At 71.7% G+C, this 44525-nt stretch carries 48 protein-coding genes and 1 tRNA gene (1 of these 49 cut by a window edge); 31 read left to right on the forward strand and 18 right to left on the reverse strand.

What is annotated here, in order from left to right; translation table 11 throughout:
• On the reverse strand, positions 1-567 hold the 5' portion of the coding sequence (locus ABZ234_RS18610) for a helix-turn-helix domain-containing protein (protein ID WP_355012914.1). The gene continues 168 nt to the left of window position 1, outside the view; only the first 567 of its 735 coding nucleotides appear in the window; the start codon lies at positions 565-567; its stop codon lies beyond the left edge, outside the window.
• 797 nt (positions 568-1364) lie between these two features.
• Between ABZ234_RS18610 and ABZ234_RS18615 the strand changes: the two genes are divergently transcribed.
• From ABZ234_RS18615 to ABZ234_RS18630, 4 genes are all read left to right on the forward strand, one after another.
• The gene (locus ABZ234_RS18615) at positions 1365-1523 is read left to right on the forward strand and encodes a hypothetical protein (RefSeq protein ID WP_355012915.1); all 159 of its coding nucleotides are present in this window, start codon (positions 1365-1367) and stop codon (positions 1521-1523) included.
• 17 nt (positions 1524-1540) lie between these two features.
• Positions 1541-1738 (forward strand): BldC family transcriptional regulator, encoded by a 198-nt coding sequence (locus ABZ234_RS18620; RefSeq protein ID WP_355012941.1) that lies wholly within the window; start codon positions 1541-1543, stop codon positions 1736-1738.
• 232 nt (positions 1739-1970) lie between these two features.
• Positions 1971-2456, forward strand: coding sequence for a GntR family transcriptional regulator (locus ABZ234_RS18625; protein ID WP_355012916.1), 486 nt, complete (start codon positions 1971-1973; stop codon positions 2454-2456).
• Between the two features lie 49 nt (positions 2457-2505).
• Positions 2506-3018 (forward strand): HD domain-containing protein, encoded by a 513-nt coding sequence (locus ABZ234_RS18630; protein ID WP_355012942.1) that lies wholly within the window; start codon positions 2506-2508, stop codon positions 3016-3018.
• Positions 3019-3022: 4 nt separating this feature from the next.
• Here ABZ234_RS18630 and ABZ234_RS18635 read toward each other — a convergent pair whose 3' ends face one another.
• Together ABZ234_RS18635 and ABZ234_RS18640 are read right to left on the reverse strand one after the other, a co-directional pair.
• Positions 3023-3496: an NUDIX domain-containing protein gene (locus ABZ234_RS18635; protein WP_355012917.1), complete on the reverse strand. Its 474-nt coding sequence runs from the start codon at positions 3494-3496 to the stop codon at positions 3023-3025.
• Between the two features lie 14 nt (positions 3497-3510).
• A complete protein-coding gene (locus ABZ234_RS18640; RefSeq protein WP_355012918.1) occupies positions 3511-4248 on the reverse strand; it encodes a DUF5919 domain-containing protein in 738 nt (245 codons plus the stop codon).
• 285 nt (positions 4249-4533) lie between these two features.
• Here ABZ234_RS18640 and ABZ234_RS18645 point away from each other — a divergent pair, with 285 nt between their 5' ends.
• From ABZ234_RS18645 to ABZ234_RS18655, 3 genes are all read left to right on the forward strand, one after another.
• Complete coding sequence (locus ABZ234_RS18645) at positions 4534-4938, forward strand: plasmid replication, integration and excision activator (RefSeq protein ID WP_355012919.1); 405 nt, start codon at positions 4534-4536, stop codon at positions 4936-4938.
• A 106-nt stretch (positions 4939-5044) separates the two neighbouring features.
• Positions 5045-5296, forward strand: coding sequence for a hypothetical protein (locus ABZ234_RS18650; RefSeq protein ID WP_355012920.1), 252 nt, complete (start codon positions 5045-5047; stop codon positions 5294-5296).
• Entirely contained in the window at positions 5293-6723 is a 1431-nt protein-coding gene (locus ABZ234_RS18655) for a cell division protein FtsK (protein WP_355012921.1), read from the forward strand. Before ABZ234_RS18650 ends, ABZ234_RS18655 begins: the two co-directional genes overlap by 4 nt.
• Here the strand turns inward: ABZ234_RS18655 and ABZ234_RS18660 are convergent.
• Positions 6684-6911 carry a hypothetical protein gene (locus ABZ234_RS18660; protein WP_355012922.1) on the reverse strand — a complete coding sequence of 76 codons (228 nt, stop codon included), beginning with the start codon at positions 6909-6911 and terminating at the stop codon, positions 6684-6686. The genes ABZ234_RS18655 and ABZ234_RS18660 overlap by 40 nt on opposite strands.
• A 37-nt stretch (positions 6912-6948) precedes the next feature.
• On the opposite strand from ABZ234_RS18660, the gene ABZ234_RS18665 reads away from it, so the two are divergent.
• From ABZ234_RS18665 to ABZ234_RS18675, 3 genes are read left to right on the forward strand one after another with little or no spacing between them, the layout of a single operon-like run.
• A complete protein-coding gene (locus tag ABZ234_RS18665; RefSeq protein WP_355012923.1) occupies positions 6949-8640 on the forward strand; it encodes a replication initiator in 1692 nt (563 codons plus the stop codon).
• Positions 8637-8834 carry a helix-turn-helix domain-containing protein gene (locus tag ABZ234_RS18670; RefSeq protein ID WP_355012924.1) on the forward strand — a complete coding sequence of 66 codons (198 nt, stop codon included), beginning with the start codon at positions 8637-8639 and terminating at the stop codon, positions 8832-8834. Before ABZ234_RS18665 ends, ABZ234_RS18670 begins: the two co-directional genes overlap by 4 nt.
• 30 nt (positions 8835-8864) lie before the next feature.
• Complete coding sequence (locus ABZ234_RS18675; protein WP_355012925.1) at positions 8865-10064, forward strand: tyrosine-type recombinase/integrase; 1200 nt, start codon at positions 8865-8867, stop codon at positions 10062-10064.
• Positions 10065-10178: 114 nt separating this feature from the next.
• Here ABZ234_RS18675 and ABZ234_RS18680 read toward each other — a convergent pair.
• Together ABZ234_RS18680 and ABZ234_RS18685 are read right to left on the reverse strand one after the other, a co-directional pair.
• Positions 10179-10252 (reverse strand) — tRNA-Pro (locus ABZ234_RS18680).
• An 82-nt stretch (positions 10253-10334) separates the two neighbouring features.
• Positions 10335-11255, reverse strand: a complete 921-nt coding sequence (locus tag ABZ234_RS18685; RefSeq protein ID WP_267947451.1) for a metallophosphoesterase — start codon at positions 11253-11255, stop codon at positions 10335-10337.
• A 99-nt stretch (positions 11256-11354) separates the two neighbouring features.
• On the opposite strand from ABZ234_RS18685, the gene ABZ234_RS18690 reads away from it, so the two are divergent.
• Positions 11355-11810 carry a GatB/YqeY domain-containing protein gene (locus ABZ234_RS18690; protein WP_355012926.1) on the forward strand — a complete coding sequence of 152 codons (456 nt, stop codon included), beginning with the start codon at positions 11355-11357 and terminating at the stop codon, positions 11808-11810.
• A 127-nt stretch (positions 11811-11937) separates the two neighbouring features.
• Here ABZ234_RS18690 and ABZ234_RS18695 read toward each other — a convergent pair whose 3' ends face one another.
• Positions 11938-14316 (reverse strand): penicillin-binding protein, encoded by a 2379-nt coding sequence (locus ABZ234_RS18695; protein WP_344179098.1) that lies wholly within the window; start codon positions 14314-14316, stop codon positions 11938-11940.
• 452 nt (positions 14317-14768) lie between these two features.
• On the opposite strand from ABZ234_RS18695, the gene ABZ234_RS18700 reads away from it, so the two are divergent.
• Positions 14769-15098, forward strand: a complete 330-nt coding sequence (locus tag ABZ234_RS18700; protein ID WP_267947453.1) for a WhiB family transcriptional regulator — start codon at positions 14769-14771, stop codon at positions 15096-15098.
• A 9-nt stretch (positions 15099-15107) separates the two neighbouring features.
• On the opposite strand, the gene ABZ234_RS18705 is transcribed toward ABZ234_RS18700, so the two are convergent.
• Entirely contained in the window at positions 15108-16292 is a 1185-nt protein-coding gene (locus ABZ234_RS18705; protein WP_355012927.1) for an ArsA family ATPase, read from the reverse strand.
• On the reverse strand, positions 16289-17335 hold the full coding sequence (locus tag ABZ234_RS18710; RefSeq protein ID WP_355012928.1) for an ArsA-related P-loop ATPase: 1047 nt from the start codon (positions 17333-17335) through the stop codon (positions 16289-16291). The genes ABZ234_RS18705 and ABZ234_RS18710 overlap by 4 nt, the downstream gene beginning before the upstream one ends.
• Positions 17336-17482: 147 nt before the next feature.
• Between ABZ234_RS18710 and ABZ234_RS18715 the strand changes: the two genes are divergently transcribed.
• The 4 genes from ABZ234_RS18715 to ABZ234_RS18730 all read left to right on the forward strand — a co-directional run bounded on the left by ABZ234_RS18715 (position 17483) and on the right by ABZ234_RS18730 (position 19955).
• Positions 17483-17656 carry a DUF4177 domain-containing protein gene (locus ABZ234_RS18715; protein ID WP_267947456.1) on the forward strand — a complete coding sequence of 58 codons (174 nt, stop codon included), beginning with the start codon at positions 17483-17485 and terminating at the stop codon, positions 17654-17656.
• Entirely contained in the window at positions 17656-18117 is a 462-nt protein-coding gene (locus tag ABZ234_RS18720) for a RidA family protein (RefSeq protein ID WP_267947457.1), read from the forward strand. Before ABZ234_RS18715 ends, ABZ234_RS18720 begins: the two co-directional genes overlap by 1 nt.
• A 78-nt stretch (positions 18118-18195) precedes the next feature.
• Complete coding sequence (locus ABZ234_RS18725) at positions 18196-19041, forward strand: NUDIX hydrolase (RefSeq protein WP_355012929.1); 846 nt, start codon at positions 18196-18198, stop codon at positions 19039-19041.
• Positions 19042-19148: 107 nt separating this feature from the next.
• Positions 19149-19955, forward strand: coding sequence for an MBL fold metallo-hydrolase (locus tag ABZ234_RS18730; protein ID WP_355012930.1), 807 nt, complete (start codon positions 19149-19151; stop codon positions 19953-19955).
• Between the two features lie 165 nt (positions 19956-20120).
• Here ABZ234_RS18730 and ABZ234_RS18735 read toward each other — a convergent pair whose 3' ends face one another.
• The gene (locus ABZ234_RS18735) at positions 20121-20795 is read right to left on the reverse strand and encodes a Crp/Fnr family transcriptional regulator (protein ID WP_330093553.1); all 675 of its coding nucleotides are present in this window, start codon (positions 20793-20795) and stop codon (positions 20121-20123) included.
• 302 nt (positions 20796-21097) lie between these two features.
• Between ABZ234_RS18735 and nth the strand changes: the two genes are divergently transcribed.
• The 3 genes from nth to ABZ234_RS18750 all read left to right on the forward strand — a co-directional run bounded on the left by nth (position 21098) and on the right by ABZ234_RS18750 (position 24172).
• Positions 21098-21850, forward strand: coding sequence for an endonuclease III (nth, locus tag ABZ234_RS18740; RefSeq protein ID WP_267947461.1), 753 nt, complete (start codon positions 21098-21100; stop codon positions 21848-21850).
• Positions 21851-22318: 468 nt separating this feature from the next.
• A complete protein-coding gene (locus ABZ234_RS18745) occupies positions 22319-22972 on the forward strand; it encodes a CoA pyrophosphatase (protein WP_330157975.1) in 654 nt (217 codons plus the stop codon).
• 21 nt (positions 22973-22993) lie between these two features.
• On the forward strand, positions 22994-24172 hold the full coding sequence (locus tag ABZ234_RS18750; RefSeq protein ID WP_355012943.1) for a MarP family serine protease: 1179 nt from the start codon (positions 22994-22996) through the stop codon (positions 24170-24172).
• 289 nt (positions 24173-24461) lie between these two features.
• Here ABZ234_RS18750 and ABZ234_RS18755 read toward each other — a convergent pair whose 3' ends face one another.
• On the reverse strand, positions 24462-25010 hold the full coding sequence (locus tag ABZ234_RS18755; RefSeq protein ID WP_344179067.1) for an ATP-binding protein: 549 nt from the start codon (positions 25008-25010) through the stop codon (positions 24462-24464).
• 13 nt (positions 25011-25023) lie between these two features.
• On the reverse strand, positions 25024-25371 hold the full coding sequence (locus ABZ234_RS18760; protein ID WP_159944311.1) for an STAS domain-containing protein: 348 nt from the start codon (positions 25369-25371) through the stop codon (positions 25024-25026).
• Between the two features lie 234 nt (positions 25372-25605).
• Here ABZ234_RS18760 and ABZ234_RS18765 point away from each other — a divergent pair, with 234 nt between their 5' ends.
• The 6 genes from ABZ234_RS18765 (at position 25606) to ABZ234_RS18790 (ending at position 30219) form a co-directional block, all read left to right on the forward strand.
• Positions 25606-27918, forward strand: coding sequence for a DEAD/DEAH box helicase (locus ABZ234_RS18765; RefSeq protein ID WP_355012931.1), 2313 nt, complete (start codon positions 25606-25608; stop codon positions 27916-27918).
• Between the two features lie 358 nt (positions 27919-28276).
• Positions 28277-28474: a DUF4244 domain-containing protein gene (locus tag ABZ234_RS18770; protein ID WP_330157978.1), complete on the forward strand. Its 198-nt coding sequence runs from the start codon at positions 28277-28279 to the stop codon at positions 28472-28474.
• Entirely contained in the window at positions 28452-28805 is a 354-nt protein-coding gene (locus tag ABZ234_RS18775) for a TadE family type IV pilus minor pilin (RefSeq protein WP_267947466.1), read from the forward strand. Before ABZ234_RS18770 ends, ABZ234_RS18775 begins: the two co-directional genes overlap by 23 nt.
• Positions 28806-28809: 4 nt before the next feature.
• The gene (locus ABZ234_RS18780; protein ID WP_267947467.1) at positions 28810-29172 is read left to right on the forward strand and encodes an Rv3654c family TadE-like protein; all 363 of its coding nucleotides are present in this window, start codon (positions 28810-28812) and stop codon (positions 29170-29172) included.
• Positions 29169-29621 carry a hypothetical protein gene (locus ABZ234_RS18785; protein WP_267947468.1) on the forward strand — a complete coding sequence of 151 codons (453 nt, stop codon included), beginning with the start codon at positions 29169-29171 and terminating at the stop codon, positions 29619-29621. The genes ABZ234_RS18780 and ABZ234_RS18785 overlap by 4 nt, the downstream gene beginning before the upstream one ends.
• Positions 29622-29781: 160 nt before the next feature.
• Entirely contained in the window at positions 29782-30219 is a 438-nt protein-coding gene (locus tag ABZ234_RS18790; RefSeq protein WP_267947469.1) for a hypothetical protein, read from the forward strand.
• Positions 30220-30391: 172 nt separating this feature from the next.
• Here ABZ234_RS18790 and ABZ234_RS18795 read toward each other — a convergent pair whose 3' ends face one another.
• From ABZ234_RS18795 to ABZ234_RS18815, 5 genes are all read right to left on the reverse strand, one after another.
• Positions 30392-31114 (reverse strand): type II secretion system F family protein, encoded by a 723-nt coding sequence (locus ABZ234_RS18795; protein WP_355012932.1) that lies wholly within the window; start codon positions 31112-31114, stop codon positions 30392-30394.
• A gap of 121 nt (positions 31115-31235) precedes the next feature.
• Entirely contained in the window at positions 31236-31910 is a 675-nt protein-coding gene (locus tag ABZ234_RS18800) for a type II secretion system F family protein (RefSeq protein ID WP_355012933.1), read from the reverse strand.
• Complete coding sequence (locus ABZ234_RS18805; RefSeq protein WP_355012934.1) at positions 31907-33061, reverse strand: TadA family conjugal transfer-associated ATPase; 1155 nt, start codon at positions 33059-33061, stop codon at positions 31907-31909. The genes ABZ234_RS18800 and ABZ234_RS18805 overlap by 4 nt, the downstream gene beginning before the upstream one ends.
• Positions 33058-34185, reverse strand: coding sequence for a septum site-determining protein Ssd (gene ssd / locus ABZ234_RS18810; RefSeq protein WP_355012935.1), 1128 nt, complete (start codon positions 34183-34185; stop codon positions 33058-33060). The genes ABZ234_RS18805 and ssd overlap by 4 nt, the downstream gene beginning before the upstream one ends.
• Positions 34186-35117: 932 nt before the next feature.
• Complete coding sequence (locus ABZ234_RS18815) at positions 35118-35930, reverse strand: oxidoreductase (RefSeq protein ID WP_267947473.1); 813 nt, start codon at positions 35928-35930, stop codon at positions 35118-35120.
• 208 nt (positions 35931-36138) lie between these two features.
• Here ABZ234_RS18815 and acs point away from each other — a divergent pair, with 208 nt between their 5' ends.
• From acs to ABZ234_RS18845, 6 genes are all read left to right on the forward strand, one after another.
• Positions 36139-38109: an acetate--CoA ligase gene (acs, locus tag ABZ234_RS18820; protein ID WP_267947474.1), complete on the forward strand. Its 1971-nt coding sequence runs from the start codon at positions 36139-36141 to the stop codon at positions 38107-38109.
• A gap of 241 nt (positions 38110-38350) precedes the next feature.
• Entirely contained in the window at positions 38351-38848 is a 498-nt protein-coding gene (locus ABZ234_RS18825; protein WP_267947475.1) for a phage holin family protein, read from the forward strand.
• A gap of 9 nt (positions 38849-38857) precedes the next feature.
• Positions 38858-39799 (forward strand): alpha/beta hydrolase, encoded by a 942-nt coding sequence (locus tag ABZ234_RS18830; RefSeq protein ID WP_267947476.1) that lies wholly within the window; start codon positions 38858-38860, stop codon positions 39797-39799.
• A 7-nt stretch (positions 39800-39806) separates the two neighbouring features.
• Positions 39807-40328, forward strand: a complete 522-nt coding sequence (locus tag ABZ234_RS18835) for a DUF309 domain-containing protein (RefSeq protein ID WP_344179090.1) — start codon at positions 39807-39809, stop codon at positions 40326-40328.
• Between the two features lie 544 nt (positions 40329-40872).
• Positions 40873-43332: a sodium-translocating pyrophosphatase gene (locus tag ABZ234_RS18840; protein ID WP_355012936.1), complete on the forward strand. Its 2460-nt coding sequence runs from the start codon at positions 40873-40875 to the stop codon at positions 43330-43332.
• 210 nt (positions 43333-43542) lie between these two features.
• Entirely contained in the window at positions 43543-44025 is a 483-nt protein-coding gene (locus ABZ234_RS18845; protein WP_267947479.1) for a histidine phosphatase family protein, read from the forward strand.
• 223 nt (positions 44026-44248) lie between these two features.
• Here ABZ234_RS18845 and ABZ234_RS18850 read toward each other — a convergent pair.
• Positions 44249-44525: hypothetical protein (locus ABZ234_RS18850; RefSeq protein WP_355012937.1), on the reverse strand; the 277-nt coding region annotated here is incomplete at its 5' end.

The raw sequence follows: 44525 nt of genomic DNA on the forward strand, positions 1-44525 counted from the left end.
GGAGTTGTACAGGACGGTTGAGTGCGTCCGGATCTCGATGCCGTCGGTGTCCAGGAGCGTTCGGAACAGCAGTAGTGCGTTGCTTGCCCTGGCGGACAGTGTGTCGCCTATCTGCTCGTCGTGTCCGCGTTGCTGTACCGGCTGGGACTCTGGGTCTCCGAGGAGGATGCGGGTCTTCACCCCGCCTCGGGCTCGCGCTCCCAGGAGTTCTAGGATGCCCGGGTCATCAGCTAAGAACAGGCCGCTGTAGACCAGGATGCCGATTTCTTGTTCCGCCTTGCCGAACAGGTCGTACCAGACTTCTCGCGGCACCTGCCAGCGGTGCGCGTAAACGCGGTGGGCGTGTTCGGACAGTGGGGCGCTGTCCTCGGTGGCCTGGCCCTGCTCCGGCCAGAGGTTTTCCTCATCGGACCTAAGTAGGTCGGCCAACGCCCAACGGTGCCGGGGGTAGGGACGTTGGCCGGAGAGCCAGCGGCGGACGGTCTTGGGGTCCACGCCGAGGCGTGCGGCCACGTCAGTCTCGGTGAGTTGGGCTGCGGCCAGGGCCTTGCGCAGTGCAGCGTTCACGGGAGTGCCCTCCGGAGTGCGGGGACCCGACGATAACAGAAGACGTCCCTAGACGTCCCTCAAGTTGTCCGATACGTGGTACACATGTCCGCTCACTCAGAGCATCGTTTCCGCATGTATGAGGGCTCCGGAGCATCCCACGATGTTGCCGTGAGCCCCGCCCGATCTAAGCGGGGAGGAACATGCGGAACCTGATCCGACACCTTTGGACACGCGGACCGACAGGACATCGGGGCGTCAGGCTCGTGAAGACGTCCGTGACGAAAGCTGCGGCACCATGAGTGCGAGCTACCTGAACCCCTCGACCTTGCTAGCAGTCCGCTTCCTGGCCACGGAGACGTTGCGCCACCGTCGGCCTCGGCGGGCCTCCAGGGTGCGGGCCTACAGCAACCCGTCCTCACCACTCCCGTCGGTTCCAACCGAAGGTGTGTTGGGCGCGGTCTTGGACGGCCTGCGTGGCGTGGGGGCGGCCTGGTGATGCCGCCCCTGTGTTCAGAGAGCCGCCTGGACGGATCCGGATGTCGCCGCACCTGTGTCCTTGAACGAGGCCACGAAGGTGACCACCAGGACCTCAAGGGTGAGTACTGGGAGCCCCCGGGGCTGACTTTGGCGCGGTTGAGCCAGACCTGGGGGCGCACCCACCAGATCGCGTGGACGGGCTCGTTCTGGGTAGCCACCGCCCACTCGCGCACATCTCCTTGGCGCACCGAGGTCGAACCCACGCCGGCCCAGCTGGAGGAACGGCTACGCACCAGGGGAAAGGTTCAGCCCGCGGTTCCGACTCCTCGGAGGTCGTTGTGATCAGCCCTGATGACGCACCCCTGACCGCTGAGGAAGAGGCGGCTGTGGAGCAGCAAGGCCGCTATCTGACCTGGCAGAACGAACAGGACACACGTCGCACCCGTTCGGCCCAGACCGGATACACCAAGCTACCCAAGGAGGGTGAGAGCACGTGAGCGAACCGCCGCCGCTGATGTCCGTGGCCGAAGAGCTGCTTACTCCAGGAGAAGTTGCCCGGATGTTCCGGGTGGACCCCAAAACGGTCCGCAAATGGGGGCAACTGGGGAGGTTGACCTCGGTACTCACCCCCGGCGGGCACCACCGTTACCGAGAGAACGAGGTCCTTGCCCTTCTCGACCGGGGCAGGACGACCGTCAACACTCCCCACTGATCTCAGCAAGATAAGGCTTCTGCGCGGTCGAAGTTCTCGGGCTTCCACCGTCTCTTCGACCGCGCAGCCGGGGCAGTCGTCCGGAGCTGATTGGTACTGCCCAGATCGACGACTGCGGGAGCAGCTCTTGAGTCGGTCACCTTTCACAGAACCTCAGTAGCCTTGGAGTGCCCTCAACTGCCCTCAACTGCCCTTGCACCTGCTCATGGCGTTAGCTATCGGAGGAATCCGTTTGAGTCCGCGCACCCCGTGGGGGACGTACCACCAGATCGCGGATGCCCTGCGCTCCCGCATCACCAGCAAGGAGCTGGCCCCGGGCGACGCGATCCCCTCCGAAGCCGCTCTGGGTAAGGAGTTCGGCGTCGCTCGCACGACGGTGCGCCGGGCCCTGGCCGAACTGGAGTCGGAGCGGTTGATCAGGGCCGTCCCGGGGACCGGCCGCGTCGTGTGCACCACCGAGGAACGCGAGAGCACCCCTGGTAACGGGCCCACTCCCTCCCAGTACCGGCGCATCGCCGCCGAACTGCGGGAGAGGATCGCCGGCGGTGACCTCGTCCCCGGGGACGCCCTGCCCAGTGAAGCCGCCCTCGTCCGCCAGTACGACGTCTCCCGGGGGACGGCCCGTCAAGCCCTCTCGGAGCTGGAGGGGACCGGGCTTGTCATCGCCGTCCACGGCAAGGGCCGGTTCGTTCAAGGGCCGGAAACGCCCGCAAGCTAGCCTGGTACATGTGGGACATGTTCACTGGGCGCGGGATCTCGCGCGAGAACTGCTCGAAGGACCGCTTCCCCGTCGCTGGGCGCACTCCCAGGGGGTAGCCGAACAGGCGCGCTCCCTGCGTGCGGTGCTCGGTGATGATGCCGACCTGGTCGAAGCCTCCGCCTGGCTGCACGACATCGGGTACTCCCCGGACCTGGCGACGACAGGCTTCCATCCCCTCGACGGGGCCCGGTACCTGCGCCGCGTCCAGGAAGCAGACGAGTCCCTGGTCTCCCTGGTCGCCTATCACTCCTGCGCCGTGGTCGAAGCCGAGGAACGCGGACTGCTGGCTCTCCTCAAGGACGAGTTCGACGCTCCCTCGGATGACCTGTTGGACGCCCTCACCTACTCGGACATGACCACCGGCCCGGACGGCACACACCTGCCTGTAGAGCGTCGGCTGTCGGAGATCCTGGAGCGCTACGCCCCCGAGGACCTGGTCCACCGCTCCATCACCCGCTCCTCACCGCTGTTGACGGCGTCGGTGCGATCCGTGGAACGGCGCCTGGCCGAGGTTCGATGACCGCTCACCCGATGTGGGTCGGGCCTCCGGCAAGGAAGTGCTCCACGCGAAGCCGCATGGACCGGTCCATCCGGTAGTCGGTCAGCTCGTGCTTGGGCACCCAGACGACTTCCTTGGACTCGTCGCTCGGTGTGGGCTCACCGGAGAGCGGACGCGCAGCGAACACCAGGGAGAACTCCTGCCGGGCCTCGCCGTCGCTCGTGTAGTAGATGATGTGCTTCGGGTCGCTGTAGATGCCGATGGTTCCAGTGATCTCGCAGTGGATCCCGGTCTCCTCCAACGTCTCCCGAACCGCAGCCGCGGGAACGGACTCGCCTAGGTCCAACGCGCCCCCGGGCACCGCCCAGTTGTCGTTGTCAGTCCGGCGAATCATCAGCACCTCGTCGCGCTCGTTGACCACGAACACGTTCACGGACGGGACGAGGCTGTTCGCCGCCGGGGCCTCGGGGTCGTCGTAGTAGTCAATCCGCTTGCCCATGCGTTCAGCCTTCCTCAGTCGAGCGGGGTCGCCTGCCCCCACACCTTCTCGTAGCTCTCCAGGTAGGTGCCGAACAGGGTCCCGCCAGGGATTTTGCGCAGGTGGAAGACCGGGGCCTCGGACGCCATGGCGCCGTACACGTGCGTGTTGACGATGAGCTGGTCGTCCGCACGGTAGAGCGAGTTGTACAGGGTCGTCCCGTGCAGGCGGAACTCCGTGCCCTCGACGGCGCGTAGCGACCGGTACAGCAGGATCACGTTCCGGATCTTCGCGGCCAGGAGTTCGTCTATGCCCTCGTCCCGGCCGCGCTGGGCGACCGCTTCGCTCTCGGGGTCCCCCAGCAGGAAGCGCACCCGCACGCCGGCCCTGGCCTTGTCCGCCAGCAGCTTGATCATGCTGGGGTCGTCCGCGAGGAAGAACCCGCTGAAGACCAGGATCGAGATCTCCTGCTGGGCGTTCTCGAAAACGCGCTTCCACAGGTCCTGCGGGACGCTCCACCGGTGCGGGTAGATCTCCACGATCTCGCTCTGTGAAGCGGCCTTGCTCTGGTCCGGGCTGAGCGCCTCCGGCCAGATGTAGGTCTCCTCCACGCCGAGGAAAGCCGCGACCGCGTAGCGGTGACGACGGTAGGGGGTGCGCCCCTGCGTGATCCAGCGCTCCACGCTCTTGGCGTCCACGCCGACCTCGTCGGCCACATGGGCCGGGGTGACCCCCCGCTGGAGCAGCGCGGCTCGCAACCTCTCGTTCGGCATGTACCTCAGGTTCGCAGGATGTCTGGGGACGCGCTCACATTATCGAGACGTCCTGAACACGTCCAGCCATGTAGTGATCTCGTCCCGGCCCTGCGGGCCACAGTGGGACCGTACCGAGAACCCGTCCAGGGGGCGGAGACGACAACAGCAGACCACGGCGTCCGGTGAACTCTGGTCGCCAGATTCGATACATGCTATACATGTATCGATCCTTGGTCGGGGAAGTCGGATCTGACTCCGACCAAAGGCTATGACCTGTGTGAACGATGAGAAAGGACTGGCCAGATGGCTATTCAGGGTGCGATGCCGGTGGCGTTCGGGACGGTGTTCCCGCACGGGGCGTTCGCGTTAGGGGTGGAGGCGATCACCGACTTCGAGACCAAGCGTCCGCAGACGGACAAGGACTCGGGGCTGCCGCTGTGGGCGGTGGACGTGATCGACGCCGATCCCGAAGCGCGGGGCAAGGCCAAGTCGGTGAAGGTCAAGGTCGCCGCCGAGGTGTGCCCCACGCTGCCGGACGAGGTTCCGGGGCTGCCGTTCCGACCGATCGAGTTCGAGTCCATGGCGGTCATGCCCTACGTGGACGACTCCGGTCGCCGCCCCCGGGTGGCGTACTCCCTGCGTGCCCGTGGCGTGAAGGCCCCCGGTGCTGGCGGTCTTCGCGCTCCGGCGGCCAAGGACGCTGCCTGACCCGCCACAAGAGATGAGACGGGGCGGCCTGGTGCGCCAACACCGAGCCGCCCCTGTGAACCCCCACCCGAACCCTGCGAAAGCTTCGTGAAGAGGTGTCTTCAGTATGTCCGATTACCCCACCGACCTGTCCGGCCTGAGCGGCCCGGAACTGGTCCGCCTGCTCCTGGACGCCACCAACCCCCCGCCCACCACCGACGCCGAACGGGCGGAGTTCTTCGACTTCAAGGCACGCGTGTTCGCGACCCTCGCCCACCGGGAGGAGAACCCCACCGCCGAGACGATCGCCGCCCGCGCCCGCTCCGACCGTGACCGGCTCCTGACCCGTATCGAGGACCAGAACCGGGGTGGTCGGTGATGCCTCAGTCCAAGGTGGGCTCCGCCCAGACCTCCCCGACCCTGCCCACCCCCGCCCACGGGGTGCGGTGGACGACCCCGATCGTGGAAACCCCCGGCATCGTGGTGCTGGGCTCATGGATCTGGCGCCTGATCCGGTTCCTGGTCACGCTGCCGTTCCGCTTCCCCGTCATGGTCGCCTGCCTGGCCTCCTCGGCGGGGGCCTGGTGGTGGTTTGCGTGGCCCGGCCTCGCCACCCTGTGGGGCCTGGCCGCTGCGGCCTCCCTGGCGTGGTGGCGCGCCTGGCCCGACACCTACCGCACCTGGGTGACCCTGCGCCTGCTCGCCTGGTGGCGCCACGTGTTCGTCTACCGGCGCCACTGGCAACCGGTCCTGGTCATCTCCGGGCTGGCCAAGTCCTACCAGGAACGCCGCTACCTGCCCCGCATCCGCCGCGTCACCTGCTCCGAATGGGCCGACCGCGTCAGCGTCACCCTGGTCGCTGGCACATCCCCGGTCGACTTCGAAACCCGAGTGGCTGAGCTGGCGCACGGGTTCACCGCCCCCTCCTGCCGGGTGGTCGTGAACGGTCCGAGGGACATCACCTTGGAGTTCCCCCGACGCGACACGTTGGCCGAACCCTTGGACGCCCTGGACGTCCCCGACACGGCGGACTTGACCGCGCTGCCCATCGGCCGCTGCGAGGACGGCTCACCCTGGCTGCTGCGCCTGCACGGAACCCACGTCCTCGCAGCCGGGGTGACCGGCTCGGGAAAGGGATCGGTGATCTGGTCGGCCGTGCGCGCGATGCTCCCCGCGATCGCTGACCGAACCGCGCAGGTGTGGGCGCTGGACCCCAAGCGCATGGAGCTGTCCTACGGAGGGGACCTGTTCGCCCACTACGCCGACGACGGCGAATCCGCGGTGGCGCTCCTCGAACTCGCCGTGGCCGACATGCAGAACCGGGCCCGACGCTACGCGGGCAAACAGCGCTGCCACGTGCCCGGCAGGAAGGACCCCTTCGTCCTGGTGGTGATCGACGAGGTCGCGTTCCTGACCGCTTACCACCCCGACCGTGACGTGCGCCGCCGCGCCGAGAACGCCATCGCCACCCTGACCTCACAGGGCCGCTCGGTCGGCTTCTCGGTCCTGGCCGCACTCCAGGACCCCCGCAAGGAGGTCATGAACCTGCGCAACCTGTTCCCCGACAAGGTCGCCCTGCGCCTGGACGAGGCATCACAGGTCGACATGATCCTCGGAGAAGGGGCCCGGGACCGGGGCGGCAACGCCCACCTGATCGACCCCACGCTGCCCGGGGTGGCTTACGTGCGTATGGAGACTTCTCCGGCCCCGGTACGGGTCCGCGCGGCCTACGTCTCGGACGAGGACATCACCGCTATGGCGAATGCCTACGGGGCGGACTCCTCCTCGGTGGGAGAGGTGGCCTGATGGGAGTTCGGCTTACGGAAGTATCGGACGGCTTCCAAAGCGATCCATATGACCGTGAACGCGGAGAAGATCACCGCGTTGAAGACGCGAAAGAACCCCACCAGGCCTTCGTCTTGGTACGGCATGGTGATCGCCAGCGGTACCCATATGAGTGCCGTCACCAGGTTCGCGATTCCGGCGATCCGCATGGGTGCTCCTTCTCCTCGACACCGTGGGGGTGGGCTGATGCCGACGCCTACCGGTAAGTCCACCCGGGCCGAACGACTCGCGCAACCGCTGGCCCGTGAGGTGGCCGAACAGGTCGCCGCCGACCACGGCGTGTGCATCCGCCCGGTGTCCCTTCGACGCACGAACATCGCCACCGGTGTCACCGAGGTGATCGACGTCCCCTGCGGGTCCACCCTGGAATCGCGCTGCCCTGCCTGCGCCCGTCGTAAGCGGTCGCTGCGGCGCACTCAGTGTGAAGAGGGCTGGCACCTGACCAACGAACCCGTCGTGGAACCCGACCCTCCGACTGAACAGCAACGAGCCTGGGTGGAACAGCGTGCGGAGGTGACCGCTGAACGGGACCGCCTCGCCTCCACGGGGGCGGCTTCGGCCGAGGACCTGGCAGCCCTGGACGCGGCCATTGCCGGGCTGGACGAGGACATCACCGCCTCCGGCTTGCGGGGTTCGATCACCCGCTCCGCCGACTCCCCGGGCTCTTCGGGTCCGCGCCGGGTGCGCTCGACCAAGCGCCGTCAGGACGCCCCGGATCTGCCCAAGCGGCCCATGACGAGAAAGACGGTCGGCCGTGCGTTCACCGATCCCGACTCCGGGAAGGTGTTCCGGCCCTCCCTGTTCATCACGCTCACGCTGGACTCCTACGGTCGGGTGCGCTCGGACGGCACCCCGGTCGACCCGTTCACGTACGACTACCGGCGGGCCGCTCGGGACACGCTGCACTTCTCCAAGTTGGTGGACCGGTTCGTGCAGAACCTGCGCCGGGTCGCCGGGTTCGATGTCCAGTACTTCGCGGCGGTGGAACCCCAACGACGCCTGGCGCCGCATCTGCACATGGCCACGCGCGGCACCCTGCCTCGGGCCGAACTGCGCCAGATCGCCGCCGCGACCTACCACCAGGTGTGGTGGCCGGCCGCCGACACCGTCCACTTCCAGGGCAACCACGTCCCCCTCTGGGACACCGATGCCGGGGTCTACCTCGACCCCACTACCGGGGAAGTCCTGCCCACGTGGGATGAGGCCCTGGACGATATCGACGCCGTTCCTGATCCTGAACCCTTCCACGTGGTCCGCTTCGGAAAGCAGGTGGACGCCAAGGGGGTCGTGGCCGGAACCGAGGACGCCGCCCGGTGCGTGCGCTACCTGGCCAAGTACCTGACCAAGGACATCGCCGACTGCCACGCGGCCGAGACGATCCGGCAGGAACAGCACGTGGACCGGCTCATGGAAACCCTGCGCTTCGAGCCCTGCTCGCCCCGCTGCGCCAACTGGCTGCGCTACGGCATCCAGCCCCAGGACCCCAAAGCCGGTCTGCGGCCCGGGTTCTGCCGCTCCAAGGCCCACCGCCGCGAACACCTGGGCTACGCCGGACGCCGCGTCCTGGTCTCCCGCAAGTGGTCCGGCAAGACCCTGGCCGACCACAAAGCCGACCGACTCACCTGGGTTCTGAACGCCCTGGGAATCGACCCCGTCAACGAGGACCAGGGCGACGAGGACAACCCGACTCCTCCGGCACTGGCCCCGGTTGCCTCCGGCTCCTTCGAGTGGGAGCTGGCCAGACCCACCGACCCCGACGTCGCCCCGCGCGAACGCCGCCTGCTCCGGGCGGTCGGCGAAACCCTCCGACGCCGGGCACAGCTCGATGCCGCACGCCAGAACGCTCATTCGGCAACCGACGAGACGAGGGCCGCATGACCACACCCACCGCCCCCTTCCCCCGTCCCGAACCGGGTCTGTGGTCGGTCACCGAGACCGCCGCCTACCTCCGTATCCCGCCCAAGACGCTCTACGAGTGGCGCTACAAGGGCGACGGACCGCCCTCTCACCGCGTGGGCCGCTACGTGCGCTACGTGCCCGCTGAGGTCCACGCGTGGGTCACCTCCCGCTGACTACTCCACCCGATTGAAAGGACATCTCCGATGGCTCGCGCGTGGGTCTACGACCGCACCAGGGACAAGGCGTATGTGGAAGCGGTGAAGAAGGCCAAGGAAGCCAAGCGCACCCCGCCCGCCCGGTGGATGGTCCGCTACTACGACCCTTCCGGTAGGACCAAGAGCGCCGGCACCTTCAAGAAGAAGCCGGACGCCGAGAAGAAGCAGACCGAGATCGAGAACAGTCTGTACGAAGGCTCCTACCGGGACCCCTCGGCCTCGAAGGTCACCCTCGGGCAGATGGCCGAGAAGTGGCTGAGCACCCGTACCGACATCAAGCGCTCGACGTGGTGGAAGTACCGAGGCCTTCTCGACTCGCACGTTCTGCCGCGGTGGGGTGACCTTCCTCTTTCGGCAGTACACAACGAGGACGTGGCGGTGTGGGTGGCCGAACTTCAGAAGCCCAGGGAAGAGGGCGGGGCGAACCTGGGAGCCTCTCAGACCGGGCACGCGCACGGCGTGCTGTCCATGGTCCTTGAATGGTGTGTGCCGCGTCGGCTCCCGGCCAACCCGGCTCGTGGAGTTCCCCTGCCCAAGCCTTCCGAGGCCGAACACGTCTACCTCGACCACGTCCAAGTCGAAGCGCTCGCCTCTGCTGCGGGAGAGCTGCGGACCTCGTACGGGCAGATCGCCGCTGCTGCTCCCGTGAATCGTGCGCTCATCCTCCTTCTCGCCTACACGGGGCTGAGGTTCAACGAGGCTGTCGCTCTGCGAGTGGGGCGTGTGGATCTCGACCGGCGGCGCATCCGGGTGGTGGTGGCCTTCGCCGAGGTGGAGGGCAAGTTGGTCGAGCAGTCTCCGAAGACCGGGAAGAGCCGTACGGTCCCGGTCCCGCCGTCACTGGTGGAGGAACTGCGGCCGTTGATGCGGGGGCGCTCAGAGTCTGATCTGGTGTTCACCACCAGGCGGGGCGGAGAGGTGCGGCTTCGCAACTGGCGTAACCGGGAGTTCGGAAAGGCAGTGAAGGCTGTCGGGCTCGACGGTCGGGGGCTGACCCCGCACAAGTTGAGGCACACGGCCGCCTCACTGGCGATCGCCTCCGGGGCCGACGTCAAGGTGGTGCAGTCGATGCTCGGGCACGCCACGGCCACGATGACCCTCGACCGGTACGGGCACCTGTTTCCGGACCGCTTGGACGAGGTGGCCGAAGCGATGGACTCTGCTCGGCTGCGGGCGCTGGCTGCCTGAGATTCGGAAGGTGGGTCCGCGTCCATGTGCACTGAATGTGCAACGCGCCTGTGAGGGCTCCGGGATGGGAAAACGAAGAACGGGTGCCCACCTGTGTGGACACCCGTTCCTTTGTCGGGGTGGCGGGATTTGAACCCACGACCTCTTCGTCCCGAACGAAGCGCGCTGCCAAGCTGCGCTACACCCCGAAGCAACGAGCCCAAGTCTAGCGGACGTACGGAGTGCGCGCGAACGGGTTGCGGTCGGGACGGGGGAGGGGCCCGCCGTGGGTCAGGAGGGGGCCACGATGTCCAGCAGGGAGGCCTCCGGGCGGCAGCAGAACCGCACGGGGGCGTACGGGGAGGTGCCCAGGCCGCCGGAAACGTGCAGCCACGCGTCCGCGTACTCGTGGAGGCCCCACGCCCGCCGCCGGTCGATCCCGCAGTTGGTGACGAGCGTCCCGTAGAACGGCAGGCACAGCTGGCCGCCGTGGGTGTGCCCGGCCAGGAGCAGCTGGTAGCCGTCGGCGGCGAACCGGTCGAGGTTGGACGGTTCGGGGGAGTGGAGCACGCCCAGGCGCAGGTGCGCCGTCGGGTCGGCCGCCCCGGCGACCTTCTCGTAGCGGTCGAGCTTGATGTGCGAGTCGTGCACGCCGGCGAGGGCGACGTCGAGTTCGCCCGCCTTCAGCGAGCCCTTGCGGTTGTTCAGGTCCAGCCAGCCGGACGCGGACATGGCCGCGCCGAGCTCGCGCCAGGGCAGGTCCGGCACGCGGCGCTTGTTGTAGTCGGTCTTGCTGGTCCGCCAGAGGTAGCGGGCCGGGTTCTTCAGCTGGGGGGAGAACAGGTCGTTGGACCCGTACACGAACGCCCCGGGCCGGTCCAGCAGCGGCCCCAGGGCGTCGATGAACGGCCCCACCGCGTCCGGGTGGGCCAGCGAGTCGCCCGTGTTGACGACCAGGTCCGGCTCGTAGGCGTCCAGCCCGCGGATCCAGTCGATGAGCATCCTGCGGCCCGGCGTCAGGTGCGCGTCGGACAGGTGCAGGATGCGCAGGCGCGGGCTCCCCGGGGGGAGCAGGGGCAGTTCGTAGCGGCGCAGCCGGAACCAGTTGCGCTCGATCACCGAGGCATAGGTCAAGCCGGCGACCCCCACCGCGCCAGTGATCGCCGCCGCGCGCCCCACGCGGCGCAGGAGTTGTCTGTTGTCGACGCCCATCCGGCCCTCCTTCGTTGTAGGACCGATCGTCGCAGACCCGGGGCACCCCCGCGCGCAAACCGTTGGTGGCGCCGCCGGATACCGCCGTAGGATCGGTGCATGTCCGAACTCAAAGACCGCCTCAAGAACGACCTGACCACCGCCATGAAGGCGCGTGACAAGGTGCGCACCGGCACCCTCCGCATGGTCCTGGCGGCCATCTCGACCGAGGAGGCCGCGGGTTCCTCGCAGCGCTCCCTCGGCGACGACGAGATCATCAAGCTGCTGACCCGCGAGGCGAAGAAGCGCCGGGAGGCGGCCGAGGCGTTCGACACCGGCGGTCGGCCCGACCAGGCCGAGGCCGAGCGAGTCGAGAGCGCGGTCATCTCCGAGTACCTGCCCCGCCAGCTGACGGACGAAGAGCTCGCCGCGCTGGTGGCGGACGCCGTCGCCGAGACCGGCGCGGACAACCCCCGTGCGATGGGCCAGGTGATGAAGGTCCTCAACCCGAGGATCGCCGGCCGGGCCGAGGGCTCCCGCGTGGCGGCCGAGGTCAAGCGCCGGCTCGCCGGCTGACCGGTTCCCCGCCGGGGGTGCGGCCCGCTCGACGCGGGCGGGCCCCCGCGGCCGGGTCCGTCCCGTGGACGCGCGAGGGGGCGGCGGTGTCTCCACCGCCGCCCCCTCGTTCCGTCACAGGCCCGGGTCAGTCCCCGTCCCTGCCGTGGGGCAGGTGCGCGGGCTGCACGGGGAGCCAGTCCTCGTCGGGGCCCGTGCCGCTGGCGGTACCGCCGCCGTTGCTCAGGAACACGTTGACCGTGGCCCCCTCCGGGAGCCGCGTGCCCGGGTCGGGGTTGACCGCGGCCACCGAGCCCTCGGGCTCGCCGGACCGGACCCGGGTCTGGGACACGTTGACCGAGTAGCCCGCGGCCTGGAGGGCGGCCACCGCGTCGTTCTCCGGCTGGCCGACCACGTTGGGCACCCCGCCGTCGTCGCTGGCGGGGCTGGCCTCGTCGTCCGGCTCGGGAGCCCTGGGCCCGGAGGTCGATCCGAACCTGCCGGGAGCCGAGGGCAGCTGTTCCACCTCGACGCCCTCGTGGGCGCCGCGCATGGTCTCCTGCCAGATCGGCCCGGGGATCGTGGCGCCGTACACCACGCCGAAGTGCCGGTCGCCGATGGTGACGTTGCGCAGCGGGTGCTGCTGCGGGCCGCGCGGGTCGCCGACGAAGACGGCGCCGGCCATCTGCGGGGTGAACCCGGCGAACCAGGCCGCCGCCGAACCGTCGGTGGTACCGGTCTTGCCCGCCGTGGGACGGCCGATGCCGAGCGAGCTCGCCGTGCCGCCGTTGAAGGTCTGCGACAGCAGGTAGGCCACGCCGTCGGCGACATCCTCGTCGATCGCCCGCGAGCACTCCGGCTCGATGTCGATCGTGGTGCCCGACTGGCGGTCCTCGATCTGGGAGATGGCCTGCGGCTCGCAGTACATCCCGCCGGAGGCGAAGGTCGCGTAGGCGTTGGACACCCGGAGCGGGGAGACCTCCTCGCTGCCCAGCGTGAAGCTGCTGTTGGCGAGCGAGTTCTCGTTCTCCGTGAACTTGGTGCCGTCGGCGCGCTGGAGTCCGAGCGTCTCGGCCATCTCCATCACGTCGCAGATCCCCACCTGCCTCTGGAGCTGGGCGAAGTAGGTGTTGGACGACGCCTTGGTCCCGGAGACCATGTTGTGCGTGGTGTTGGACCTGGTGTCGCCCGAGTTGCTCGGTGTCCACGTGGCCAGGGTGCCGCCGTTGCAGCTGCGCTGGCCGGAGACGGACACGCTGGTGGGCGAGTTGAACGAGGTGCTGAAGGGGAGCCCCTCGTCCAGTGCCGCGGCGAGGGTGATCGCCTTGAAGGTCGACCCGGCCTGGAAGCCGCTGCTGCCGCCCCGGTCGGCGTCGGTCGCGAAGTTGATGGACGTCTCGCCGAGCTTGCTCTCGTCCGGCCCGTAGTTGCGGCTCTGGACCATGCCGAGGATGTGTCCGGTGCCGGGCTCGATGACCACCTCGGCGGCCACCTTGCGCGACTCGTTCTCGCGGGGGACCCACTTGTCGACGGCGGCCTGCCCGGCCTCCTGGGTCTGCGGGTCCAGGGTGGTGTGGATCTCCAGGCCCGCGGTGCGCAGCCAGCGCGCCCGCTCGGTCTCGTTGGGGCCGAAGCGCTCGTCCTGCTCGATCTCCTGGACGACGTAGTCGCAGAAGAAGGGCTGGTCGCTGGGCACGCACCCGTTGGGCGGGGTGTCCAGGTCCAGGTCCATGCCCTCGGCCTTGGCCTCCTCGGCCTCGGCCTCGGTGACGGCGCCGGTCGCCACCATGCGGTCCAGGACCACGTTGCGGCGCTCGATGGTCTGGTCGGGGAAGAACCGGGGGTTGTACAGGTAGGGGTAGCGGACCAGGCCGGCGATGGTCGCCGCCTGGTGCAGCTCCAGGTCGCTGGCGGGCACCTGGAAGAAGTGCTGGGCGGCGGACTCGACCCCGTACGCGCCGTCGCTGAAGTAGGCGATGTTCAGGTAGCCCTCGAGGATCTCGTCCTTGGACATCCTCTGCTCCAGGGCCACGGCGTAGCGCAGCTCCCGGATCTTGCGGGCGATGGACTCCTCACGCGCGTGGTCGAGCTCCTCCTGGGAGGTGGCCGCCTCGATCTGCACGTTCTTGACGTACTGCTGTGTGATGGAGGACGCGCCCTCGGTGTTGCCGCCCATGGTGCGCACTGCCGCGCGCAGGGTGCCGGACACGTCGAGGCCGCCGTGCTCGTAGAAGCGGGCGTCCTCGATGGCGAGGATGGCGTCGACCATGAGCGGTGAGACGTCGTCGAGTTCGACGAGCTCCCGGTTCTGGTCGAAGATCTCCGCGATGACGCCGCCCTCGCTGTCGTAGATCGTGGACCGCTGAGGGGGCGGCGGAGTCTCGAGGTTGCTGGGCATGTCCAGGAAGCCGCTGGCGACGTTGCGCGCGGTGATGCCCAGACCACCGACGGCAGGAAGGGCGAGCGCGGCGACGAGGAGGCCCGCGATGACGCCTACGACGACCAGTTGGCTGATTCTTTGAAGCAATGTCCCCTGACCCACCCCATCAGACTAAGTGACCACGGACGCGCACAGTGGTGCGATCTGAACCGGTTTGTGCGCGAGCGCGCTGAGATGCCCGCACTGTCGCGCGAGCGGTGCCCCCATGCCATCTTTTCACGGTTATCGCTGACCACTCGTTGCGCGGTTCGACGCAGCAGGGGATGCCGCCCATCCGACGCGGAGCGCTACCGCGTCCTTACGCAATGGCCCGAGCGGGCCATCTTCAGTGGGATGGGAAGTGGGTCGAGTGGGTTCTGTTGGTGCGGCGTCCGGATCCGTAATTTCTAGACGGCAGGGGTGGGCGTGGAACCACCGCACCCCACGCGGCAGCGGGAGCGTACCGTGTTCTTCCCACCCAACCAGAGCACGCGAGTGTCTGGAACCCCGGGAACCCCGCTGACGCACGATTCGGGTGCGCACACAGGGGAGTAGGGCACATGTGGACCAACCAGTGGACGACGATGGCACGTTGCCGAGAGGTCGACCCGGACGCTCTGTTCGTCCAGGGGGCGGCGCAGCACCGGGCCAAGCTCATCTGTCAGGAGTGCCCGGTGCGCACCGAGTGCCTGGCCGACGCCCTCGACAACCGGGTGGAGTTCGGTGTCTGGGGCGGGATGACCGAACGCGAGAGGCGGGCCCTGTTGCGCAAGCACCCCGGCGTCCCCGACTGGGGGCCGCTCCTGGAGGAGGCCCGCCGTGAGGGCGGGGGAGACCTCTCCCACTACGCGGACACCCTCGGCGCGGGCGTCGGCGAGCCCTCCGCCTGAACCCCGGCGCTAGCGTCCTCCTGCCGCGGCGGCGAGGGCGCCGCCGATCCGGCGCAGCCCCTCCAGATCGTGCACGTCCTCCGGCAGGGCGGCCACCTCGGCCACGCGCAGGTCCGGGTGGGAGGACAGCAGGGCGTCGCGCAGCCCGACCTCGCGCCCGCGCACACGGACCCGTTCCGCGTGCAGGCGCAGTGCGGCGGACGCCAGCGGGTGGACGCCCCCCTCCTCCAGCGAGGCGGCTGCGGACTCGGCGTCCGCCGCGCCCAGCGACGAGCCCGCGCCCTCCGGCAGGGGGTGGGTGCGGTTGACGACGACCCCGGCCAGCGGCATGGCGTCGCCGGCCAGCCGGTCCACGAAGTAGGAGGCCTCGCGCATCGCGTCCGTGTCGGGGACGGCGACCACCACGAACGCCGTCCCCGGTGTCCGGAGCAGGCGGTAGGTGCGCTCCGCCCGTTTCTGGAACCCGCCGAACACCGTGTCGAAGGCGGACACGAACGACCGCAGGTCGTCGAGGAACTGCTTCCCCACGATCCTCCCGATCGTCGAGGTCACCAGGTTGAACCCGGCCCCCAGCAGCCGGAAGGCGCCGGTGCTCGCCGGGGCGCTCAGGAACCTGATGAGCCTGCCGTCCAGGAACCGGCCCAGCCGCTCGGGCGCGTCGAGGAAGTCCAGCGCGGACCTGCTGGGCGGGGTGTCCACCACGATCAGGTCCCAGTCCCCCGACTGCCGCAGCTGTCCCAGCTTCTCCATGGCCATGTACTCCTGTGTGCCGGAGAAGCTGGTGGAGAGGGTCTGGTAGAAGGGGTTGGCGAGGATCTGCCGGGCCCGCTCCGGGTCCGCGTGCTCCTCCACGACCTCGTCGAAGGTCCGCTTCATGTCGAGCATCATCGCGTGCATGCTGCCCCGGGCGCCCTCGGGCAGGGGGACGGGGCGCGGGGTGTTGTCCAGCGCCTCCACTCCCATGGACTGGGCCAGGCGCCGCGCCGGGTCCACGGTGATCACGACGGGGTGGCGCCCGCGCTCCGCGGCGCGCAGCCCCAGTGCGGCGGCGGTGGTGGTCTTGCCGACCCCGCCGGCCCCGCAGCACACGATGATCCGCGTCCCCGGGTCGTCCAGGAGCGCGTCGGTGTCGAGTGCCTTCGCACCGGTCCCCCCGCGGTTCGCGCGGCCCTCGTCCTCCGGTCCCGGGTTCACCGGCGCACCCCCTGCTCGGCCAGCCGCCGTGTGAGTTCGTCCAGGGCCGCCCGGTCCACGCCCCCCGCGAGGAGGGGGAGCTCGAGGAGGGGGCGGCCCAGGTCCTCCAGGTCCGACCGCACGCGTCGCTCCAACCGGACCCGCAGGGCGTGCCCGCGCACCTCGCCGGCCAGGGAGGCGGCGAGCTCCCGCGGGTTCTCCACACGTGCCTCCCCGAACCCGGCGGCGAGCGCGTCGAGGTCCGGACCGCCGCTCGCGGCGGCCTCCAGGGACGCGTCGTCGAGGAGCGGGGGGCGTGCCATGTTCACCAGCACCATCCCCGCCGCGAGCCCCAGCTCGGAGATCTCCGCGATCCCGTCCCGGGTCTCCTGGGCGGGCATCTCCTCCAGGAGCGTCACGAAGTGCACCAGGGTCCGGTCGGAGCGGATGACCTCCATGACCTTGTCGGCGTGGTTGCGGATCGGGCCCACCCGGGCCAGCCCCGCCACCTCGGAGTTCACGTTGAGAAACTGGGAGATCCGCCCCGTCGGCGGGGCGTCCATCACCACGGCGTCGTAGTGGAAGGGCGCGGCCGGATCGGCGGCGGAGGGCCTGCGGCGCGCGCCCCGGCGGCGCCGCACCGCCTCGGTCGCCTTGCCGGTGAGCAGGACGTCGCGCAGCCCGGGGGCGATGGTGGTGGCGAAGTCCACGGCCCCGAGCCTGTTCAGCGCCTGCCCGGCCCGGCGCATGCCGTAGAACATCTCCAGGTACTCCAGGAGCGCCGCCTCGGCGTCGGCCGCCAGGACGGACACGCTCCCGCCGCCGGGGACGGAGAGCATCTCGCGCTCCTCGTAGGGGAGCGGCGGGCTGCCGAGGAGGGTCGCGACGCCCTGGCGCCCCTCCACCTCGACCAGGAGCACGCGGCCACCGTCCGCGGCCAGCGCCTGGGCCAGCGCCGCGGCGATCGTGGTCTTGCCGGTCCCGCCCTTCCCGGTGACGATGTGCAGTCGCGCTCCCGCGCACGCATCCCCCGGATGCTGTGGTCCGTGCTCACGATCACTCACCCCAGGGAGTCTATGTGGGCCTCCGGGGGCGGGTGGGAGGAGGCGTCTGTGTGGGCGGGGAGGAGCACGGGTGAGTAGTGTGGCGGCGTTGACGTGCGGCGCCCCGCCTCTGTGGCGGGACGCCGGTGACCGATAGGGGTTGGACGCATGAGCAAGTGGGAGTACCAGACGGTGGCGCTGCTGTCGCACGCCACCAAGCAGATCCTCGACAACTGGGGTTCCGACGGGTGGGAGCTCGTCTCCGTCGTGCCCGCCCCGCTCCCGGAGGGCACCGACCCGCGCAACCAGCAGTACGTCGCCTACATGAAGCGCCAGCTCTGATGGCCACCCCCGAGGAGCGGATCGCGGAGCTGGGCCTGACCCTGCCGGAGGTGGCGGCCCCGGTGGCCTCCTACACCCCGACGGTGCGCAGCGGGGCCCACGTGTACGTGTCCGGCCAGCTGCCGTTCGTGGAGGGCGAGCTGCCCGCCACGGGCAAGGTCGGCGCGGAGGTCACCCCGGAGGCCGCCCGCGATCTGGCCGCGCTCTGCGCGCTCAACGCCATCGCCGCGGTGCGCGCCGAGGTCGGCGAGCTGTCCGACGTGGTCAGGATCGTCAAGGTGGGCGGCTTCGTGGCCAGCACCCCCGACTTCACCGGCCAGCCCGGTGTGATCAACGGCGCCAGCGACCTGCTCGCCCGGGTCTTCGGCGACGCCGGGGTGCACGCCCGCGCGGCGGTCGGGGTGGCGGCCCTGCCGCTCGACTCCCCGGTCGAGGTCGACATGATCGTCGAGGTCCGCTGAGCGGTTCCCCGTGAGGCCGGGCAGGCCGCGCCGGTAGGCGGCGCGGCCTCCGGCCCCGAGACCCGGGAGGGTATGCCGATGCCGGAGCAGGGAGGGGCCGCCCGGCCCAGGCCGGCCGCCACGGTGATGCTGCTGCGCCCCGCGCGGGGCGGCGCGGCCCGGGGCGGGCGCGGGGAGGGGCCGATGGAGGTCCTGCTCATGCGCAGGGTCCGCTCCATGGGCTTCGCGCCGGGCGCCTACGTCTTCCCGGGCGGAGGAGTGGACGAGAGGGACGCCGACGGGGACCTTCCCTGGACCGGTCCTTCCCCGCGGGAGTGGGCGCGGACACTCGGCACCGACGTGCGGATGGCGCGTGCGCTGGTGTGCGCCGCCGTCCGCGAGACCTTCGAGGAGACCGGCGTGCTGCTGGCGAGCGCGCCGGAGCGCGCCGGGGAGCCGGCCATCACCCTCGACACGGCGTCCGAGGAGTGGGAGAGGGACCGGCTGGGGCTGATCGACCGCTCCCGCTCCTTCACGGGGGTGCTCTCCCGGCGCGGGCTGGTGCTCCGGTCGGAGTGGCTCCGGGCGTGGTCGCGCTGGATCACGCCCCGCGCCCAGCCGCGCCGCTACGACACCTGGTTCTTCGCCGCGGAGCTTCCGCCGGGCCAGGCCTCGCGCGACGTCGGCGGCGAGGCCGACCTCACGGCCTGGACCGATCCGTCCCTGGTCGCCCCGGAGTGGGCGGCGGGCCGCATGCCCATGCTGCCGCCCACGGTGGTCACGTGCGCCGAGCTCGCCGAGTGCCGGACCCTGGAGGGTGTACGGAAGGCGCGACGGGATATCGTCCCCTTTGAACCGGAAGTTCGGGAAGTCAACGGTCGGATCCGCGTCGTCGCCCCCGACGGGGTGGAGTACCCCCTGCCGAATCCCGGTGCGGCCCCGTGAGGGTGCGCACGTCACCGTGCGGACCGCGTGGCCGCGGGACGGGTTCCGGGGTTCGCCGCCCGCGGTCCTCCGGACCGGTCCGGTCTCGGCGATCGAAGCGAGGTGCGATGAGGATCGACGGTTCCGGGACGCTGCGCGCCAGTTGTGTGCTGTGCCCCAATCCTGGCCCGATGACGTTGGAGGGGACCAACACCTGGATCCTGCGCGAGCCCGGCGCCCGCGGGGTCGTGGTCGTGGACCCCGGCCCCCACGACGAGCGCCACCTGGAGAGGGTGGCGCGGACCGTGCAGGAGCAGGGCGCGCAGGTACAGATGGCGGTGGTCACCCACCGGCACCCCGACCACGCCGAGGGCGCCCGCTACTTCGCCGAGCTGACCGGGGCCCCCGTGCACGCGGTCGACCCGGAGGTGCGGGTCGGCGGCCACGGCCTGTCCGACGGCGACACCCTGGAGGCCGACGGCCTGGTACTGACGGTCGTCGCCACCCCCGGGCACACCGACGACTCGGTGAGCCTCCTGGTCGGCGCGGACAACGCCGTCCTGACCGGGGACACTGTCCTGGGGCACGGCACGACCGTGATCGACGGCGACGACGGCCTCGGCCCCTACATGGACTCGCTGTACAGGCTGCGGGACCTCGTGCGGGAGCAGGGTGTGCGCACACTCCTGCCCGGGCACGGACCGATCCTGACCGCGCCCGCGGAGGCGCTGTCCTCCTACATCGCGCACCGCGAGTCGCGCCTGGAGCAGGTCCGGGAGGCCGTGAACGCCGGCGCGACCGGGGTCGGCGCCGTCGTGGACCGTGTCTACCCCGACGTCGACGAGCAGATCCGGTTCGCCGCGGAGTCGTCGGTGCGCGCCCAGCTGCGCTACCTGGCCTCGCGCGGTGAGCTCCCGGCCGGCAACGAGCCGTAGCCCCGGGCGGACGGGCACCGCCCGGCAGGCGCGCGCACGGGGCCTGCCGGACCGCCGCCGAGGGGCGGCGCGCCGCGGGGTCCGGACAGCGCTGTGGCCGCCCACCCCGGGGGGAGAGCGGCCACACAGCGTGTCCGCCGGGCGCCCGTCCGGGCGCCGGAGGTTCTAGCGGGCCCGGCGGCGCATCCGCTCGACGTCGAGCAGGACGACGGCCTTGGCCTCGATGCGCAGCCAGCCGCGCAGCGCGAACTCGGCGAGCGCCTTGTTGACCGTCTCGCGCGAGGCGCCGACCAGCTGGGCGAGCTCCTCCTGGGTGAGGTCGTGGTGGACGTGCAGGCCGTCCTCGCCCTCCTTGCCGAACTTGTCGGCGAGCTCCAGGAGCGCCTTGGCCACACGGCCCGGCACGTCGGTGAAGACGAGGTCCGCCATCACGTCGTTGGTCCGGCGCAGCCTGGCCGCCAGTGCCTTGAGCAGCTGGAGCGAGACGTGCGGACGGCTCGACAGGAACGGGCGCAGGTCGTCGTGGCCCAGCCCGGCGAGCACCGAGTCGGTCACGGCGACGGCGCTCGCGGTGCGCGGGCGCGGGTCGAACAGCGACAGCTCACCGAACATCTCACTGGGGCCGAGCACCCCGAGCAGGTTCTCGCGGCCGTCCACGGCCGTACGGGTCAGCTTGACCTTCCCGCTGAGGATCACGTACAGGCGGTCGCCCTCGTCGCCCTCGCTGAACAGGGTCTGCCCGCGTCCGAGGCGTACCTCGCTCACCGATGAGCGGAGCGCCGCCGTGTCCTCCTCGTCGAGAGCCTCGAACAGAGGGGCCTTCCGCAGCACCTCGTTGATCTCGTCCACCACACGTCCTCCTCAGAACCTGACCGTCAACAGTGTGACGTATATCGCACCCGGGTGTGAAACCAGGTCGTTACCGCGGCTTGCCGCCGGGAGACCACGTGCCCACAACAGCCGACGTCAGCCCATGCGATCTTAGTCGTAATCAGCCTGTATCAAGGGCTGTCCGCGCCGCGCCATCGGACATTGGTTACATAATCCCGGTCACCGGCCGAAACGACGGCCGGCTCCCGGAAGCATGCCGAACTTTCGGTGAACACGGAGGCCCGCCCCGTCGGGACGCCTACCCTGTGACGATGCCCCGTGACACGCCAGACGCGCCGTCCGCGCCCGCGGAGAACCCCACGCCCACCGGCGAGAGCCGACTCGCGCTGGTCCGCCGCGCGCGCAGGATGTACCGGGAACTCGTCGAGCTCTACCCGGACGCCCACTGCGAACTGAACTTCACGACCCCGCTGGAACTGCTGGTCGCCACCATCCTGTCCGCGCAGTGCACGGACAAACGGGTCAACCAGGTCACTCCGGCGCTCTTCGCCCGCTACCCCGACGCCGAGGCCTACGCCTCGGCCCGGCGGGAGGAGATGGAGGAGGTCATCCGTCCGCTCGGCTTCTTCCGCGCCAAGACGAACAGTCTCATCGGGCTCGGTCAGGCGCTGTGCGAACAGCATGGCGGAGAGGTTCCGGGGAACCTCTCCGACCTGGTCAAACTACCCGGTGTAGGACGAAAAACCGCAAATGTACTGCTCGGTAATGCCTTCGATGTGCCCGGGATCACCGTGGACACCCATTTCGGGCGGTTGGTCCGCCGTTTCAAGTGGACGGACGAGGTCGACCCGGTGAAGGTCGAGCACGCGGTGGGCGACCTGTTCCCCCCGAGGGACTGGACGATGCTCTCCCACCGGGTGGTCTGGCACGGGCGGCGGGTCTGCCACGCCCGCAAGCCCGCCTGCGGCGCCTGCGACCTGGCCCGCTGGTGCCCCTCGTTCGGGGAGGGCCCGACGGATCCGGACACGGCCGCCGGGCTGCTGCGGATGCGCTCCTTCGCCTGACCCCGCCCCTGCGGCGGCCGGCCCGGAGACGGCGGACGGCGGGGGCGCCTGCGGCGCTTTGTACTCTGATGGTGTGATCGTTGACACCGGCGTCCCGACACGGCCGCCGCGTCCGCGCGGACGCCTCCGCCGCGCCGCCCCGCGGTACCGCCGCGACGCGGCGGCGGCCCCCTGCCGGGACGACCCCGGCGGTCCCACCGCCTCCGGGGACGCCGCGCCGGCCGGCGGCCCCGGAGACCGGGGCCCCGCGGGGGACGCGGCGCCCCCGGGAGCGGTTCCCGCGAGGGAGTCCCCGCACGGGACCGCCGGACACGGTTCCACCGCATGACGACCCGAGGGAGCGGTGCGGGCCCCGGGCCCCGCGCTCCCGGCCCGCCCAGGAAATCCCGGGAACATCCCGGTGCGGCCCGCGCCAGCGGCCGCACCGGTCCACCGACGGCGCGACAACCCCCGGAACAGGCTTCACGTATGAACCCGATCCCGCTCTGGCTCGCCGCGCTCGCGGACGCCGCCGAGACGATGACCGTGCCGGGCCCCATGCGGCCCCCCGCGAACGGCGGCCGCGAGTCGGCCGTCCTCATCCTCTTCGGCGTCGGACACAAGGGGCCGGACCTGCTCCTCATCCAGCGCAACGCCGGGCTGCGCCGCCACGCCGGGCAGCCGGCCTTCCCCGGCGGCCGGATCGAGCCCACGGACGCCTCCGTCGAGGCCGCGGCCCTCCGGGAGGCGGAGGAGGAGACCGGGGTGGTCCCCGCGGGCGTCGACGTCGTGGGACGCCTCCCCGAGCTGTACCTGAGCTTCAGCGACTTCCGGGTGGCCCCCGTCCTGGGCTGGTGGCGCGAGCCCTCCGAGGTGCGCCCCACCGACCTCGGCGAGGTCGCCGCGGTCTCCAGGGTCCCGGTCGCCGACCTCGCCGACCCGGCCAACCGGGTCATGGTGCGCTACGGGGGCGGGACCCGGTGGGGGCCGGGCTTCCGGGTCGACGGCATGCTCGTGTGGGGTTTCACCGGTGCGATCATCGACAGCCTGCTCACCATGGGCGGCTGGGAACTTCCTTGGCGCCACGAGGGTCTCACCGACGTGTTCGAAGCCACCCCGCAGGGCCTGCGGCCGGTCGGGTAGCGCTCATTCTTGGAGGGCATTGTGCTCGACGTGGTCCTGATCGTCCTGCTGCTGCTGTTCGCGGTGACCGGGTACCGCCAGGGTTTCATCGTCGGTGTCTTCAGTTTCGTGGGCTTCATCGGCGGGGGCGTCCTCGCCGCCCTGGCCGCCCCGGACCTGATCCAGGCGTGGGTGGAGGATCCCGGCCGACAGGCGCTCCTGGCCATCGCCGTGGTATTCCTGGCCGCCGCGCTCGGCCAGTTCCTGTGCTCCTACCTGGGCACCCTCGTCCGCAACAGGGTCACGTGGGACTCCGCCCGCGTCGTGGACGCCGTGGGCGGAGCCCTGGTCAGCGGGCTCTCGGTACTGCTCGTCGCCTGGTTCATCGGCAGCACGGTCGCGAACTCGGCGCTGCCGTTGGTGGCCGGCCAGGTCAAGGAGTCGCGCATCCTCCAGTCGGTGGACGCGCTCATGCCGGAGTCGGCCCACAGCGGCTTCTCCACGTTCCGCAGGGTCGTGGACCAGAGCGCGTTCCCACAGGTCTTCAGCGGCCTCGGGACCGGTGAGCTGGCCGAGGTCGAGCCGCCGGACCCGGACGTTCTCACCACCCCGGAGCTGATCGAGTCGAGCCGCAGCGTGGTCAAGGTCCTGGGGACCGCCCCGTCCTGCCAGCGCCGTGTGGAGGGGACCGGCTTCGCCTACGCCGAAGACCGGATCATGACCAACGCGCACGTCGTCGCCGGGGTGACCGACGACCTGCGGATCGTCACCCGGGAGGGCTACCAGCTCGACGCCACCCTGGTGCTGTTCGACGCGCAGCAGGACCTGGCGGTCCTCCACGTCCCGGGGCTGGACCTGGAGCCGCTGGAGTTCACGCACGAGGCCCCGCAGGGCGGGGACGCGGTGGTGGCCGGGTTCCCCCGCAACAGCGGCTTCACGGCCGTCCCCGCGCGCGTACGGGCCCGCCAGACGGCGCAGGGGCCGGACTTCTACCACTCGCAGCAGGTGAGCCGGGAGATCTACCAGGTGCGCGCGGTGGTGCGCCCCGGCAACTCCGGAGGCCCGCTCCTCGCCCCGGACGGCACCGTCTACGGGGTCGTGTTCGCCGCGGCCACGAACGAGCCGGAGACGGGTTACGTGCTCACCGCCGACGAGGTGGCGGAGAACGCGGGTTCGGGTCTGGAGTCCGCGGCGGAGGTCTCCTCCCAGACCTGCGACTGACCCCCGTCCCCAGGCGGACGCCGGGCCTTCACAGGACCCGCCCCCCACGGTTCACTGGATGTACAGGGGGACCGCCGCGGCGGCCGGCACGGTGCTGCCCGGGGTCCGCGGATCCGCGGACGCCCGCGGGGCCGTCCGCGGGGTCGCCCGCCCCGTGCGGCGGAGGCGCCACGCGGTGCGGCCCTCCCCGGGCCCCGACCCGTCACGCGCTCCGGCGACCGCGCCCCCGCACGCGAACGGGCGCCCTCCCCGCGGGGAGGGCGCCCGTTCGGACGTCTGTGGACCGGCCCTAGTTGGAGCTGGGGTCCGGCGTGTGCTCGTTCGTCAACGGCCAGCTCATGCGCACGACGGTGCCCCTGTCGCTGGGGTCGATCTTCACCTCGTCGGCGAGACCGGTGATGACCGCCAGGCCGAGGCCGGGGGAGAACCCGGAGATTCCGCCGGGAGGGGTGTCCTCACCGTCGAGGAAGAGCCCGTCCAGCATGGACGGGTTGACGGTCTCCACCGTGTCCTTCGCGGGGGCACGGTCGGAGACGACGACCTCGAAACGTTGTGTCGCGCTCCCGTTGGCGCGCAAGGCGGGGCTCGTGGCGTCGGTGCGGGAGTCCGGCCCCGGGTCAGGCCCGTTGCCGTCGATCAGCTGGAGCAGGATCGGCTGTGTGGGGCAGTGCAGCTTGTGTGCGGCCACCGCCCGGGAACACGCCTCACCGACCGCCAGCCTGATCTCGTCGATCGCTGAGGCGGCGATACCCGCCCGCCGTGCCACGGTCGCGGCCATGAGCCGCGCCGTGCGCACGTGGGCGGGAAGCGCGCTGATCGTGAGCGTGATGGTTGCCATCGCTCGCTCTGGGCTACTTCGCGGAACGCTTGTCGATGGCTTCCTGAACAGAGCCGTGGATACCGAAGACCTTGGTCAGACCGGTGATCCGGAAGATCTTCAGGATGCGCTCCTGGGTGCAGACCAGGTCGAGGGTCCCGTCGTGGGCCCGGACGCGCTTGAGCCCGCCCACAAGCACACCGAGGCCTGTCGAGTCCAGGAACTCCACCTTCTCCATGTTGACCACGAGGTGGAAGTTGCCCTTGTTGACCAGGTCGATCAGCAGCTCGCGGAGCCGGGGCGCGGTATAGACATCGATCTCACCCTCAACGACGACGATCTCGGTGTCGCCCTCGGTGTAATGATCAAGCTTCAAGTCCACTAGTCCTCCAGCGCCGAACCGCGAAAAAATCGCGAATGATCTCTGCCGGGCGTTACCCCACCAGCACGCATTCAACCACGGGTGTCGAGTGCGTCTTCCTGTGATGCACAGAAAAACCGTGACACCGCGCCACTCTTCCCCCGGATGTCACACTGAAACCGATGTCCCAGTGCGACACCCTTCGTCTGAGGGCGTCATGACTACCGAACACGCGCCTGTGAGGAGGGGTCTCGGATGAGGCGATCGGAGCCCGTGCTCCCCGGTGTGTGGCGTGACGATACCCGGTACCCGCAGGTGACCCACATCGAGCATGTGGCCCGCAACGAGGGAGTGGGCGGGGAGTGGCCGGAATGGGCCGCGCCCCACCTGGTCGGACGGCTCTCCGAGCTGGGGATCACACGACCGTGGTCCCACCAGGTTGAAGCCGCCGACCTCGCACGCTCGGGCCGTGATGTGATCATAGCCACGGGTACCGCCTCGGGGAAGTCACTCGGCTTCCTCATACCCGCTGTGGACGCCGTCGACGCGGGCGGGACCGTGCTCTACCTCTCCCCGACCAAGGCGCTCGCCCAGGACCAGTTGCGGTGGATATCGGACCTGGCTCTCGCGGGCATGCGTGCGGCCGTATACGACGGCGACACGAGCGTCGAGGAGCGGTCCTGGGTACGCGAGCACGGCAACTACGTGCTCACCAACCCGGACATGCTGCACCACGGGATCCTCCCCCGCCACGGGGCGTGGTCGCGCTTCCTGCGCAGGCTGCGCTACGTGGTGGTCGACGAGGCGCACCGGTACCGCGGTGTCTTCGGCTCGCACGTCGCCCAGATCCTGCGGCGGCTGCGCAGGATCTGCGCCCGCTACCGGTCGGAACCGGTGTTCGTGCTGGCCTCGGCCACTTCCGGCAGCCCCGCGCAGAGCGCGACCCGGCTGACCGGCGTGCCCGTCACCGCGGTCAGCGAGGACGGGTCCCCGCGTCCGGGGCTGTCCGTCGCCCTCGTGGAGCCGGAGCTCACCGACCTGACCGGGGAGCAGGGGGCGCCCATCAGGCGGACGGCTCCGTCCCAGGCCGCTGAGATGCTCGCCGACCTGGTGCGGGACCGGGTGCGGACCCTCGTGTTCGTGCGTTCGCGGCAGGGCGCGGAGGTGGTCGCGCTGACCGCTCAGCGGCTCCTGTCGGAGCGGGGCGACCACGACCTGGCCGCCCGGGTTGCCGCCTACCGGGGCGGCTACCTGCCCTCGGAGCGGAGGGAGCTGGAGGAGGCCCTGAGGACGGGGGAGCTCCTGGGGCTGGCGAGCACCAACGCCCTGGAACTGGGCGTGGACATCAGCGGGCTCGACGCCGTCCTCATCGCCGGATGGCCGGGGACCCTGGCGTCCCTGTGGCAGCAGGCGGGACGGGCGGGGCGGCGCGGCGACGACGCCCTGGCGGTGTTCATCGCCCGGGACGACCCGTTGGACACGTACCTCGCGCACCACCCGGAGGCGATTTTCGGTCGCTCCGTGGAGGCCACCGTCCTTGACCCGGAAAACCCCCACATTCTGGGTCCGCACCTGTGTGCGGCCGCCCAGGAGCTACCGATCACGAAGGACGACTTCGCCCTCTTCGGAGAAACCACCGAGGAGCGCCTGGCCGATCTCGTGGAGCGGAAACTCTTGCGGAGGCGCCCACGGGGCTGGTTCTGGACCAGTAATGAACGGGCCAGCGACCTGGCCGATATCCGCGGGGCGGGCGGTCCCCCCGTGCAGATCGTGGACACCGGGAGCGGGCAGCTCCTCGGCGAGATCGACGAGGCCGCGTCCCACGGCACCGTGCACCCGGGCGCGGTGTACCTCCACCAGGGCTCCACGTACCTGGTGGACGACCTCGACCTGGACGAGGGGGTCGCACTGGTCCACGGCGCCGAACCGCCGTACAGCACCTGGGCGCGCGACACCACGGACATCACCGTGCGCTCGGTGCTGCGCCAGGAGGAGTGGCCGAGCGGCGCGACCGCGTACTTCGGCGAGGTGGAGGTGGTCCGCCAGGTGGTGGGCTTCCTCAAGCGGGACGTGCGCACCGGCTCCGTCCTCGGGGAGCAGCCGCTCGAACTCCCCGAGCGCACGCTCCACACCCGCGCGGTGTGGTGGACCCTGCCCGCGGAGGGGGAGGCCCGGCTGCGCAAGGAGGACGTGGGCCTGCTGGGCGCCGCCCACGCGGCCGAGCACGCCGCGATCGGCATGCTCCCGCTGCTGGCGACCTGCGACCGCTCGGACATCGGCGGGGTGTCCACCGCCGTCCACGGCGACACGGGCAGGCTGACGGTGTTCGTCTACGACGGGTACGAGGGCGGCGCGGGCTTCGCCGAGCGGGGCTTCTCCGCGGCGCGCGAGTGGCTCACCGCGACCCGGGCCGCCATCGCCGACTGCGAGTGCGACCACGGGTGCCCCTCGTGCATCCAGTCGCCCAAGTGCGGCAACGGCAACGAGCCCCTGAGCAAGTCCGGTGCGCTGAGGCTGCTCGACGAGGTCCTCGGAGGGGACGGCGGCACGGGCGCGGAGGGCGCCTGAGAGCCGCCTTCCGGAGGAGGTGCGGGCCGTCCGCGGGCTGCGGGCGCCGGGTTCTCCGCGGCGCCGTCCGGGACCGGGTCGCAGGGCCGGCCCGTCCGGGACGGGACCGGGGAGCGCCGTGCCGACAGCCGCGGAGCCCGCGTGCCGGGGCGAGGGGCACGCCACAGGCGGGGGCCGTGCGCCGCCCGCCGGTGCGGGGCCACGGGCGGCCGGGTGCCGGGGAACGGGGCTCCCGCAGCCGGTGCGGGGCACCCGGGGTTTTCCACAGGCTGGGAAAGGGGCTTTCGGGACCGCACTCCGCCACCGGAACCTGGAATCGGGCGCCGACACCCCGTCCGCCCCTCACCAGGGAGGTTCCATGTTCGCTCTCACCGGCCCGCCACCCGCTCGCACCGCGCAGCCCGGAGGCGACGACGGGATGGCCACCGCCGAGTACGCGCTGTGCGCGGTCATCGGCGCCGCGTTCGCCGGCGTCCTCTACGTCATCATCACCAGCGGTGAGGTCAGGGAGGCCCTCACCGCGCTCGTGGTCGATGCGCTCAGCTCGGGGTTCTGACCGCGGATCGGTCACCGTGGAGGCGGCGCTTACGCTGCCCTCCCTGCTGCTCGTCCTGGCCGTGTCCTTCGGGGCCGTCCAGGCCGCCTCGGCCCAGCTCGCCTGCGCGGACGCCGCGCGGGTGGGGGCGCGTGCCCTCGCCCGGGGCGAACCCGACGACCGGGCCCGGAGCCTGGCGCTGACCGCCGCGCCCCGGGGCGCGGACGTCGGCCTGGCCGATGACGGGCACACAGCCCGCGTCACCGTACGGGTCGAGCTGCGGCTCGGCCCACTGGCGCCTCCCCTGGGGGTGGACGGCAGCGCCGCCGTCCTCCTCGAACCGGGGAGCTGACCACGTGCACTCCGACTCCGGCTCAGCCACCGTCTGGTGGGCGAGCCTGGGGGCCCTGCTCTGGTTCGTCACCCTCGCCGTCCTCGTGACGGCGGCGGCACGACTCGACCGGGACCGCGCCACCACCGCCGCCGATCTCGCCGCACTCGCGGCCGCCGCCCGACTCGTCCACGGCACGGAACGAGCCTGCGCGGAGGCCCGGGACACCGCAGAGGCCAACGAGGCCTCCCTCGAATCCTGCGTCATCACCGGCTCCACCGCAGAGGTGGTGGTCTCGGTCCCGTCGTCACTGGCGGACCGCGACGTCCTGGCGCGCGCCCGCGCCGGGCCGGTCCACGAAGCCGTCTCCAGCGAGGAAGTGGAATGAGCCCCGCCCCCGTCTCCGTACTGCTGTGCGCCCTCCTACTGGGAGCTCCTCCCCAGTCCGACGACCACGTCCCTCCGCCCTGCGCGGCCTCCGCCGAACCCGCCGAACCCGCCGTGCGCGACGGCGGTGCCGAGGACCCCGACCCCTGCGCCTCCCCATCGGCGAGCCCCACGCCCTCGCCCGCCGCCGGGGCCCGCCCGGCGGAGGCCTCGGTCGGTTCCGCCCGCCGGGCGGCGGCCGCTCCGCCGCCCGTGCACGAACCCGTCGTCCATTACACGGCGGAGGCCGCACCCCCCGCCACGACCTTCGCGCGTGCCGTGGGACACACCTCCACCGTGGTCCTGGTTCTGCTGGGCATCGCGGTGCTGGCGATGCGCCTGTCCGTCGGCTGGCCCCGCTTCCCCACCCCGTACCTCGGCCAGCGGCGCTTCGACCGGGAGGAGTACTGACACCGCGGGGTCCCGTCCGGGTCGGCCCCGGGCGGGACCCCGCGGACGGGTCCTGGGGTCGGGTCCCGCCCGGGCGTGTGCCCCGCACCGCCGCCCCCGCCCGGACGACCTGCGCACACCCCCCGCACAGCGGGTGCGGAACCCTCGTACCCTCCGGTGTATGGGACACCGACACCCGAGCAGGCTCAAGAACTCCGAGGTGGGCCACGCGCGCGCCCGCTGGCTCCTGCGGGCCGAGCTTGCCGGGTGCGAGGAGTGCCGCGGGGAGGGCGACCGGGAGGCGCTGGCCGACCTGGCCTCGGAGGGCGTCTTCGACTCGCTGCTCACCGGTTTCGTGCTCGCGCGTGTGCAGCAGTGGCGTGTGCCCGGCCGATCCCCCCGGTACCCGGCCACGGTGTACCGCCTCGCGCCCGTCGACGAACGGGACTTCTGGCGGGAGCCCACCCAGCACTGCATGAGGGTGTGCACGGTCGCGGGAGCACGGGGGAGCAGTGTGGACACCGTGCCCGCGCTCCGCGAACTCCGGCTGATGTCCACGGCCGACCGCGCGTCCGTCCTGGACGACATCATCGACGGCCTCTGCGAGGACGAGGCCTGAGGTGGGGCCCGCGGACCGTCACGGGGCCCGGCGGGGCGCCGGACGAGGGGCCGGGACGGGTGACCCGAGCGGGGTCCGGTGCGGCCGCCGTCCTCGGACGCGCGGTCCCGGGGGTCCGTCCCGGGCTTCCGGGAGGGCCTCCTGCCGGGGCGGCAGCGCGCTCGGGGGAGAGTCAGCCCCCCAGCGCCCGGGAGAGCAGCTCGGCGGCCATCGGGACGATGCCGATCAGCACGAAGGCGGGAAGGAAGCACAGGCCCAGCGGCGCGACCACCAGCACCCCCAACCGCTCCACCCGCGCTGTCGCGCGGGTGCGCAGGGCACGCCGCAGGTCGACCACGTGGCGGTCCAGGAGGTCGGCGACCGGCGCGCCGGTGTCGGCGGCCCGGGCCAGGTCCCTTCCCGCCGCGGCCAGCGGGGCGGGAAGGGAGGAGCGGCTCCAGGCCGACGCCGGATCGGCCCCCAGCCGCAGCTGCTCGGCGACCGCTGACAGCTCCCCGCCCAGCCTTCCGCCCGCCGCCCCGGAGACCGCCGTGAGGCAGACGGGCAGGGTCGCCCCGGCGCGGATCCCCGAGGAGATGAGCCCGATCACCACGGGCAGGTCGGAGGTCACCGGGAGCCGGTCGGGTCGTTCCCCGGCACGGCGGGCCCGCACCCACAGCACGGCGCACCCCCCGGCCGCGACGACGCCGCCGACCGGGCCGAACAGGGTGGCCGACGCGGCCACCGCGAGCACGCCCGCCAGCGTCAGGGCCAGGGCCCGCAGAGGCAGACCGGTACGGAGGGGCGGCCCGCCCTCCGGCCCGGCGCCCGCCAGCCGTGCCCCCGGGGCGCCTCCCCGGCCCGTCGCCACCCACGCGGCGGCGGCGCCGAACAGCGCCGCGGTCACCACCGTCATCACGTCCACTCCCCTTCCACACCGTTTCCCGTACGGGGCCGTGGCCGCCCCGCCCCTCAGTCGGCCCCCACACCGCCTCCGCCCCGGCGGTCGCGGTCGTCCTCCCCCTCTCCGCACCCGGTCACGGTGGAGCTGTCGCGGAGCGCAGCATGCGCAGCGCCCACCAGAAACCCAGGAGGTCGAGGAACACGCCGCACACCAGGCAGGCCACCCCCAGCGGCGTCGTGAACAGGAACTCCAACGGCGACCCGCCGAGGCCGGAGGACATCAGCACCCCGGCCACCGGGAGGCACGTCAGGACGATCGCGGTCGTGCGCGGACCGCTCGTCCGCGCCTCCGCCTCGGCCCGCTGCTCCTCCTGTTCGGTGAGGTTGGCGGCCAGCGCGTCGACCACCTCGGCCGGCCCGGCGCCGGTGTCGGCCGCCACCTCCCAGCACACGGCCAGGTAGGCCAGCGCGCGCAGGTCCGGATCACGGGCGGCCTCGCGGCGCAGCGACTCCGCGTCGTCCACCGCGCCCACCAGCGGTCCGGCCTCGGCGGCGGCGATCCGCAGCGCCTCCTGCGGGGGCTGCCCGGCACGCAGTTCGGCGGCCAGGACCCGGCACAGCACGACCACGGCCCGCCGGCGTTCGGAGGCCTTCCCGGGACGGGGCACCAGGGACCGCGGGCCCTCCCCGCGCACAGGGCGCCGCGGTCGGTCCAGTACGGCGCCCAGGCGGATGCGCTGAGGCGCCGGGACCGCGAACAGCAGGACCAGGAGCCCCGCGCACGCCGCGCACACCGCCAGCGCGGTCATCGCTGTCGCCACCCGTCGCCCAGCCGGGCCGCCACCTCCTCGGCCCCGGGGTGCTCCCGGCAGGAGCCGTCCCGGCCGAACGACACCGCGGGCACCGCGTGCACGAGCCCGGCCGGGTCGCGGCGCAGCACCCGGAGTTCGGCGAGGCGACGGGTTCCGGCGTCCCGGACCAGGTGCACGACCATGACCCTGGTGGCGGCCAGCTGGCTGTGCACCGCGGCCCGGTCGAGCCCGGCACCGCAGCCGAGCGCCTCCACCCGGGCGGGGACGTCCCCGGCGCCGTTGGCGTGGAGGGTGCCGGCGCCGCCTTCGTGACCGGTGTTGAGGGCTCCCAGCAGGGACACGATCTCCGGCCCGCGCGCCTCGCCCACCACCAGCCGGTCGGGCCGCATCCGCAGGGCCTGCCGCACCAGGACCTCCAGGGACACCTCTCCGCTCCCCTCGATGTTGGCCGGGCGGGTCTGGAGCCGCACCACGTGCGGGTGGTCGGGGCGGAGCTCGGGGGAGTCCTCGGCGAGCACGAGGCGCTCACCCGGGTCCACGAGGGACAGGAGGCTCGACAGCAGCGTGGTCTTGCCGGTACCCGTTCCGCCGCTCACGAGGAAGGCCGCACGGGACGCCACGAGCGCCCGCAGCAGGGCCGCGCCGCGACCGGTGACAGTGCCGTGTTCGGTGAGGCGCTCCAGGGAGAACACCCGCCGGGGCGGCAGGCGCAGGGACACGCAGGCGCCGCCGGGGGACACCGGGGGCAGCACCGCGTGCAGGCGGGCACCGCTCGGGAGCCTGGCGTCCACGTAGGGGACGGCGGCGTCCAGCCGCCGACCCGCCTGCGCGGCCAGCCGCTGGGCCAGCCGTCGGACCGCGTCCGCCGACTCGAACCGCACCCCGGCCCGCCGCAGGCCGCCGCCGTCGTCCACCCACACCTCGTCGGGCCCGTTGACGAGGATGTCGGTGACCCCGGAGGAGGACATGAGCTCCTCCAGCGGCCCCGCCCCGGACAGGTCGGCCGCCAGCCGCCGGGTCATGGACAGCACCTCGGTGTCGCCCAGCAGGCCTCCTTCGGCCCTCAGTGCCGCCGCGACGTTGGCCGGGCTCACCGGCGCCCCGGAAGCCACGAGGCGGTTGCGCACCGCCTCCACGAGCGGGCTCACGGGACGGGCTCCGGGAACGGGAGGGACGCCACCACGAGGTCGGCGAACCGGGCCAGGGGGGACCTGGGGTGGCGCGCGGGGACGTCTCCGGCCGCCAGGATCCGGTCGAGCCGGGGTTCCTGCGGCAGGTCCGCGCCGAGGTCGAGGCCGAGGGTGGACGCCACCACGTCGGCGCTCAGGTCGCCGCGGGCACCGCGCACCACGACCCGGACGGCCGCGGCCTCCTCCCGCAGCCGGGAGACCACCCGGGTCGCCGCCACGACCGAGGGCACGTCGGCCGGGACCACGACGAGCACGAGGTCGGAGCGGTTGAGGAACACGACGGTGGCGGGGTCGAACGAGCGCGGCAGGTCGGCCACCACCAGGTCGGCGCCGTCCCGCGCGCTGGACAGGGCGGAGCGGGCCGCGCCGACGGGCAGAGGGGCGGCGGGTCCCGGCTCGCGGGACCAGGTCAGCACCGAGACCCCGGGCGTGCCGGGCAGCCCCGCCCGCAGGTCCTGCCAGCGGACGCGGCCGCGGCGCCGGACGAGGTCGCCCCAGCCGGTGCGCCGCTCGGGCGCGCGCGGCGGGGCGCCGTCGCAGCCGAGGTAGAGGTCGGATCCGCATCCGAGGGGGTCGGCGTCGAGGAGGGCGGTGTCCCGGTCGGCGCGGGCGCCCGCGAGGGCGAGGGCGACCGCGAGGAGGCTGGTACCGGCTCCGCCGCGCCCTCCGATCACCGACACGGTGGGGGCCGGGGCGGAGGTGGGCGACGCCGCCCGGGTGAGGAGGTCCACCAGCACGGGCTCGTCCCTGGGCAGGAGGAGCGTGCCGGGTCCTTCGGTGGCCGTTGCGCCTCCGTGGGCCGGGTCCTGACCGTACGGGCGGCCCTCCCGGCCGTGCGGGTCCTCGCCCCCGTCGGTGCGCGACACGAACACGTGGCGCCCCGGGGGAGGGTCGGCGGTGCGCAGGGAGGCGCGCAGCTCGGCGCCCACCACCACGAGCGGGGCGTGCCGCCACAGGCTCAGCGCCCGGTCGGGGGTGCGGGCGACGGCGACCTCGGTGGCGGCGGCGGTGGCCAGCCTGAGCAGGTCGTCGAGGAGGAGGGGGTCGGCGGTCGCGATCAGCGGCAGGGGACGGGTGTCCATCGGACTCTCCGGGGGGTGGGGTCTTTCTTCGACCCTCCCCGACCGGAGCGCTCGTGAGAAGCCCCGGTCCGGGGCTGTGGACAACGCCGTCGGCGGCGCGCGGAGCGCAGAAGTCCGGAGCGGGGCGATGCGGGGGAGCCGACGGCGGCGTGCGACGTCGTCGGGGCGCGGAGCGCGGAAGCCCCGAGCGGGGCGCGCGGGGGTGCCACGGCGGGGCGGAGGAGGCCCACCTGGCGGGCGGGGTGCGTACACGGGGGCGAATACGCATGCCCGCCCGGCAGGCGGTGAGGAGCGGGCGCGGGGTCCGCCTCCGCAGGGGGAGCGAAGGCCGCCACGCGAGTTCCGGCCCTGGGGGGAGGACCGGGCCCGTCCTCCGGAAGGGCCTGTGGAGAGACGTGCTCCCACGACCGCCGAAAGACCTTTGTCGTCGGCGCCTCCCGGAAACCGGGCACCGGGGAACCGGGGCGGGTTTCGCGGCGGGGTTCTTCCGGTACGGCGGAACCCCTGGGCGACGACGGAACAGACGCTACCACGCGGTGCCGTGTATTGGTTCGGGAATCCAGGCGGAAAAGTCGGGTCAACCACCTTTTCCCAGAGGGGCGGCGGGCGTACAAAGAAAGCAGACGGTGGCTGAGAACCACCCCGACACGGCACCCGGGAACCCACGCACCACCCGGCCGCGTGTGGCCCGTCTAGGTCGGACAACCGGATGTACTGCCTGGCCAGACTATGGAAATGGTCGCTTGCTAACCCGGTGGAACGTGTCGCAGACGGCGCCCCGAGAGTCACGCGGGGCGCCGTTCCACGTGCTCGTCCGGGCGCGCCGGGCGACCCGCGGAAATGCGCGCCCGGCCGGATCGCCCGTGGCCAACAACGATTGTGTCACTGTTGGTCGATAAAGGAATGGTCGACGATTCAACCTTTTCGGGGGCTCACCCGCGTTTGAGGGCCTCGCAGGTCGCCAGTGAGTCCTGGGCCCCCGCCCGCACCGCCCGGCAGCAGTAGACGACCCATTCCGCGACGCCCTCGGGGGTGCCGCCCATGTAGCCGCGCAGGGCCGGTCCGTACTCGTCCCGCAAGGTCTGGTGGCCCAGCTCGGACGGCACCAGCGACTTCGGGTCCAGGCCCCGTTCGACCAGGGTCAGCCGCTCGGCCGCGCGCGCCACCAGGCCGTCGCCCCACCCGAACGGCCGGATCGCCATCAGTTCGCCGTGGACCAGCGCTGACGTCACCAGGGCCGGGACGGACGTGCGCGCGCCCAGTAGCGCGTACAGGCCCTCCAGCCGGGCGAGCGCCGCCTCCGGCGCGGGGGCGGGACCGAGTGAGAGCGGGTCCTCGACGCGCTCCCCCGCCAGCCGGGGTCGCCCCAGGGCGTCCTCGGAGACCGCCTCGGTCGCGGCGAGCGTGTGCAGACGGGCGAGGGCCTGGCGCGGCGCCTTCGGCCAGGTGTCGACGAGGGACCCCAGTTCGCCGGACACCCGCAGTGCCCCCTTGATGCGCGTGTCGTACACGTGCCCCTCGCGGATCTCCTCCATCGAGACCTCGGCGCCCTCCAGCGCCGCCGACGCGCACGCGCCGCGCAGTGCGGACTCCATGGACACGTCGCTGCTGCGACGTCGCAGGATGCGGTGCCCCAGCAGCCGGTCGACCAGGGTCCGCGTCTCGGCGACCGCGTCGCTCACACCGGGCAGGGCCGCGACGCGGGCCAGGGGGTCGGAAGGGGAGGCAGAAGTCGATTCGCTCACGGAGAACAACACTACGCGCCGGTAACACCGGCCGCCCCCTCCCCGGCGGGTAGGAGCGCACCGACCGCTCGTCGCTGACCGGCGACCGTTCACCGGCCGTTCGCCGCTCGCCCGCCGGTCCCCGGCGACGCGCTGCACCCCGGCTGTTCACGCGGTATGGACCGCATGATTAATTGGGTGTGAACCAGTCGACGTAAGGAGAATCACAGTGGCCGACAGCACTCCCCCGAGCCAGGAGACACTGTCCAACCTTCTCCACGAGACGCGCAGCTTCCCTCCACCGCCCGAACTCGCGGCCGAGGCCAACGTGAAGGCCGAGGCCTACGAGCGGGCCGCCGAGGACCGCCTCGGCTTCTGGGAGGAGCAGGCCCGCCGGTTGCAGTGGGAACACCCCTGGGACACCGTCCTGGACTGGGACCCGCCCTACGCCAAGTGGTTCGTCGGGGGCAAGCTCAACGCCTCCGTCAACTGCGTGGACCGCCATGTCGCCAACGGGCTGGGCGAGCGGGTCGCCTACCACTGGGAGGGCGAGCCGGGCGACACCCGCAGCATCACCTACGCGGAGCTGAAGGACATGGTCTCCCAGGCGGCCAACGCGATGACCGGCCTCGGGGTCGGCAAGGGCGACCGCGTCGCCATCTACATGCCGATGATCCCCGAGACCGTCGTCGCGATGCTCGCCTGCGCCCGCATCGGGGCCGTCCACATGGTCGTCTTCGGCGGCTTCTCCGTGGACGCGCTCGGCCAGCGGCTGGACGACAGCCGGGCCAAGCTGGTCGTGACCGCCGACGGCGGCTACCGGCGCGGCAAGGCCAGTGCCCTCAAGCCCGCCGTGGACGCCGCGGTCGCCGACCGGCCCGCCGTGGAGAACGTCCTCGTCGTCCGCCGCACCGGCCAGGACGTCGAGTGGACCGACCGCGACGTGTGGTGGCACGACGCCGTGGAGTCCCAGAGCACCGAGCACACCCCGGAGGCGCACGACGCCGAGGACCCGCTGTACATCATGTACACCAGCGGCACCACGGCGAAGCCGAAGGGCATCCTCCACACCACGGGCGGCTACCTCACCCAGGCGGCCTACACCCACTGGGCGGTGTTCGACCTCAAGGCCGAGACCGACGTCTACTGGTGCGCCGCCGACATCGGGTGGGTGACCGGCCACTCCTACATCGTGTACGGGCCGCTCGCCAACGCCGCGACCACCGTGCTGTACGAGGGCACCCCCGACACCCCGCACCGGGGCCGCTTCTGGGAGATCATCCAGAAGTACGGGGTCACCATCGCCTACATGGCGCCCACGGCGATTCGCACCTTCATGAAGTGGGGCGACGACATCCCCGCCGAATTCGACCTGTCCAGCCTGCGCGTCATCGGCTCGGTGGGCGAGCCCATCAACCCCGAGGCCTACATCTGGTACCGGGAGAACATCGGGGGCAACCGCACCCCGGTCGTGGACACCTGGTGGCAGACCGAGACCGGCGCCATCATGGTCAGCCCCCTGCCCGGCGTGACCTCCGGCAAGCCCGGCGCGGCCATGCGCGCCCTTCCCGGCATCGTGGCCGACGTGGTGGACGAGGCGGGCCGGTCCGTTCCCGACGGCGACGGCGGCTTCATCGTCATCCGTGAGCCGTGGCCGGCGATGCTCCGCGGCATCTGGGGCGACCCCCAGCGCTACGAGGACACCTACTGGTCGCGCTTCGAGGGCCTGTACTTCCCCGGCGACGGTGCGAAGAAGGACGAGGACGGCGACCTGTGGCTGCTGGGCCGCGTGGACGACGTCATGCTCGTCTCCGGCCACAACATCTCCACCACCGAGGTCGAGTCGGCGCTCGTCTCCCACCCGAGGGTGGCCGAGGCCGCCGTCGTCGGCGCCGCGGACAAGGTCACCGGCCAGGCGATCGTGGGCTTCGTGATCCTCCGCGACGGGGGCGAGGAGGTTCCGGAGGAGCTGGTCAAGGAACTCCGCAACCACGTCGGCACCTCGCTCGGCCCGATCGCCAAGCCCGCCCGGCTCCTGGCGGTGCCGGAGCTGCCCAAGACGCGCTCCGGCAAGATCATGCGGCGGCTCCTGCGCGACATCGCCGAGGAGCGGGCGGTCGGCGACACCTCGACGCTGACCGACTCCTCCATCATGGACGTGATCGCCAAGCAGCTGCCGTCCGCCCGCGGGGACGACTAGGACACGTGCCGCAGGCCCGTCACAGGACCTGCGGCGAGGCGCTCCGGCGGACGCGGCGCCCCGGCCCCGGCGAGGGCCGGGGCGCCGCCGTGTTCCGGCCGCGCGGCCGGGTGCGCACTCACCCCCGTGACGAAACGGACCTCTGCCGTTGTGCGTGCCGTGAGGGACATGGGTGGCGGGGCATGTGCGAGGATGCGGAGGATCATCCGCGTGTTCGGACCGAGAGAAGGGAACCCCCACGATGGTGGACAAGCCGGGTACCGGCGAGCCCGACGCCGCCGGCACCGACCGTTCCATCGGCGCGCTGGTCTCCGACGCCACCGACAACCTCTCCCGGCTGGTGCGGCTGGAGATCCAGCTCGCCAAGCTGGAGGCCAAGGCCGACGCGGCCAGGATCGGCAAGGGCGTCGCCGGGTTCGCGGTCGTCGCGGTCCTGGCCCACATCTTCGTCATCCTGCTCTCGGTGACCATCGCCTTCGCGCTCTACGAGCTGTTCGCGCTCCCGGCCTGGGCGTGCCTCGGCATCGTCACGCTGTTCTACCTGCTCCTCGCGGTGGTCTTCGGGCTGTACGGCCTCGTCAACTTCCGCAAGCGCCAGGGCCTCCAGCGCACCGCGCTGACCACCTCCCGCCTCGCCGGCATCCTGCGCGGCGAGATCCGGCCGCCCAGGACCGGTGACGACCTCGACACCGCCGGGGGCGCCGACACGGCCGGGGCCACCGCGGCGGCGCCGCGCTAGCCGAATACGGTGTTGGACGACTCCGCCGCCTACCTCGACGGCCCGTGGACGCACCGGACCGTCAAGGCCGCGGGCGCGCGCTTCCACGTGGCGGAGGCCGGTGAGGGCCCCCTCGTGCTCCTCCTTCACGGCTTCCCCCAGTTCTGGTGGGCGTGGCGGCACCAGCTGGGACCGCTCGCCGAGGCCGGGTTCCGCGCCGTCGCCGTCGACATGCGCGGCTACGGGGCCAGTGACAAGACCCCCCGCGGCTACGACCTCGTGACCCTCGCCCAGGACGCCGCAGGCCTGGTCCGGGCCCTGGGGTACGAGGACGCCGCGGTGGTGGGACACGGGGTGGGCGGACTCGTCGGCTGGACGATGACGGCCTACCACCCCGGTGCGGTACGCGCCCTGGCGGCGGTCTCCGCCCCGCACCCGCTGCGCACCGCGCGGATCGTCGCCTCGGGCGGACCCGGTGTCCGGCACATGCTCCGGGCGCAGGTGCCGATCCTTCCGGAGCACAGGCTCCTGGCCGACGGGTGCGTCCGCGTGGGCGACCTCCTGCGCGAGTGGTCGGCCCCCGGTTGGCCCGGCGCCGAGGCCGAGGAGGCCTACCGGCAGGCCTTCGCCATCCCGAAGGTCTCCCACTGCTCCCTGGAGTACCACCGCTGGATCTTCCGCTCGAGGTGGCGCCCGGACGGGCTCCGCTACAACGCGCGCATGCGGTCGCCCGTCCGCGTCCCCGTCCTCCAGCTCCACGGCGAGCTCGACCCGGTGTGCCCGCCCGAGGCGGCCCGCGCCTCCCGTCGCGCCGTCGCGGGGGCCCACCGCTGGGCGCCGATCCCGGGTGCGGGACACTTCCCGCACGAGGAACGCCCGGAGGAGGTCTCCCGCGAGCTCGTGGGGTGGCTGGGGAGGCTCGGCGGCGGACAGGTCGACGGAGCCCGGAAGGGCGACGGGGAACGGCGGTGAGGCAGTGATGGCGACGGAATCCGCGTCGGAGGGCCGGGACAGGTCCGGCCGGGACCGCGACGAGACCGGGCGCGCGCAGAACCAGCGCCCCCGCGACCGCTACGGGCGGCCGCTCCCGCACGGGAGCGCGGGCGAGGTCGACCGGGTGCCCGACGACGCCGTGTTCTCCGCCGCCGAAGGCCTGTCGGAGGCCCAGCGGCTGCTCGACGGAGGGTACGCCTTCACCGCCCACGAGGTTCTCGAAGCCGTGTGGAAGTCCTCGCCCGAGCCCGAGAGGGAGCTGTGGCGGGGCCTCGCCCAGGTGGCCGTGGGCGTCACCCACGCCCAGCGCGGGAACGGCGTCGGCGCCGCGCGCCTGCTGAGGCGGGGCGCGGACCGGGTGGAGGGGTTCGGTCCGGACGCCCCGCACGGGGTGGACACGGCCGGCGTGGCGGCCTTCGCCCGGGGGCTGGCGGACGACCTGGACGCCGGCCGGGCGGAGCGGGGCGATGCGATCGACCCGGCGGGGATGCGCCTGCTAGGGGAGTAGGCGGGCGGCGCCGGGGGCTGCGGCCCGGGACCGCGCCGCCCCGGACGGCGCACGACGGCACGGAGGCCCTCCAGGGGAGAACCGTGTTCTCTCGTGGCCACGGATACCAGTGTGGCTGATGAGGCTAATTCCCGTTTCATTCCTTTATGTGTGTTTTAGCGTTAACATAGCATTAATGCATTATGCGATGTTATTCAAGCCGAAAATCCCCGATAAGGAAAATTATCCCGCTTCTGGGATCACCGTAAGATCACATCTTTGGTTTGTCTTGGGGAAATCCCGAAACGACACTCACCTTTATTCGGGATCGTGCGTAGAATCCCCGGATCACCGCCCGTGAGCGAGCAGCGCGGACGGTGTGCACCACAACCAAAGGTGGCACCGCTTCGACCCCGCCAAGCGTGCTGTCGGGCCAGCTCAGGCTCCTTCCGGACGGCGGTACGTCCACGGCGGCGCGCTGGTCCGGCGTCCACGCGGCGAACCGTTCCCCCGCGTTTCCCATGGACGGGGCCGAAAAGGTCGTGCCCGTCTCAAGGAGGACGGATTGTCTGGGCTCAACCTCGCCGCGCCAAGCGGCACGGCCCTATCGCTGGCAGGCACCGACTTCACACTCGTCATCATCGTCATGGTGGTGGCGCTTCTGGCCCTCGCCGTCGCGGGGATGCTGGTACGTGAGGTCCTCGCCGCGGAACAGGGCACCGAGCGGATGCGCAACATCGCGCTCGCAGTGCAGGAGGGCGCGAGCGCGTACCTGACACGACAGTTCCGCACCCTCGCGGTCTTCGTCGTCGTCATCCCGCTGCTCCTCCTCCTGCTGCCCGCCGACTCGTGGGACATCCGGATCGGCCGGTCGGTCTTCTTCGCCCTGGGCGCCGTGCTGTCGTCCGCCACCGGCTTCATCGGCATGTGGCTGGCCGTGCGCGGCAACGTACGGGTCGCGGCGGCGGCCCGCGGCGGCGACGAGGCGTCCAACCACAGGGCCATGCGGATCGCCTTCCGCACCGGCGGCGTGGCCGGCATGATCACCGTCGGCCTCGGCCTGTTCGGCGCGGCCCTCGTCGTCGTGCTCTACCGGGGCGACGCCCCCATCGTCCTGGAGGGCTTCGGCTTCGGCGCCGCCCTCCTGGCCATGTTCATGCGTGTCGGCGGCGGGATCTTCACCAAGGCCGCCGACGTCGGCGCCGACCTCGTCGGCAAGGTCGAGCAGGGCATCCCCGAGGACGACCCCCGCAACGCCGCCACCATCGCCGACAACGTGGGCGACAACGTCGGCGACTGCGCCGGCATGGCCGCCGACCTCTTCGAGTCCTACGCCGTCGTGCTCGTCGCCTCGCTGATCCTCGGCCGGGTGGCGTTCGGCACCGAGGGCCTGGTGTTCCCGCTCCTCGTCCCCATGATCGGCGTCATCACGGCGATCATCGGCATCTTCCTGGTCGCCCCCCGAGCGCGGGACCGGTCGGCGATGACCGCGATCAACCGCGGCTTCTTCATCTCCGCGGGCATCTCCGCCCTGCTCGTCGTCGGCACCTCCCTCTGGTACCTGCCCGGCAGCTTCGAGGAGCTGTCCGGGGTCAGTCCGCAGGTCCTCGCCGAGATCGAGGCCGCGGGCACCGCCCCCGACCCGAGGTTCGTCGCGATCGCCGCGGTCCTCATCGGCCTGGTGCTCGCCGCAGCCATCCAGCTGCTCACCGGCTACTTCACCGAGACCGACAAGCGCCCCGTCCGGGACATCGGCGCGAGCTCCGAGACCGGCGCGGCCACCGTCATCCTCTCCGGCATCTCCGTCGGCCTGGAGTCCGCCGTCTACTCCGCCCTGCTCATCGCCGGGGCCGTGTACGCGGCGTTCCTCCTCGGCGGCGGCTCCATCACGCTGAGCCTGTTCGCCGTCGCCCTCGCCGGCACCGGGCTCCTCACCACCGTCGGCATCATCGTCGCGATGGACACCTTCGGCCCGGTCTCCGACAACGCCCAGGGCATAGCCGAGATGTCCGGCGACGTGGAGGGCAGGGGCGCCGAGATCCTCACCGGGCTCGACGCCGTCGGCAACACGACCAAGGCGATCACCAAGGGCATCGCGATCGCGACGGCCGTGCTGGCCGCCACCGCCCTGTTCGGCGCCTTCCGCACCTCCGTCCAGGAGCAGCTCGGCGAAGGCGAGCAGGCGTTCTCGCTCTCCATCGACCAGCCGGACGTGCTCGTCGGCGTCATCATCGGCGCCAGCGTGGTGTTCTTCTTCTCCGGCCTGGCCATCATGGCGGTCGGCCGCGCCGCCGGCCGCGTCGTCATGGAGGTGCGCGACCAGTTCCGCACGCGCCCCGGGATCATGGACGGCACCGAGCTGCCGGAGTACGCGCGGGTGGTCGACATCTGCACCAAGGACTCCCTGCGCGAACTGGTCACCCCTGGCCTCCTCGCGGTCCTGGCGCCGATCGCGGTCGGGTTCGCCTTCGGCTACGCCCCCCTGGGCGCGTTCCTCGGCGGCGCCATCGCCGCGGGCGTGCTCATGGCCGTCTTCCTGTCCAACTCCGGCGGGGCCTGGGACAACGCCAAGAAGCTCGTCGAGGACGGCCACCACGGCGGCAAGGGCTCGGCCGCCCACGAGGCCACGATCATCGGGGACACCGTCGGCGACCCGTTCAAGGACACCGCGGGGCCGGCCATCAACCCCCTGCTCAAGGTCATGAACCTCGTCGCGCTGATCGTGGCGCCCAGCGTGGTGATCTACGCGGACAACGTGGTCCTCCGGACCGTGGTGACCGTGCTCGCCGTGGGTGTGCTCGTCGGCGCGATCCTCTGGTCCAAGAGCCGCGGCTCCGGGACCGAGACGCAGCTCGCGGAGCTGGGCGGGCAGTCCGCCCCCAAGGACGCCCCCGAGGCCGGGGGCGGCGGCGCCCCGGCTCCGGGAGAGGGGACCCCGGCGACGGAGGGAGCCGCACAGGACGAGGGGACGGACCAGAAGGAGTCCGACCGCAGGGAGGAGGCGCACGCCGGAGACGGCAAGTAGCGCGATCCCCAGACGGCGGCCGCCCGGGAGCCCGGGCGGCCGCCGCCGTGTGCGGGAGGGCGCCTAACCTGGTTCCGCGGGTGTGCTTCCCGTGCGGACGAGGCAGAAAAGGGGTTCTGTGATGTCAGGGCTGAAGGGCCTGCTCGCCATCCTGGCGGTCATGGTGGGGTTCATCGGCGTTCTCGCCGTCGTCGCGACCAGCCTGATGCCGTGAGCGGGGCGCGCACACTGCTGCTGATGCGGCACGCGGAGGCGGAGAACGGGCACGGCGCCGACTACGAGCGGGGCCTGACCGATCTGGGCAGGGCTCAGGCGGACGCGGTCGGTCGGATGCTCTCCCGGCGGGGATACGCGCCGGACCATGTCATCTGCTCCGGCGCCAGGCGCACCAGGCAGACCCTGGACGGCGTCCTCGGCGCGATGGAGCCGGGGCCCCGGCCCGAGGTCGACTACTCGGAGGAGGCGTACTCGGCCGGTGTGGACACGCTCCTGGAACTCGTGAACCGGGTCGACGCCGGAGTGCGCACCCTGCTGGTCGTGGCGCACAACCCCACCGTGGCCCAGGTGGCCGCCGGCTTCGTGGGGAACGAGGCCCTCGTGTCCTACGCTCCCGGCACGATCGCGGCCGTGGACCTGGAGGTCGAGTGGCTCTACGCGGCGCCCGGAACGGGCGCGGGCATCCTGCTCAACTGATGTGACCCAGGACACGCCCCCGTCAGGTTGCCAGCCCCCTCGTCCGGGGGTAATGTTCTCCGAGTCGCCTCCGACCGGCCCAAGGCCACGAGGAGCGGCGGCACTCCCCTCCGGCGAAACGGACGCACTCGCGGTCGTGCCGGAACCCCGGTTTTCACCAGAACGAACTTTCGGGCCTCGCGGTTCGAGCACTGTTCGGGCCATGTAAACTCAGGGAGTCGCTTCAAAAGCCCAGTCCCTTCGGACAAAAGCAGACGAAGCAAACGGGCTTTACCCCGATCAGAACCACCACAAACCGCCGATTTGGCGGGGTGCGGAACACCTGATAAAGTAAAGACACAACAAAGCGGAAACGCAGACGCCTTCCACGGAAGAGCAGACAGCCGGAACGGCTGGCGCTTGTATGGGAAGAGCGGTTGTTTCTTGAGAACTCAACAGCGCGTGTTTGATTTTCTTTAAGCCATGTTTGTTTTGGCCCCGTCACCCGAACAGTGGTTCGG

The organism is Nocardiopsis sp. NPDC006198, assembly GCF_040613895.1.
Classification (GTDB): domain Bacteria; phylum Actinomycetota; class Actinomycetes; order Streptosporangiales; family Streptosporangiaceae; genus Nocardiopsis; species Nocardiopsis tropica.

Excerpts from the sequence above, each read along its gene's own strand:
- ABZ234_RS18620 (WP_355012941.1), top strand. The coding sequence starts at position 1,541 with ATGTCCGTGGCCGAAGAGCTGCTTACTCCAGGAGAAGTTGCCCGGATG.
- ABZ234_RS18635 (WP_355012917.1), bottom strand. The coding sequence starts at position 3,496 with ATGGGCAAGCGGATTGACTACTACGACGACCCCGAGGCCCCGGCGGCG.
- ABZ234_RS18640 (WP_355012918.1), bottom strand. The coding sequence starts at position 4,248 with ATGCCGAACGAGAGGTTGCGAGCCGCGCTGCTCCAGCGGGGGGTCACC.
- ABZ234_RS18645 (WP_355012919.1), top strand. The coding sequence starts at position 4,534 with ATGGCTATTCAGGGTGCGATGCCGGTGGCGTTCGGGACGGTGTTCCCG.
- ABZ234_RS18650 (WP_355012920.1), top strand. The coding sequence starts at position 5,045 with ATGTCCGATTACCCCACCGACCTGTCCGGCCTGAGCGGCCCGGAACTG.
- ABZ234_RS18660 (WP_355012922.1), bottom strand. The coding sequence starts at position 6,911 with ATGCGGATCGCCGGAATCGCGAACCTGGTGACGGCACTCATATGGGTA.
- ABZ234_RS18665 (WP_355012923.1), top strand. The coding sequence starts at position 6,949 with ATGCCGACGCCTACCGGTAAGTCCACCCGGGCCGAACGACTCGCGCAA.
- ABZ234_RS18670 (WP_355012924.1), top strand. The coding sequence starts at position 8,637 with ATGACCACACCCACCGCCCCCTTCCCCCGTCCCGAACCGGGTCTGTGG.
- ABZ234_RS18675 (WP_355012925.1), top strand. The coding sequence starts at position 8,865 with ATGGCTCGCGCGTGGGTCTACGACCGCACCAGGGACAAGGCGTATGTG.
- ABZ234_RS18685 (WP_267947451.1), bottom strand. The coding sequence starts at position 11,255 with ATGGGCGTCGACAACAGACAACTCCTGCGCCGCGTGGGGCGCGCGGCG.
- ABZ234_RS18690 (WP_355012926.1), top strand. The coding sequence starts at position 11,355 with ATGTCCGAACTCAAAGACCGCCTCAAGAACGACCTGACCACCGCCATG.
- ABZ234_RS18700 (WP_267947453.1), top strand. The coding sequence starts at position 14,769 with ATGTGGACCAACCAGTGGACGACGATGGCACGTTGCCGAGAGGTCGAC.
- ABZ234_RS18715 (WP_267947456.1), top strand. The coding sequence starts at position 17,483 with ATGAGCAAGTGGGAGTACCAGACGGTGGCGCTGCTGTCGCACGCCACC.
- ABZ234_RS18720 (WP_267947457.1), top strand. The coding sequence starts at position 17,656 with ATGGCCACCCCCGAGGAGCGGATCGCGGAGCTGGGCCTGACCCTGCCG.
- ABZ234_RS18725 (WP_355012929.1), top strand. The coding sequence starts at position 18,196 with ATGCCGGAGCAGGGAGGGGCCGCCCGGCCCAGGCCGGCCGCCACGGTG.
- ABZ234_RS18730 (WP_355012930.1), top strand. The coding sequence starts at position 19,149 with ATGAGGATCGACGGTTCCGGGACGCTGCGCGCCAGTTGTGTGCTGTGC.
- nth (WP_267947461.1), top strand. The coding sequence starts at position 21,098 with ATGCCCCGTGACACGCCAGACGCGCCGTCCGCGCCCGCGGAGAACCCC.
- ABZ234_RS18745 (WP_330157975.1), top strand. The coding sequence starts at position 22,319 with ATGAACCCGATCCCGCTCTGGCTCGCCGCGCTCGCGGACGCCGCCGAG.
- ABZ234_RS18755 (WP_344179067.1), bottom strand. The coding sequence starts at position 25,010 with ATGGCAACCATCACGCTCACGATCAGCGCGCTTCCCGCCCACGTGCGC.
- ABZ234_RS18765 (WP_355012931.1), top strand. The coding sequence starts at position 25,606 with ATGAGGCGATCGGAGCCCGTGCTCCCCGGTGTGTGGCGTGACGATACC.
- ABZ234_RS18770 (WP_330157978.1), top strand. The coding sequence starts at position 28,277 with ATGTTCGCTCTCACCGGCCCGCCACCCGCTCGCACCGCGCAGCCCGGA.
- ABZ234_RS18775 (WP_267947466.1), top strand. The coding sequence starts at position 28,452 with ATGCGCTCAGCTCGGGGTTCTGACCGCGGATCGGTCACCGTGGAGGCG.
- ABZ234_RS18785 (WP_267947468.1), top strand. The coding sequence starts at position 29,169 with ATGAGCCCCGCCCCCGTCTCCGTACTGCTGTGCGCCCTCCTACTGGGA.
- ABZ234_RS18790 (WP_267947469.1), top strand. The coding sequence starts at position 29,782 with ATGGGACACCGACACCCGAGCAGGCTCAAGAACTCCGAGGTGGGCCAC.
- ABZ234_RS18795 (WP_355012932.1), bottom strand. The coding sequence starts at position 31,114 with ATGACGGTGGTGACCGCGGCGCTGTTCGGCGCCGCCGCCGCGTGGGTG.
- ABZ234_RS18800 (WP_355012933.1), bottom strand. The coding sequence starts at position 31,910 with ATGACCGCGCTGGCGGTGTGCGCGGCGTGCGCGGGGCTCCTGGTCCTG.
- ssd (WP_355012935.1), bottom strand. The coding sequence starts at position 34,185 with ATGGACACCCGTCCCCTGCCGCTGATCGCGACCGCCGACCCCCTCCTC.
- ABZ234_RS18825 (WP_267947475.1), top strand. The coding sequence starts at position 38,351 with ATGGTGGACAAGCCGGGTACCGGCGAGCCCGACGCCGCCGGCACCGAC.
- ABZ234_RS18835 (WP_344179090.1), top strand. The coding sequence starts at position 39,807 with ATGGCGACGGAATCCGCGTCGGAGGGCCGGGACAGGTCCGGCCGGGAC.